At 57.5% G+C, this 57,335-nt stretch carries 54 protein-coding genes and 1 pseudogene (1 of these 55 running past the window's edge); 30 read left to right on the top strand and 25 right to left on the bottom strand.

The genetic code is table 11. The annotated features are described in order from the left end of the window. Positions 1-66, top strand: the final stretch of a protein-coding gene (locus MJ643_RS19390; protein ID WP_047933071.1) for an NAD(P)-dependent oxidoreductase. It extends 813 nt beyond the left edge of the window; only the last 66 of its 879 coding nucleotides appear in the window; its start codon lies beyond the left edge, outside the window; the stop codon is at positions 64-66. 182 nt (positions 67-248) lie between these two features. On the opposite strand, the gene MJ643_RS19385 is transcribed toward MJ643_RS19390, so the two are convergent. Beyond that, positions 249-1,184, bottom strand: a complete 936-nt coding sequence (locus MJ643_RS19385; RefSeq protein WP_047933068.1) for a LysR family transcriptional regulator — start codon at positions 1,182-1,184, stop codon at positions 249-251. Positions 1,185-1,380: 196 nt separating this feature from the next. Between MJ643_RS19385 and MJ643_RS19380 the strand changes: the two genes are divergently transcribed. The 7 genes from MJ643_RS19380 to MJ643_RS19350 all read left to right on the top strand — a co-directional run bounded on the left by MJ643_RS19380 (position 1,381) and on the right by MJ643_RS19350 (position 6,209). Then, complete coding sequence (locus tag MJ643_RS19380) at positions 1,381-1,971, top strand: NADPH-dependent FMN reductase (RefSeq protein WP_247726985.1); 591 nt, start codon at positions 1,381-1,383, stop codon at positions 1,969-1,971. A gap of 14 nt (positions 1,972-1,985) precedes the next feature. After that, the gene (locus MJ643_RS19375) at positions 1,986-2,852 is read left to right on the top strand and encodes a pirin family protein (RefSeq protein WP_038409835.1); all 867 of its coding nucleotides are present in this window, start codon (positions 1,986-1,988) and stop codon (positions 2,850-2,852) included. A gap of 38 nt (positions 2,853-2,890) precedes the next feature. After that, the gene (locus tag MJ643_RS19370; RefSeq protein ID WP_038409836.1) at positions 2,891-3,475 is read left to right on the top strand and encodes a malonic semialdehyde reductase; all 585 of its coding nucleotides are present in this window, start codon (positions 2,891-2,893) and stop codon (positions 3,473-3,475) included. Between the two features lie 19 nt (positions 3,476-3,494). After that, positions 3,495-4,106, top strand: a complete 612-nt coding sequence (locus MJ643_RS19365) for an NAD(P)-binding domain-containing protein (protein ID WP_038409837.1) — start codon at positions 3,495-3,497, stop codon at positions 4,104-4,106. Continuing rightward, positions 4,103-5,170, top strand: coding sequence for an alkene reductase (locus MJ643_RS19360; RefSeq protein WP_038409839.1), 1,068 nt, complete (start codon positions 4,103-4,105; stop codon positions 5,168-5,170). The genes MJ643_RS19365 and MJ643_RS19360 overlap by 4 nt, the downstream gene beginning before the upstream one ends. A gap of 323 nt (positions 5,171-5,493) precedes the next feature. Next, positions 5,494-5,979 (top strand): DUF417 family protein, encoded by a 486-nt coding sequence (locus MJ643_RS19355; RefSeq protein WP_283090937.1) that lies wholly within the window; start codon positions 5,494-5,496, stop codon positions 5,977-5,979. Beyond that, on the top strand, positions 5,979-6,209 hold the full coding sequence (locus MJ643_RS19350) for a DUF2790 domain-containing protein (RefSeq protein ID WP_038409840.1): 231 nt from the start codon (positions 5,979-5,981) through the stop codon (positions 6,207-6,209). Before MJ643_RS19355 ends, MJ643_RS19350 begins: the two co-directional genes overlap by 1 nt. Before the next feature lie 414 nt (positions 6,210-6,623). Here MJ643_RS19350 and MJ643_RS19345 read toward each other — a convergent pair whose 3' ends face one another. After that, entirely contained in the window at positions 6,624-7,328 is a 705-nt protein-coding gene (locus tag MJ643_RS19345) for a Crp/Fnr family transcriptional regulator (protein WP_038409841.1), read from the bottom strand. Between the two features lie 174 nt (positions 7,329-7,502). Here MJ643_RS19345 and MJ643_RS19340 point away from each other — a divergent pair, with 174 nt between their 5' ends. Further along, positions 7,503-8,408 carry a hypothetical protein gene (locus tag MJ643_RS19340; RefSeq protein WP_038409842.1) on the top strand — a complete coding sequence of 302 codons (906 nt, stop codon included), beginning with the start codon at positions 7,503-7,505 and terminating at the stop codon, positions 8,406-8,408. A 99-nt stretch (positions 8,409-8,507) separates the two neighbouring features. Here MJ643_RS19340 and MJ643_RS19335 read toward each other — a convergent pair whose 3' ends face one another. Beyond that, positions 8,508-9,425, bottom strand: a complete 918-nt coding sequence (locus tag MJ643_RS19335; RefSeq protein WP_038409843.1) for a LysR family transcriptional regulator — start codon at positions 9,423-9,425, stop codon at positions 8,508-8,510. Positions 9,426-9,659: 234 nt separating this feature from the next. On the opposite strand from MJ643_RS19335, the gene MJ643_RS19330 reads away from it, so the two are divergent. The 3 genes from MJ643_RS19330 to MJ643_RS19320 all read left to right on the top strand — a co-directional run bounded on the left by MJ643_RS19330 (position 9,660) and on the right by MJ643_RS19320 (position 13,131). Then, positions 9,660-10,787, top strand: coding sequence for an alkene reductase (locus tag MJ643_RS19330; RefSeq protein ID WP_038409844.1), 1,128 nt, complete (start codon positions 9,660-9,662; stop codon positions 10,785-10,787). Between the two features lie 124 nt (positions 10,788-10,911). Next, entirely contained in the window at positions 10,912-11,763 is an 852-nt protein-coding gene (locus MJ643_RS19325; RefSeq protein WP_038409845.1) for an N-acyl homoserine lactonase family protein, read from the top strand. A gap of 207 nt (positions 11,764-11,970) precedes the next feature. Continuing rightward, on the top strand, positions 11,971-13,131 hold the full coding sequence (locus tag MJ643_RS19320) for an MFS transporter (protein WP_230684646.1): 1,161 nt from the start codon (positions 11,971-11,973) through the stop codon (positions 13,129-13,131). A gap of 143 nt (positions 13,132-13,274) precedes the next feature. Here MJ643_RS19320 and MJ643_RS19315 read toward each other — a convergent pair whose 3' ends face one another. Further along, positions 13,275-14,057 carry an SDR family oxidoreductase gene (locus MJ643_RS19315; RefSeq protein WP_038409847.1) on the bottom strand — a complete coding sequence of 261 codons (783 nt, stop codon included), beginning with the start codon at positions 14,055-14,057 and terminating at the stop codon, positions 13,275-13,277. Further along, a complete protein-coding gene (locus MJ643_RS19310; protein WP_038409848.1) occupies positions 14,054-14,383 on the bottom strand; it encodes a polyketide cyclase in 330 nt (109 codons plus the stop codon). The genes MJ643_RS19315 and MJ643_RS19310 overlap by 4 nt, the downstream gene beginning before the upstream one ends. 98 nt (positions 14,384-14,481) lie before the next feature. On the opposite strand from MJ643_RS19310, the gene MJ643_RS19305 reads away from it, so the two are divergent. The 6 genes from MJ643_RS19305 to MJ643_RS19280 all read left to right on the top strand — a co-directional run bounded on the left by MJ643_RS19305 (position 14,482) and on the right by MJ643_RS19280 (position 19,553). After that, the gene (locus MJ643_RS19305; protein ID WP_038409849.1) at positions 14,482-15,393 is read left to right on the top strand and encodes a LysR family transcriptional regulator; all 912 of its coding nucleotides are present in this window, start codon (positions 14,482-14,484) and stop codon (positions 15,391-15,393) included. 246 nt (positions 15,394-15,639) lie between these two features. Further along, positions 15,640-17,199: a DHA2 family efflux MFS transporter permease subunit gene (locus tag MJ643_RS19300; protein ID WP_038409850.1), complete on the top strand. Its 1,560-nt coding sequence runs from the start codon at positions 15,640-15,642 to the stop codon at positions 17,197-17,199. A gap of 30 nt (positions 17,200-17,229) precedes the next feature. Continuing rightward, complete coding sequence (locus tag MJ643_RS19295) at positions 17,230-17,667, top strand: MarR family transcriptional regulator (protein ID WP_038409851.1); 438 nt, start codon at positions 17,230-17,232, stop codon at positions 17,665-17,667. A gap of 172 nt (positions 17,668-17,839) precedes the next feature. Then, positions 17,840-18,784, top strand: coding sequence for a catalase family peroxidase (locus MJ643_RS19290; protein WP_080708171.1), 945 nt, complete (start codon positions 17,840-17,842; stop codon positions 18,782-18,784). Then, on the top strand, positions 18,781-19,362 hold the full coding sequence (locus tag MJ643_RS19285) for a sigma-70 family RNA polymerase sigma factor (RefSeq protein ID WP_047933058.1): 582 nt from the start codon (positions 18,781-18,783) through the stop codon (positions 19,360-19,362). The genes MJ643_RS19290 and MJ643_RS19285 overlap by 4 nt, the downstream gene beginning before the upstream one ends. Next, positions 19,359-19,553, top strand: coding sequence for a hypothetical protein (locus tag MJ643_RS19280; RefSeq protein WP_038409852.1), 195 nt, complete (start codon positions 19,359-19,361; stop codon positions 19,551-19,553). The genes MJ643_RS19285 and MJ643_RS19280 overlap by 4 nt, the downstream gene beginning before the upstream one ends. Positions 19,554-19,651: 98 nt before the next feature. On the opposite strand, the gene MJ643_RS19275 is transcribed toward MJ643_RS19280, so the two are convergent. Beyond that, positions 19,652-20,545: a hypothetical protein gene (locus MJ643_RS19275; protein WP_038409853.1), complete on the bottom strand. Its 894-nt coding sequence runs from the start codon at positions 20,543-20,545 to the stop codon at positions 19,652-19,654. 465 nt (positions 20,546-21,010) lie between these two features. Between MJ643_RS19275 and MJ643_RS19270 the strand changes: the two genes are divergently transcribed. Beyond that, positions 21,011-21,997: an NADP-dependent oxidoreductase gene (locus MJ643_RS19270; RefSeq protein ID WP_047933056.1), complete on the top strand. Its 987-nt coding sequence runs from the start codon at positions 21,011-21,013 to the stop codon at positions 21,995-21,997. Between the two features lie 61 nt (positions 21,998-22,058). Here MJ643_RS19270 and MJ643_RS19265 read toward each other — a convergent pair whose 3' ends face one another. The 3 genes from MJ643_RS19265 to MJ643_RS19255 are packed head-to-tail and all read right to left on the bottom strand — an operon-like array spanning position 22,059 to position 26,024. Further along, positions 22,059-23,468 (bottom strand): efflux transporter outer membrane subunit, encoded by a 1,410-nt coding sequence (locus MJ643_RS19265; protein ID WP_038409854.1) that lies wholly within the window; start codon positions 23,466-23,468, stop codon positions 22,059-22,061. A 1-nt stretch (position 23,469) separates the two neighbouring features. Then, the gene (locus MJ643_RS19260) at positions 23,470-24,498 is read right to left on the bottom strand and encodes an HlyD family secretion protein (RefSeq protein ID WP_247726984.1); all 1,029 of its coding nucleotides are present in this window, start codon (positions 24,496-24,498) and stop codon (positions 23,470-23,472) included. Beyond that, a complete protein-coding gene (locus tag MJ643_RS19255) occupies positions 24,495-26,024 on the bottom strand; it encodes an MFS transporter (RefSeq protein WP_038409858.1) in 1,530 nt (509 codons plus the stop codon). Before MJ643_RS19255 ends, MJ643_RS19260 begins: the two co-directional genes overlap by 4 nt. A gap of 116 nt (positions 26,025-26,140) precedes the next feature. On the opposite strand from MJ643_RS19255, the gene MJ643_RS19250 reads away from it, so the two are divergent. Beyond that, positions 26,141-26,809 (top strand): IclR family transcriptional regulator, encoded by a 669-nt coding sequence (locus MJ643_RS19250; protein WP_247726983.1) that lies wholly within the window; start codon positions 26,141-26,143, stop codon positions 26,807-26,809. A gap of 146 nt (positions 26,810-26,955) precedes the next feature. Here the strand turns inward: MJ643_RS19250 and MJ643_RS19245 are convergent, their stop codons facing one another. Further along, positions 26,956-28,293, bottom strand: coding sequence for an FAD-dependent monooxygenase (locus MJ643_RS19245; protein ID WP_047933054.1), 1,338 nt, complete (start codon positions 28,291-28,293; stop codon positions 26,956-26,958). A gap of 373 nt (positions 28,294-28,666) precedes the next feature. Between MJ643_RS19245 and MJ643_RS19240 the strand changes: the two genes are divergently transcribed. Continuing rightward, a complete protein-coding gene (locus MJ643_RS19240; RefSeq protein WP_038409861.1) occupies positions 28,667-29,623 on the top strand; it encodes a LysR family transcriptional regulator in 957 nt (318 codons plus the stop codon). A gap of 104 nt (positions 29,624-29,727) precedes the next feature. Here MJ643_RS19240 and MJ643_RS19235 read toward each other — a convergent pair whose 3' ends face one another. The 5 genes and pseudogenes from MJ643_RS19235 to MJ643_RS19215 form a co-directional block, all read right to left on the bottom strand. Then, positions 29,728-32,124 (bottom strand): MMPL family transporter, encoded by a 2,397-nt coding sequence (locus MJ643_RS19235; protein ID WP_038409863.1) that lies wholly within the window; start codon positions 32,122-32,124, stop codon positions 29,728-29,730. Next, positions 32,121-33,239 (bottom strand): YCF48-related protein, encoded by a 1,119-nt coding sequence (locus MJ643_RS19230; RefSeq protein ID WP_038409864.1) that lies wholly within the window; start codon positions 33,237-33,239, stop codon positions 32,121-32,123. Before MJ643_RS19230 ends, MJ643_RS19235 begins: the two co-directional genes overlap by 4 nt. A gap of 59 nt (positions 33,240-33,298) precedes the next feature. Next, on the bottom strand, positions 33,299-34,648 hold the full coding sequence (locus tag MJ643_RS19225) for a DUF1329 domain-containing protein (RefSeq protein ID WP_038409866.1): 1,350 nt from the start codon (positions 34,646-34,648) through the stop codon (positions 33,299-33,301). A gap of 19 nt (positions 34,649-34,667) precedes the next feature. Further along, positions 34,668-36,250: pseudogene (locus tag MJ643_RS19220) on the bottom strand (DUF1302 domain-containing protein). Between the two features lie 289 nt (positions 36,251-36,539). Further along, positions 36,540-37,772 (bottom strand): NAD(P)/FAD-dependent oxidoreductase, encoded by a 1,233-nt coding sequence (locus MJ643_RS19215; protein WP_047933050.1) that lies wholly within the window; start codon positions 37,770-37,772, stop codon positions 36,540-36,542. Between the two features lie 428 nt (positions 37,773-38,200). Here MJ643_RS19215 and wrbA point away from each other — a divergent pair, with 428 nt between their 5' ends. Continuing rightward, on the top strand, positions 38,201-38,827 hold the full coding sequence (wrbA, locus tag MJ643_RS19210) for an NAD(P)H:quinone oxidoreductase (protein ID WP_038409868.1): 627 nt from the start codon (positions 38,201-38,203) through the stop codon (positions 38,825-38,827). Positions 38,828-39,032: 205 nt separating this feature from the next. Here the strand turns inward: wrbA and MJ643_RS19205 are convergent, their stop codons facing one another. The 8 genes from MJ643_RS19205 to MJ643_RS19170 form a co-directional block, all read right to left on the bottom strand. Further along, positions 39,033-39,374, bottom strand: coding sequence for a Rieske 2Fe-2S domain-containing protein (locus tag MJ643_RS19205; protein ID WP_038409870.1), 342 nt, complete (start codon positions 39,372-39,374; stop codon positions 39,033-39,035). Next, a complete protein-coding gene (locus MJ643_RS19200) occupies positions 39,371-39,688 on the bottom strand; it encodes a YciI family protein (RefSeq protein WP_038409872.1) in 318 nt (105 codons plus the stop codon). The genes MJ643_RS19205 and MJ643_RS19200 overlap by 4 nt, the downstream gene beginning before the upstream one ends. Positions 39,689-39,691: 3 nt before the next feature. Beyond that, positions 39,692-40,564 (bottom strand): intradiol ring-cleavage dioxygenase, encoded by an 873-nt coding sequence (locus MJ643_RS19195; RefSeq protein ID WP_038409873.1) that lies wholly within the window; start codon positions 40,562-40,564, stop codon positions 39,692-39,694. Positions 40,565-40,632: 68 nt separating this feature from the next. Beyond that, positions 40,633-41,700 carry a maleylacetate reductase gene (locus MJ643_RS19190; protein ID WP_038409875.1) on the bottom strand — a complete coding sequence of 356 codons (1,068 nt, stop codon included), beginning with the start codon at positions 41,698-41,700 and terminating at the stop codon, positions 40,633-40,635. A gap of 8 nt (positions 41,701-41,708) precedes the next feature. Beyond that, complete coding sequence (locus tag MJ643_RS19185; RefSeq protein ID WP_038409876.1) at positions 41,709-43,172, bottom strand: aldehyde dehydrogenase family protein; 1,464 nt, start codon at positions 43,170-43,172, stop codon at positions 41,709-41,711. A gap of 82 nt (positions 43,173-43,254) precedes the next feature. Continuing rightward, positions 43,255-44,274 (bottom strand): hydroxyquinol 1,2-dioxygenase, encoded by a 1,020-nt coding sequence (locus MJ643_RS19180; protein WP_038409877.1) that lies wholly within the window; start codon positions 44,272-44,274, stop codon positions 43,255-43,257. A gap of 47 nt (positions 44,275-44,321) precedes the next feature. Continuing rightward, complete coding sequence (locus MJ643_RS19175) at positions 44,322-44,816, bottom strand: hypothetical protein (protein WP_038409878.1); 495 nt, start codon at positions 44,814-44,816, stop codon at positions 44,322-44,324. 115 nt (positions 44,817-44,931) lie between these two features. Next, on the bottom strand, positions 44,932-45,861 hold the full coding sequence (locus MJ643_RS19170; RefSeq protein ID WP_047933044.1) for a LysR family transcriptional regulator: 930 nt from the start codon (positions 45,859-45,861) through the stop codon (positions 44,932-44,934). 386 nt (positions 45,862-46,247) lie between these two features. On the opposite strand from MJ643_RS19170, the gene MJ643_RS19165 reads away from it, so the two are divergent. From MJ643_RS19165 to MJ643_RS19140, 6 genes are all read left to right on the top strand, one after another. Beyond that, on the top strand, positions 46,248-46,562 hold the full coding sequence (locus tag MJ643_RS19165; RefSeq protein WP_080708172.1) for an NIPSNAP family protein: 315 nt from the start codon (positions 46,248-46,250) through the stop codon (positions 46,560-46,562). 12 nt (positions 46,563-46,574) lie between these two features. Continuing rightward, a complete protein-coding gene (locus MJ643_RS19160) occupies positions 46,575-47,501 on the top strand; it encodes a VOC family protein (protein WP_038409880.1) in 927 nt (308 codons plus the stop codon). A gap of 1 nt (position 47,502) precedes the next feature. Further along, positions 47,503-47,880, top strand: coding sequence for a YciI family protein (locus tag MJ643_RS19155; RefSeq protein WP_047933038.1), 378 nt, complete (start codon positions 47,503-47,505; stop codon positions 47,878-47,880). 10 nt (positions 47,881-47,890) lie between these two features. Continuing rightward, positions 47,891-48,832, top strand: coding sequence for a fumarylacetoacetate hydrolase family protein (locus tag MJ643_RS19150; protein ID WP_247726982.1), 942 nt, complete (start codon positions 47,891-47,893; stop codon positions 48,830-48,832). Between the two features lie 96 nt (positions 48,833-48,928). Next, on the top strand, positions 48,929-49,876 hold the full coding sequence (locus tag MJ643_RS19145; RefSeq protein WP_049870825.1) for a transporter: 948 nt from the start codon (positions 48,929-48,931) through the stop codon (positions 49,874-49,876). A gap of 174 nt (positions 49,877-50,050) precedes the next feature. Continuing rightward, positions 50,051-50,530, top strand: coding sequence for a nuclear transport factor 2 family protein (locus tag MJ643_RS19140; RefSeq protein ID WP_047934719.1), 480 nt, complete (start codon positions 50,051-50,053; stop codon positions 50,528-50,530). A 161-nt stretch (positions 50,531-50,691) separates the two neighbouring features. Here MJ643_RS19140 and catA read toward each other — a convergent pair whose 3' ends face one another. Next, positions 50,692-51,627: a catechol 1,2-dioxygenase gene (gene catA, locus MJ643_RS19135; RefSeq protein WP_247726981.1), complete on the bottom strand. Its 936-nt coding sequence runs from the start codon at positions 51,625-51,627 to the stop codon at positions 50,692-50,694. A 420-nt stretch (positions 51,628-52,047) separates the two neighbouring features. Between catA and MJ643_RS19130 the strand changes: the two genes are divergently transcribed. Further along, the gene (locus tag MJ643_RS19130) at positions 52,048-54,468 is read left to right on the top strand and encodes a glucose/quinate/shikimate family membrane-bound PQQ-dependent dehydrogenase (protein ID WP_047934723.1); all 2,421 of its coding nucleotides are present in this window, start codon (positions 52,048-52,050) and stop codon (positions 54,466-54,468) included. Between the two features lie 206 nt (positions 54,469-54,674). On the opposite strand, the gene MJ643_RS19125 is transcribed toward MJ643_RS19130, so the two are convergent. Further along, positions 54,675-55,598 carry a LysR family transcriptional regulator gene (locus MJ643_RS19125; RefSeq protein ID WP_200873963.1) on the bottom strand — a complete coding sequence of 308 codons (924 nt, stop codon included), beginning with the start codon at positions 55,596-55,598 and terminating at the stop codon, positions 54,675-54,677. Between the two features lie 133 nt (positions 55,599-55,731). On the opposite strand from MJ643_RS19125, the gene MJ643_RS19120 reads away from it, so the two are divergent. Continuing rightward, positions 55,732-57,150 (top strand): coniferyl aldehyde dehydrogenase, encoded by a 1,419-nt coding sequence (locus MJ643_RS19120; protein ID WP_247726980.1) that lies wholly within the window; start codon positions 55,732-55,734, stop codon positions 57,148-57,150. Positions 57,151-57,335: the final 185 nt, after the last annotated feature.

The raw sequence follows: 57,335 nt of genomic DNA, 5'->3' as shown, positions 1-57,335 counted from the left end.
AAGGACTGGTCAATTTTTGCTACCGGGGCGCCTACCCGCCTGGCCGAACATCCCTATGCTCCGTGAAATGCCCTCCTGGGAAGACTTGAGCTGAGGCAATTTCTGGATAACCGGGCGGCGCACGAATGGCGCCCTGAACGCTATCCGAATGAGCTTTCGGGATGGTCAGGCACGGGTTCCCATTTCGAGTGAGGCTCTGGATCCTTACGGGTCGAAAGGAGAGCCTCACTCGGTTGGCCGGCGGATCTCTATCTTTTGAGCGATGACTTCTCACTGCGTTTACCGCTGTCCATCAACCCCATTTCCTTGATGGTGTTTGCTGCGAATTCGATGAACGCAGATACCGCACGAGGCAGTTGACGGCGGCTGTGATAGACAAGATGCACGCCTATTGCGCCTGAAGTGTAATCAGGGAGCACTTCCTTCAATCGCCCTGCGTCGATATGGGCAGCGCTGAGTGCTATGGGCAGCAGCGCAATACCCAATCCTGCCAGCGCCGCTTCAAGCTGCGCAGAAGAGGTATTAGCTTGAAAAGGACCGTCCACTTCGATGGTCACCGCTTGATGGTCGACACCGCCCAGCCGCCAAGTGGTGCGAGGACCACCGTGAGACGGTGAGGTGATGCATTGATGGGTGCTCAAATCGCCAGGCTCTGCCGGTACGCCATGTGCCGCCAAGTAGTCTGGGCTCGCCACCATCGTTTGATAACTCGTGCCCAGTTTGCGTGCGAACAGCGATGGATCGCGATCACCTCCGCGCATGGCGACGTCTATTCCTTCGCCCAGCAGATCGACGCGCGCGTCATTCAGCTCGAATTCAAGACGTACTCGCGGATGCTCGGCGGTGAATTGCGCCACAGCCTGTGCTGGAAACCAGTTGAAAAAATCCACAGGAGCCGCCACCCGGACGCGACCGGCAATCTCGGCAGAATCATTCGTCACCTGACCGGCAACCCGCAGCAACGCATCGATCTGATCGGCAGATTTGGCGTAAAAATTGGTCCCTGCATCGGTCAACACTAAACGCCGCGTGGTGCGCTGCATCAGCCGTGTACCTAACGCGGCCTCCAATTGCTGCACACGCCTGCTGGCAGTACTGGGTGGCATGCCGAGACGCCGCCCTGCTTCGGCGAAACTCCCCGCTCGAACGACTTGAACAAAAAGTGCGACATCATTCAGGTCCACGTGATTACCGCCGTTTCTGCATGAGTGAGAGAGATCCGCCCATTCTAGACCGAGCCTGAACCGGCCAGTAGTCCCACTAATTGCACTCATCTATGAGCGAGTGCATCTCACCCACCCATCTTTCTGAATGATCGGAGACTTTCTAAAGTGGGCTCCATGGCGCACAGGCGCCTCACTTTTTCTCAGGAGACTCACCATGACCACCGTTTCCGTCATCGTCGGCAGCACTCGTGACAGCCGCTTCTCCAGCGCCCCAGCCAACTGGATCAAGCACCACCTGGAACAACGTGAAGGGCTGAACGTGCGCTTGCTCGACCTGCGCGATTTTGATCTGCCTTTCTTCGATAGCGCCATGCTTCCTGGCTTTCCTGGCCGTCCGGCGTATGAAAACGAAAATGTTCGTCGCTGGACTGAACAGATTGCGACCTCTGATGCGTTCGTGGTGGCCACGGCCGAATACAACTTTGGCCCGCCCGCGGTTCTGAAGAACGCGCTGGACTGGGTCTACCCGGAGTGGAACCGCAAGCCGATTGGTTTCGTGAGCTGGGGCAGCGTTGGTGGCGCCCGCGCCGTACAGCAACTGCGCGAAATCGCGACCGAGCTTCAGATGGCTTCGATTCGCACAGCAGTGCATATCCCGGTCGGCGCGATCTATGCCCATTTCCAGGGCAAAACCGATGAAATCGAGGCCGCGTTGCAGGCACAGAACGATCAGGCGGGACGCATGATCGACGACCTGCTCTGGTGGGCGGCTGCCCTCAAAACCGCCTGCAACACAACCGCCTGATAGAGGAAATGACCATGTCCCGCGCTGCTGAAAAAACCAATGTGCACCTGCGTCAGATCACTCATCGCACCCATGGGCGACGCAACGGCCCTGCCGTGCGCCTGATGAGCCCGTCCGACTTCGGCCAGATCCTCAAACCGTTCGTGTTCCTGGATTTCTTCGACATGCAGGGTCCGCCTTTTGTGGGCGACCTTCATCCACATTCGGGCATTGCGACCTTGTCTTATCTGATCGATGGGCGGATGGACTTGATTGATCCGGATGGCACCACGGTCGTTCTGCCCAGCGGCGGCGTCGAGTGGATGCAGGCAGGTAAAGGCATGTGGCACGGCGGCAGCGTCGGCGATGAGGATCATGGTCGGGTGCGTGGTTTTCAGCTCTGGGTTGCTCTGCCACCTGAGTCGGAACTCGGGCCGACACGCTCTGCCTTTCAGAGGGCCGAAGACATCGTCAGCGCAGGCCCGGCACGTGTGCTGCTGGGCAGCTACGGCAGTGTCAGCAGCACAATCGAAACTCCGTCGCCCATGAATTTCCTGGCCGTGAAACTCAAGGCCGGTGAGCGATGGACCTATGTTTCGCCAAAGGGACACACGGTGCTCTGGATTTCACCCGTTGAAGGACGGCTGCTGGCCAACGGTGAAGAGCTTCACCCTGAAGAGTTGGTGGTGTTCGAACGTTCCAGTCAGTCGGTTCACTTCGAGGCGTTGACTGACACCCAGTTCATCCTGGGATCTGCCGTACCTCACAAACACGACCTCGCTCTGGGCTATTACTCGGTTCACACCTCGCCGCAGGCGCTGAGGGTCGGAGAAGCCCACATCCAAACCATCGGCAAACGCCTAGTCGAAGAAGGTCGCCTGGACCGCCGGTACATCCGATAACAGCTTCGGAGGAGAACACCATGTCTATTCGCTCTGCGATGGCCAACGATGTCCTGGCTCAACTGTTCACGGACGCCCGCTCCCATCATCACTGGACAGAAAGGCCGGTATCGGACGAGTCGCTCAAGGCACTCTACGAACTGGCCAAATGGGGCCCGACCAGCGGGAACCTTCAGCCTGCCCGCATCGTTTTTGTCCGCTCCGAGGAAGGGAAACGCAAGCTTTACCCCGCGCTTGAGGGCATGGGCAGCAACCCCGAGCAAGTGCGGATGGCCCCTGTAACGGCCATCGTGGCTCAGGATACGAGGTTTTTTGACCAGGCACCTCGCCTGTTCCCCCGCATGAATTTCAAGCCGATGTTCGAGGCCGACGCGGCCTTTGCCGAGTCGATTGCCTACCGCAGCAGCTCGCTGACAGGGGCCTACCTGATGATCGCGGCGCGCGGCCTGGGGCTGGATGTGTGCCCCATGTCCGGTTTCCACAACGCGATCATCGATGAGGCTTTTTTCAACGGTACGTCATGGAAAGCAAACTTCATTTTCACCATTGGCCATGGCGATGACGCGCGCCTCTACCCACGCGACCCTCGGCTGCCCTTCGAGGAAGCCTGCCGCTTCGAGTGAAGGATAAACAGGAGCAGATATGAAAAGCATCGGAATCATTGGCGCCGGACAAATCGGCAACGCAATCGCTCAGCAGCTCGCGCGTTTGGACATTGAAGCCACGCTGGCCAACAGCCGAGGACCTGAAACCCTTGACGAGCTGGTCAGGCAACTTGGGCCTTCGATCAAGGCCGGGACACGTGAGGAGGCGGCTGCCAAGGATATCGTGTTCGTGGCGGTGCCCTGGAAGCAGTTGAAGGAAGCACTCACGGGCCTGCCAAACTTTGAAGGTCGCATCGTGGTGGACACGACTAACCCACTGCAAAAACAGCCCTTTGCAGCCATCGATATCGGCGGTCACGCCTCTTCAGCGCTGGTCGCGCAAATGGTCCCAGGTGCCCGTTTGGTCAAGGCGTTCAATCATCACGCCTATTGGAATCTGGCCGCCAAGGCCACGAAAGAAGGCGGTCAACGGATTCTGTTCTACGCAGGCGAGGATGCTGCGGCCAAGGCTGAGATCGCGTCTTTGGTCGAGCGCCTGGGGTTCTTTGGCGCCGACATGGGAGATATCGAAACAGGCAGTCGATTGTTCCAGCCACCGGCAGGCCCGCTGGCAGGTCCCAATCTGGTGAAGATGGAGTTGCAGGCATGAATCAGCTGTTCGCACCTACGATACTTGGCGGCGCATTACTTCAAAATCGCATCGTCATGGCGCCGATGACCCGAGCCCGTGCCAACAGCGATGGAACCCCAGGACCGCTGGCTGCCGAATACTACGCACAGCGCGCAAGCGTGGGTTTGATCATCACCGAAGGCACCCAGCCTTCCGACGATGGCCAGGGATATCCCGCAACGCCCGGCATCTACACGGATGCACATGTGGCGGGCTGGGGTGAAATTACAGCCGCAGTACACGCTCAGGGCGCTCGCATCTTCTTTCAACTGATGCATGCCGGGCGCATGTCACATCCGCTAAACACGCCTCATCATCGGCAAGGTGTGGCGCCCTCGGCCATCGCTCCTGGTGAACAGATCTACACCTTGTCAGGCATGAAGGACATTCCGGTACCGCGAGCCCTTGGACTCGATGAAATCCCGCAGGTGATCAACGAGTACCGCCACGCCGCGCGCCGGGCAGTGGATGCCGGTGGCGACGGTGTGGAGATTCATGGCATCGCCTACCTCATTCATCAGTTCCTGGCGATCAGCAGCAACCAGCGTACGGATCGCTACGGCGGTACGCTGGAGAACCGCGCACGTTTTGCCATCGAGGTTGCACGGGCTGTCGTGGAGGAAATCGGAGCGGATCGAACGGGTATTCGCCTGTCGCCCGGCTTTGGCGGGATGGGACTCAACCACGGTGATGAGGCCCCTGATCTGTATCGTTATCTGGTGGGTGAGCTCGACAAGCTCGGCCTCGCGTATCTGCATATTGTTCACTACGGCGACGACGCGCTTTTGCACGATCTGCGCAAGCTCTGGCACCAGGCGCTCATTCTGAACCGACCTGAGCGACCGCGTGAAGACGTCGGGAAAGACATTGCCAACGGTCTGGCAGAACTTGAATCGTACGGACAAATGACGCTAGCCAACCCCGACTTGATTCGCCGATTGAAAAGCAATGCACCGCTCAATGTCGCCGACCCCAGCACCTATTTTGGCAGCAGCCCGCAGGGCTATGCGGACGGGTACACCGATTATTCGACATTGGCCTGATCGCTTATCCCTTGTGAGTGTTACAGCACGGCCGCTGCCATTTGGCAGCGGCCGTTTTCGTTGAAGCTGCTGTCAGCAATGCTCGAAAAACGTCACGCCGAGATTGAGCAGATCACGCAAAGAATTGATCCCATCGCGAATAACAGGCTTCGGCCCTCCCTTTACTCTGAGCCCACACCAATTTAAGGGCTCATCATCATGAACTCCCCAAATACCCTGATTCAAAAGCTGCTAATCCAGGCAACACAGCTCGATAAACTCGGCGTGCATCTGATCCGTATCGGCGTTGCAATCATTTCATCTGGATTGGTGCGCTGAAATTCGTGCCGTACGAAGCCGACAGTATTACGCCGTTCGTGGCCAACAGCCCTGTCATGTCGTTCTTCTACGAACACCCCGAGCAATACAAGGCTCACCTGACTCACGAAGGCCAGCTCGACCCTGTGCAGCGCCAATGGCAAACCGACAACCACACTTACGCATTCTCTGACGGCCTGGGAACAGTCGAAATTCTGATTGGCCTGCTGGTGCTTTCGTACGCCTTCTCAAGACGCATGGGCATGGTCGGTTCTGTCCTCGCATTTCTGACGCCGCTGGTGACGCTGTCATTCCTGATCACTACACCCGAAGCGTGGGTATCGAACCTTGGAGATGCAGACTTCGGCTTTCCCTACCTGTCGGGAGGCGGGCGACTTGTGCTCAAGGATGTGCTGATGCTGGCGGGAGCCGTGGTCATGATTGCGGATTCTGCTCGCCAATTGCTTCAGGAAAAACCGGCCCCACAGGCATACGAGGCTCAGAGCGTCTAATGAAAAAAATCGCACTTTCACTCGTTTTTGCTTGTTTCACTGCGAATGCCTTCGCACAGGACGCGTTGCCGGCCTCGGCACGGGCACTGGACATCGTCCAGGTCATCAGCCAGACCACCGACGATGGCAGCTGTGGCTTCATACCGATGCACCTGGTGTACAAGGACTCCAGAGGCCTCGTTCATACCCTCGATTACACGATCATCGGCAGCGGCTGTTCCAACGGCTGATTGATGCCCATTGGCACCCAGTCTGGATCGCTGTTCTGACATTAGCGGAGCCCTGCGAAAGGGCTCCGTAACTCCTTACGTCTTACGCCCGCAAAATCCGCTCTATCCGCTGACGCGCAAGGCCAGTAAGGCGTATCACGCCAAGTAACCGAGCGACTTCCTCAGTAACTCGATACTCACCCTGTTGCCCTACCGTAGTTTGGCCACCGCGGGACCGCGCAATGCGGGCCTAAGCAATCTCCAGTGTCTGCTCTTCGCTGGAAGCGACTGGGGCTTCGATGGTGTCTTCCAAGACCGCCTTTACCTCGACAGGCACTGCGAAGTCGATGACGACCGATGTTGCTGCGTGTTCATCAACCTGGACTGAAACTGCCCCTACAGACATCAACCGTTACTTGGCTGACTGCTGAACAGTCAGTGACTAGCCTGTCCCAGGCTCGCGGCCCTCAAACGATCAAAGTCTCGAATAGTAATTTCTCCAACCTTCAAGCTGATGATTCCCTGACTCTCCAGGTTTCTAAGCAGTTGATTGGTTGTCTGTCGGGTCAACGAAATCATCGACCCCAAAGCGTCCTGCGAAATCCTCAAGCTGCTTTGTCGTTCATTGAGCCCGCTGTAACCATTGGCGATCAGCAGGAGACGACTCGCCAGGCGCTGTGCGGCTGATAGAAGCTGCATCGATTCATTGTTTTCAAAGGACACGCGAATTTTTTGCGCCATCAACAACCCAAAGTCACGCCAATAGACCGGTTGTTGTTTCAGTAGGCTTTTCAGAGCTGAGCCACGTACATGCAGTACGAGCACATTAGTCATCGCTAATGCGTCATGCGGGCGCGGCGATCCATCAAACATGGAAATCTCGCCGATCCAGGCGGTCGGGCCGAGTACGGCATGCAAGGCCTCTCTACCATCCGCAACCACCGTGCCCATCGCTAACGCGCCGTCAAGGATGGCGTACAGCCCAGAGAAGTGATCGCCACGCCTGTATAGACGCTGGCCCTTGTTCAGGCGGACTAAACTGGAATGAGCAAGCAGATAGTCCTGCAAATCAACAGGTAATCCTCCGTACCAGGACGTGGCTGCCAGTTGCGGCCTGTAGCGTTGAGCTTCAAAAAACATTTAGCACCGGTGTGTCGGCTAGCCGACAGAAAGCAGCGTGTTTTGAATAGATGATTAGAGCTCGGGACGGATGAGAAAGACGGTCGTCAGGCGCAGCGGTCTTCACAGCCCCCCAGGATTGCCAGGCACATGCCGGGCAGGTGAAAGCATAATCTCTCTTCGACGGAAACAATCGTGGAACATAAGCATATTTCTGGCTTGATCGATGTCATCAAGGTCGACCAGCCTGCCGATATTCTCAAAATCGCGCGAGATGGCGCGTTTGATCGCGCATTCGGGCCCCGCAAACCACTTCTGAACTCTCTGCTGGTTGGCCGTATCCTCAGGGTGTTGTCTTACGAGGGGCGTCGATTCCCGACGATGAGTGCGAAAAATGCAAGCGGTCGAGAACGTCAGCAAGACGATTTGTGGCGAAAACTCAACGCAGCGGCTCCAGAAATCCGTGCCGCTCCCGACTCTTTGCAGCCTCTGGCAGACTGGACCCGAAACGCGAACAGCGATATCGCTGTAGGTCCACTGCTCCAGGAGGTCATTGGTAGATTGTTTAACCAGGATTTCCGTGCTGATGAGAACACCTGGACTGCAGCTCAGGTGATTGCCGGGTCACTCACGCCCGGTAACACGTGGCGTAATCTCCGTTGGCGGCTATCTGGAAAGGTGACTCAAGCCAAGGCTTTGCTTGCTTCGAGAGTTAACGGCGACCTGGCGGGCGTCCACGGCATTAGCGTGGCTATCCACAATGTCGTCAAAGGCATGCATCAGATGCGTACGCTTTACCTCGACCCGTCGCATCGCAACACACTTACTCCCGAAATGGTCGGACATCTCTGTCTTTATGCCCCTGGCGTCGTGCTTCGCCAAGCGACCACAAAGGGACAAATCAGCGGTTGCCCATTCTCGTCCGGTACGCTTTTTCTTTTGGAACTGGAAAAAGCCAGACAGGCCAGTGGTGATGAATCGATGGTTTTCCTTGGTGATTCGTGGAGTCGCTGCCCGGCAGAACAATGGGTGCCTGCACTGCTGGAAGGCGTGTGGCGGCGGGCTACAAAGGATGCTGACCATGGGCATGTCACCTGCTGAACAACGGAGAAAGCCTAAAGATGCCGGACGCAGGGAGACGAGGAATAGACTGCAAGAAAGGAGCTGCTGTCCGCGAAACCAGACAGCACCTCCAATCTTTCATTGATCCCAATAAGGCGGCGAACCGATCGCCTTCAACAAAAAGTCCCAGACTGCCCGCACCTTGTGCGACCGCAGTCTGTTTTCGGGGGAGATCAGGTACATCTGGGCCGGCACAGTGCTCAGTGCTCCACCGAAATCAGGCATGAGGACTTTCAGCTCTGTTTCAACGTTCTTTCCATGAAGAAGCCATGACGGGACCAGCACAATCCCCTCACCCGCCGACGCAGCATGGAGCAGCAATTCACTGTTGTTGCTGCGAATGGGACCTGTCACATCGACGCCAATGGCTGCCGTCGAACCGGTATCACGGAAAAACCAGCGCTCGGCGCCGCCGTTTCCGGAATGCACAAGGCACACATGGTCTCTCAACTGCTCTGGATGCCGTGGTTCTGTGTGTCGGCTCAAGTAACCATGGCTGGCACACAGGACATACCGCTGCTCGCATATACGGCGACCGATCAAACCCGAACTTTCCAGGTGGCTGATCCTGAAAATGATGTCTGCGCCTTCCTTGATTGGGTCGATCAATTCATCGGTGAGGGTGAGTTCGATGATGAGTTCCGGGTAGACCGACCGCAACTCAGTGATCAGTTTTCCGAAATGCAGTCGCCCGAATGTGGCAGGCGCATTGATTCGGACAATCCCCCGGATTTTGCCGGCATTGCCCGCCAGCTCCTCATCCGCAGCATCGAGCAACTCCAGGACTGTACGGATCTGCGAATAATACCGCTCGCCCGCCTCGGTCAACTTTACGCCTCGGGTATTCCGGTAAAGCAGTTGCTGCCCTGCTTCTCGCTCAAGCGCCGCGATGAATCTCGATACCGACGACGATGGCACGCGGAAATGCCGAGCCGTCGCCGAAAAACTCCCGGTGGTTGCGACCATCGCAAGGTATCGCTGCGCTTTCAGTTGCATGGGCACCTCTACCCTTTCGATTAATGGAGCAAACGTTCTACACACGTTCAAAAAAAGAACGAATGGCAGGTATTTGCCATGTTTTTTTAGCACTGCTGTTTTGCGATGGCGCCGAATTGTAGCGAATGTAGCACAGCCATAGACTTCTCCTGACTCGTCGGAAACGACTCCTTCTCCCTTCCGGGCAGCTTGCTGATCGACAGCCAGGCCATGCCCGCTTCAGGAAACAGGCACATGGTTGATCTCTTTGAAACTTTCAATCTCAAGGGTTTATCACTTGAAAACCGCATTGTGATGGCCCCACTGACGCGCTCCCGCGCACGCTCTGAGGTGGCCAATGAGCAACTGGCTCTGTATTACACGCAACGCGCTACAGCGGGCCTTATCATTTCCGAAGGCACACCCGTCTCCCGGGCAGGCCACGGTTACCTCTACAACCCGGGTATCTACACCCCGGAACAGATCGAGGGGTGGAAGCTTGTCACCGATTCCGTGCACAGCGTCGGCGGCAAAATGTTTGCTCAGATATGGCACGTTGGACGGATTTCCCACACATCCCTTCAAGTAGATAACCAGCCACCTGTCAGCTCCACCAGCAGGGTTGCCAAAGGCGCCACGGTCTATGCCTACGCAGAGTCAGGTGAAACAGGCTTTGTTGATACTTCGGCACCGCGCGCTCTGAAAACCGAAGAGGTTGCGCACATCGTCGAGCAGTTTGCGCAAGCGGCAGAGAACGCCATGGCCGCTGGGTTCGATGGCGTGGAAATCCATGGTGCGAACGGCTACCTGTTCGAGCAGTTCATGAACCCGCTGGTCAATGACCGGACCGACCGGTATTCGGCGCGCAATCTGGAAGACCGTCTGCGCTTTGCTTTCGAAGTCGTGGATGCGGTCAGCGCCAGAATCGGCGCAGATAAAGTGGGCTATCGCATTTCCCCGTACGGCCAGCTGTACGACATGCCGGTGTACCCGCAGATCGACGAAACCTACACGGCATTGTGTGCCGGTCTGAGTCAGCGCGGCCTGGCCTACGTGCACGTCATGGATCAATCGCACTTTTTCCTGAACGGCGGCGAAGGCGCTGAACAGGAGCAATCACTTCGCAACTTGCTCAAGCGCTGCAAAGCAGTATTGGGCAACACGGCGCTGATACTCGCCGGCGACATGACCATTGAACGCGCCCGAGCGTTGACAGAGGCCGGTCTGATTGACTTGGCGGCCTTTGGGCAACCCTACATCGGCAACCCTGACCTGGTCGCAAGGCTCAAACACGGTTGGCCACTGACCGTGCCGGACAGAGACACGTTTTACATCGGCACAGCCAGGGGATACATCGATTACCCCCCGTACTCCGCCAGCTAGCCAGCCCCATACAAACGTATAGATCCCTCTATGCCAGGCGGTGATGGTGGCCGTTTACGGTCTGCCGGATGCTGAACGGCAAGCGACGCCTGATCGAAATCCATAAAGATGCGGGAGATAAACAATGAATCGCTTTTTGTCGACACTTGCGGCAAGCATGCTGTCCCTGATGGCCGCCGGGCACGCTTTCGCGGCAGCCCCGGAGGTCAGGATGTACCGGCTCGACTGCGGTCAGATGACCCTGGGTGACAAATCGATGATGTCCGATACCGGACTGTACAAAGGGCAGTCCTATGACATTGTCATGTCCTGCTATCTGATCAAACACGGTAACGACTGGTTACTGTGGGACGCGGGGCTGCCCGAGAAGTATCTGAAAGGCCCACTGACCGAAGGCACCTTCACGACCAAACTGAATCGCACCGTGGTCGATCAGATCGCCGACCTGGGTCTGCGCCCGGACGACATCAAATATGTCGCGGTCTCGCACGCTCACTTCGATCATTCCGGGCAGGTGAACGACTTCCCCAACGCGACGTTGATCATTCAGCGCGCCGAGCTGGAAGCGATGAAGGATACGAAAAAAGCGTCCGAGCACTACATCATGGCGGATCTGTTCAGCTCCCATCTTTCAGGAGACAAGCTGCAGCATGTCAGGGTCATTGATGGCGATGTCGATCTTTTCGGCGACGGAACCATGAAGACGATCCAGACGCCCGGTCACACGCCCGGCAGCATGGCACTGCTGCTCAACCTGAAGAAAGCGGGCCCCTACATTCTCTCTGGCGACCAGTGGCACTTCACCGAGAACCATGAACGTCATCAAGTGCCCATCTGGAATTACGATCATGAGCAAACCATGACGTCCGGCAAGAAGCTTGACGAGGTCATCGCCAAGACCCATGCCACCCTGGTCATTCAACATGAGCCGGTGGACAACCAGAAACTGCCGAAGCCCCCATTGTTTCTTGATTGAGTCACCTTGCTCTCCGGTCACCCGCAGGGCGCTCGACGTACCGAAAGTTGAACAGCTGAAATCGTCAGTCATCTCCATCAGTGAGCGCCGTGAAACGCCCTCACTGATGGAGAGGCGTACGTCGGGAAACAGCGTCACGCCAATGCTGCATCCCCTGCCCGCTCCACCTCAGACAAAGCAACCCGTTCGATCGACCAAGGAATCATGATGAGCATCGACCCGCCCACGACGAGAGCGCTGCGGATTTTGAGTGTCGCCTACTTTGTTCAAGCTGTTGGAGCGCTCTCCGTAATCGGCAGCCTGGAGCCCATAGGGCGCGAATGGCATCTGGACAACACGGCAAGCGCCTATCTCATGACCGTTTTCGGCGTCACGTTTGCGCTGGCGGCTCCGTTGCTTCAAGTATTTCTGGGGCACGTTCGCCGGCAGCGTCAGGTGTTGCTCGGTCTTTGCAGTTTTGGCCTCGGCGCACTGTTATTCGCCGCGGCGCCCAATTACACGGTGTTGATCATCGCCAGGGTTGTCATGGGCCTGGGAGCCGCCTTCATAGGTCCTGTCCTTGCAGCACTGGGCTCAAGTCTGGTCAGCAGCGAACGTCAGGGAAGCGCGATTGCCATGGTCCTTTTAGGGCTCAGCGTTGCTGGGCTCGTCGGCATTCCGTTGTCGAGCTGGGTGGCCTATCAAGTGGGCGTTCGCAGCCTTTTCATCGGCATCGGCGTTACGGCCTGGATAACGGCCCTGCTGATTGCCTGGCAAGTCCCTAACAGAACCGAGGGCCAGCGGGTCGCATTTGTCACGCTTGTGCGCATGCTGACCCACCTGCATTCGCTAAGCGTGTTCGGCGTCGCCTTTTTTGTGACTGCCGCCGTCTACACGACCTATACGTTTATCGTCCCGGTCGTACAGGATGTCTATGACGGAAGCTCACACGATGTTTCCGTGGCACTGCTAGTGCTGGGTGTCGCGGGAGTGCTGGGCAACCTTCTGGTTACTCGCCTGGCTGCGCGTTACAGCTCTGACCGTTTGCTGATAACCAGCATGGGGGTGCTGGGCATCCTGATGTTGATGCTGAGCGTAGGGCCACACGCACTCGCCTGGTTCTTTGCAGCGCTGGTTGTCTGGGCAATTGCGACAGACGTGATTTGGCCATCGCAACAACGCAGAGTCATCGAGCACCTGGCGGCATATCGAGGGGCCGCTTTGGCGCTGACAGCTGCGTTTGTGTTTTGCGGTATTGGTGCAGGCGCTGCGCTGGCCGGCTGGGCCTATCCAGCCTGGGGCTTCACCGGTTTGCTGGCGACGAGCACCTGTTTGTTGATATTGGCCAGCGTCTGCCTGCTTGTTTCCGCAAAACGTCAGGATCAATAAGCGCTAGTGCCGGAAGAAAGCTGTAAGCTTCCGGTTTCTTGCGCCGGTCGGACAACAACGAGTAGCCATGCTTGACCTGCTGCCGGAACTGATTGGTTGGCAGCCTCAGAGACTGACCGCCATTCGCCTGATTACACTCGTGGTTAAAGCGTCGATACGCTACCGCCGTCTATACGATGCTCGGATCCCGAAACCGAGGTGGCCCGCGGTGACGCCAGGAATGTGATCAAATCGGCCACCTCCTGGGGCTTGGCCGGTCTGCCCAGTGGAATCCCGCCTATCGAATCCATGACGATCTGCCGGCCACCTTCGTAGTCTGTTCCAGCCTGGGCAGCCAACCGCTCTGCCAGTCTCACGGACGCCTCGGTTTCGATCCATCCCGGGGCAACGCTCAGTACCCGGACCCCTTTGGGCGTGACTTCTTTTGCAAGGGACTTGCTGTAGGTGGTAAGCGCTGCTTTTGCGGCAGCATAGGCAGTGGTGGACTCAGGCAGAGGCATCATGCGCTGGATCGAGCTGACATGAATGATTACACCTGAGCCTTGCGCAAGCATGGCGGGTAACAGAGCGCGATCCAGGCGAACTGCGGGCATCAGATTCAAGTTCAACTCAGCCAGCCAGTGCTCGTCACTGATGGCAGCAAAGCCACCACCGGGTGTGTTCGAACCACCGACCACATTGATCACGATATCGACACCCCCCCAATCCTGCAGAACAGTCTGGGCGACGTGAGCCACGCCTTCAGCCGTCGTCAGATCCGCACGGATGTAGGTGACGCCTTGCGCAGGTCGTGCTGACACGTCGCGCGCAGATGTGGCGACCCGGGCACCCGCCTCCACCAGGGTTTGCACGACCGCCGCACCAAGGCCCATCGTGCCGCCGGTGACCACCGCCCGCAGACCCTCCAGTTGAAGATCGAAACTCATAGCGTGATCTCCATGTTCGCGATCAGGCCGCGCTCAAGGCGGAAGATGAACTTCAGATCAATCGGACTGCTCGGAAAGTTACCGACCACATGGCAGTGGACAGTATCGATACCGCCATCCCGCTCAAGCAAAAAAGGCTCGGTGGTGCAGGTATAGAGGGTCGATGACTCGGCGTTCCATGCCTTGATGGCGTCGCGACCGTTGTGGTTCTGCCCCTTATCTTTCACGACGCCCTGCGTTGTGAAACAGCGCGCGACTGCATCGGGGCCTTGCGTGTCTGCCACGAAATAGGCAGCGATGGGAACGGGGAGCGTTATAGCCGACATGATGGACTCCTTGGTTGAGATGGCTCAAAGGATGCATCTTGGCGACCCTTTCAAGAATCCCCTAGAATCCGCATTGGCTATGTAGAGAGTGATGCATAATGCGCGGATCTGAGTTTGCCGAGTTGAAAGCATTTGTTGCTGTCGTGGAGCGGCAGAGCTTCGCCCGGGCGGCAGAACATCTGGGCCTGTCGCCTTCGGCGCTCAGCCAGACCATCCGGCAGCTGGAAGACCGTATCGGCGCACGCCTGCTGAATCGTACGACTCGAAGCGTCGCGCCTTCGGCCAGCGGCGAGCAACTCTATAGGCGCATCGCTCCGTTGTTTCGAGAAATGGCCGTTGCTGTTGCCCAGGCCAGCGAGTCGACCGGGCAGATCAGTGGCACGCTGCGCATCAACACGCTGGGGATTGCAGCGAGAACCATCATTGCCCCTCGACTCTCACGCTTCCACAAGGTCCATCCTGATGTGGTGCTCGACATCGTGGTCGATGATGCGCTGGCCGATATCGTTGCAGGTCGCTTTGACGCGGGCATCCGCGTGGGAGGACAGCTTGAGAAAGACATGGTTGCCGTTCGACTCACCACCGACTTGAAGATGGTTGCCGTGGCGTCACCGGATTACCTCGCGCGTCGAGGTATACCTCAATCCCCTGCCGATTTGCATGAACATGCGTGCATCAACTGGCGGCTCCAGGCGGACGGTAGACACTATCGCTGGGAGTTCAAGAAACGGGGGCAACAATTCGAAGTTGCGGTGGACGGCCCCGTGATCACCAATCACCCTGACATAGGCGTAGCTGCCGCGCTACAGGGAATGGGCATCGCCTATCATTTTGAACGAGATGGCGTGAGTGAGTTTCTGGCCCAGGGCCAGCTGGTACAAATCCTGGCCGACTGGTCGATTTCGCGCCCCGGGCTGTTCCTCTACTACTCGAACAGGTTGCATCGCCCCGCTGCTCTCGGCGCGTTCATTGATTGCCTGCTGGATCGCAAACCGTTTGATCAGCCCTGATTCGGGGCAGTCGATAACGAGCGTCCGCTCTGGACGGAAGATCCTCCTCTGCATGCAGCCAATTGGCATCAACGATTGCCCCGGTCTGGCGACGCGTCAGCGTGACAGCGCTTTCAGCATCTGGATCAAACCCGCAACCACGTACAAGCCCGACCTTCGATCCGAAAAAAAATCGGAAGCTTGATATATCTGACATGTCAGATAACATCAAAGTCAGACAATATTTCCGTTCACTCTGGAGGCTCGATGCCCTCTGCAACTGCGCCCTCCCCGCTGCCCGACCTTACCGGATCGAAATTCTTCTTTGGTGCGCTCGCGGTCTCCCTTGCCACGTTTATGAATGTCCTGGATTCGTCAATCGCAAACGTCGCCATCCCCACTATTTCAGGCAATTTGGGAGTGTCGGTGGATGAGGGCACATGGGTCATCACCCTTTTCGCAGCTGCAAACGCAATTTCAATCCCGCTCACTGGCTGGCTATCGCAGCGCTTGGGCCAGGTGCGTCTGTTTGTAGCAGCAATCCTGCTGTTCTCCCTCGCATCATGGTTGTGTGGAATCGCCCCCACACTTCCGATACTGCTCGCCGCCAGAGTGCTTCAAGGTATTGCTGCTGGACCGCTTGTGCCCTTGTCCCAGTCTCTTTTGCTCGGGACTTTTCCGAAGCACAAAAGCTCCAGTGCTCTTTCGCTTTGGGCTATGACAGCCACGGTCGGACCCATTGCGGGCCCGGCGCTTGGTGGGTGGATCACCGACAGCTACAGCTGGTCATGGATTTTCTATGTCAATATTCCAGTAGGACTGTTTGCTGCGGGTGTTATCTGGGCGATCTATCGTGATCGAGACACCCCTGGCCGCAGACTACCGATTGATCTGGTCGGTCTGATTTCGCTTATTGCATGGGTTGGATCGCTGCAAATCATGCTTGATAAAGGCAAAGATCTGGATTGGTTCAGCTCACCGTTAATTTGCGCACTCGCGGTATTCGCTCTGGTCAGCTTCCTGTTCTTTCTGATCTGGGAGCTCACCGATGACCGGCCGATCATTGACCTGCGGCTGTTTACCAAGCGCAACTTTCTCGGCGGAACCCTCGCGATATCGGTGGCCTACGCCATATTTTTTGGCAATCTGGTGCTACTTCCCCAGTGGATTCAAGGCTACTTAGGCTATCGCTCGGTAGATGCTGGCTTGGTCACGGCGCCCCTTGGGATATTCGCCGTCATACTCGCCCCCGTGATGGGCAAAATCATGCCAAAGACGGATGCAAGAATTCTGGCGACGTTGGCCTTTCTAGGCTTCGCAGGCGTGTTTTTCATGCGCTCCCATTACACCACCGGCGTCGATGCATACACCCTGGTGCTTCCAACCTTGCTGCAAGGAATTCCGACTGCGCTGTTCTTCGTGCCGCTGACAGCCATCATCCTTTCAGGCTTGCCTCCGGAAAAAATCCCCGCTGCTGCAGGCCTGTCGAATTTCGTTCGGATTTTTGCCGGCGCAGTGGGTACATCATTACTGACCACCGGTTGGAACCACCGCACCATCGAGCACCACGCGCGGCTCGCCGAGCAGTTGTCGGTCTATAACCCGACGTTCACAGCGTTTATTTCGTCGCTGCAGCACAAGCTGAACGTAGGCCTTGATCAAGCGTTAGCCTTTGCGGAGACGAAAATGAATGCGCAGGCCGCCATGCTAGGTCTTAACGACATGTTCTGGCTGTCTTCGGTGGTTTTCGTGGCAATCGTGCCGCTAATCTGGATAACACATCCTCAAAAACAGACTGCATCGGCGGCGAACGTTAGTGCACACTAGGTATGACCTTGTTTCACCGATGGAGGGACCGTGAATCACTACAACAAACGAAATTTCATGCTTACCCAAAGCGTCGGTTTTACGTTGGCCAAGGCTCGTAACTTGGTGACAGCAGAAATTGACGCGGCGCTGAAAGAACACGACATCTCCAGCCAGCAAATGGGCATTTTGCTTTCGCTTCATCGCGCGATGGCGAACACCCCGTTTGAGCTGTCGACCCTGCTGGGAATAGACACCGGGTTAATGACGCGGACACTGGACAAGCTGGAAGACAAAGGTTTGTTGGAACGCTCACGCAGCGATGACGACCGTCGCATCGTCAACCTGGCGCTCACCGCAAAAGGGCAGGAGGTAGCTGCTCATATCCCGGAAATCGTTCCTCCAGTACTCAACGCACGGTTGAAACATTTCAGCCGGGAAGAATTCGATGAATTTCGCCGCCTGCTCGATAAATTCATCGAGTCATAGAACCAAAGCTGGCTGGACAGGGTGCATTTCTGCCCCTTAATCCCAAAAATCTCATTCTGCCTGTAACGAATACAGCCCCTCCCTCGACATATCTGCAACTGCATCAATCGGTGCAGCTTTTTTGCAGATATCAGCTTGAATTAATTTTCTCGGCCGACGGAGGCCAGCGTTCATGAATACCCCTGACGGCACCCTTGCGACATCGACCTTTTCTGCGCCGGAACTGTTGATCGATTCGTTGAACAACGTCTTTGGTCGCCACCCTCAAGCACGTGCATCCCATGCAAAGGGGTTCTGCGCCGAAGGCATTTTCGTACCGGCTGGCGATGCTTCACGCCACGTTCGTGCCCCCCTCTTCACCCGCGCATCAACAGCAATCGTGCGATGGTCAGTGGGTGGCGGAAATCCCAATATCTCTGACAAGAGCCGTTCGGTACGCGGTTTATCGGTGCGCTTGCAGGGCGCAGACGAGACCTTCGATTTGCTGATGATCTCTGAGCCGGTGTTCTTTGCTGCTACACCCGAATCATTTGTCCATTTTCTGCGGGCCCGAGTGCCTGATCCGGAGACCAAGAAGCCTGACCCCGAAAAAATCAGGGCGTACGAAGCACGGTTCCCCGACGGGAAATTACAACCGGCGCTGCTGGCATCACACCCAGCGCCTGCGTCTTATGCGACTACCCCGTATTTCGCCACACATGCATTCCGCTTTACCAATGCTCAAGGCGAGAGTTTGTGGGGGCGTTTGCAGATGCTGCCGTCTGCCGGCACGGAGTATCTGGATGCTGAAGCAGAAGCCGGCTTACCCGATAAATTTCTCGAAGACGAACTGGGGTCACGCCTCGCGAGGGGGCTGGTCGAGTTCACATTGCTGATTCAGCCTGCGGCGCCGGGGGATTCGCTGACTGATCCTTCGGTACTGTGGAGTAGTGACGGCGGGGCTGCAATCGAACTGGGGCACTTGAAAATCAGCGCACTCGCTCCACTCCAGACTTGCGAAGGCCTGGTGTTCACACCCGCTCAGCTTCCCCAAGGGATCGAAAGCCATCCCGATGATTCGGTCCTGAAAGCCCGAGGAGCGGCCTACGGCGTATCGATGGCCAGACGCCAGAGATGAGCACTCGCCCTTCTCACTCGGCTGACGGCACCGTTTGGCCAGCTGGGCTACTGGAACATCGCAGGTTCCTTGAGAACCTGGCGCTGTTACAACTGGGAAACCACGCCGATGCCCAGGATGCCCTGCAGGAAACCTTGCTGGCTGCAATGTCATCCATTCAGAGCTTCACCGGGCGCGGATTGATGCGGGCGTGGCTGGTGGGAATTCTCAGGCATAAGGTCACGGATATCTTCCGTCGTAGCTACCGCTTCGAGTCGCTGGAGTCCGCAACGGTAGATCCCAACGAGGGAGGCATGTTCACCGAGGCAGGAGGCTGGAGCCCGGCTCGCTTTGTCAGTACGCAATGTCCTCAGGGAGAAGCGGTGCATCAACAAGCGCTAGAGCTGGTCGAACTCTGCATGCACGCCCTGCCTGGAGAAAGTGCAAGGTTGTTTTTGATGCGAGAGTATTTAGGCATGGACATTGATGAGATCGTCGCGCAGACGCGCCTGACACCCGGCAACCTTCGGGTCATTTTGCACCGCGCGCGGTTGCGCCTGCGTGAGTGCGTGGTACGGGGTTGGGGAGAGCTCTTATGACGAACGACTCAGAGTGCGATATCAGTTGCCGCGATGCTGCAATGCTGGTTTGTGACGAACGGGACAGAGCGCTGACGCAGGATGAGCATGGCGCACTGCGTAAACATCTGACGACATGCGACAACTGCACAGAGGCTGCACGGCAGTTGGCTACCTTGTTCGGCCAACTGGACGAATTGCTGGCCAAGTAAAGCGGATCCGTTGAAACCGGCTCGGGATGACAAATGTCGGTGAAGACAAGGTAACTAGCCCATCCAGCATCGATATAGATGCTGGATGGGCTTTCAGGTCATTCCGCGTCCGCGGCACTCTGCTGCGCGCGCAGTGCAGTCTGGACCTGTTCAAACACATAGCTGTTAGAACCCTCGCCACTGCCCAAAGCAGTCTGCTTTTCTTCCGAACCGTCGGTGTCTATGCCGGCAAGGATTTCGGACAGGTTGTGAAAATGTCCCTTGTCCTTTTTGGCCGTCGGATTGTCGCTGCCAGTCTGCTCAAGGGCATCACTCAGCGTCTGGTGCTGAACCAGCCATTCGGGTGCCGCTTTCTCTTCCGGGCTCATGTTTTCCAGAAACGCTAGTGCGGCCTTGGCACGACCTACCGGGTCGTTCGCATAAGGATCCGTAAAGTTTTTCTGTTGATCCTCAGGCCCACTGTAATAACCGGTGGCGAGCCGTTCTTGTTGACGCATCAGCCCTTTGGCGGCGGCCTGTTCTTCAGCACTGAATTGGCCTCCTTGGTTGGTGGCCACAGCGTATAAAGAGCGGCGATCAAGATCGCCCAATAGCGAATTGCGGTCCGTGTCACTACCGTCGTACGGTTTTCCGCTGCTTTTCATCAGCGCGTATTTGTCATCCAGGCGCGACCGTACATCGGACGCCACTTCCGGGAACAACTTTCCCTTGGAACTAGAAACGGCTCCCGGCTGCGATACGCCCAGTACCAGAGCATCGGCGGCCATGCCCGGACGCGCCGGAAAGTAGACCGCATAGTTGGCGATGGAATGGCTGTAATGCGCCGACGTGCTTGAAAGACTTACACCGTCAACCTGATTGCTCTCGTCAGGCTGATGGGTCTCGTAAGCCCGAGGGATTGAGCCGTTGACACCTGCATCGAACGCGGTCTTTCGTAGTGAGGCATTGGCGTAAGCCGACGATGCGGTATTTGAAACGTTGTTGACTATCATGCTGACTTCCTTGGCGTACTGGCGCTTGATCGGCGCCTCGAAACAAGACAAATGCAGGCGCCGACACTGGATGACGTCAGGGCCTGAAGCGTGTTTTTTTGCGACACGAAATGAAAATTAAAACTTCTGCGAAGAGGCAAATAATATTTCGGCCATCACCAACGTTACTTAAGGATAGATATCTGCCCGCGCCCTATCAAGACAAATAAATTTTAATGAAAAACTGCTTATCTGCCACGGCAAGGAATTGGACTATTCGATTATTTCTTTATTGGTATACCTGTATATAGCTACAACGCGATGGCGCTATAAAACCGCGCTTACAACATAAACAACCGAACTAACTCTTTAAATGACCGGTCATCACTCGATATTGATTAAATTCAACATGGCGAGACAGCGCGGCGAGCTACACTCACCGGCCAAAGATCCCGGGATCTCTCTCAAAAACCACCGAGGTACGCCATGAACGAGGAGTACGCAACAACCAGCAGCCAGCCCGTTACGCAAATACCTGCAACGACCCTCGCTGCCCGGGTGCATCACTTCGGCGGCCCTGAATGCATCTCCGTAGAAACGATTCCGACACCAGCCCCGGGGCTCGGTGAGGTACTGGTTCAAGTGGGCGCTGCCGGCGTCGGACCGTGGGATGGCTGGATCAGATCAGGCAACAGCGCCCTTCCCCAGCCCCTGCCTTTGACATTGGGCTCCGACCTCGCCGGCGTCGTTGTCGCGGTGGGGCCCGAGGTGTCTGCCTTGAAGGTGGGAGATGCAATCTTCGGCGTGACCAACGGGCAGTTCACCGGTGCCTATGCGCACTACGCGCTTGCCCAGGCGAACATGATCGCGCGCAAACCTGATGCGCTGACAGCAGCCGAGGCGGCTTCTGTCCCCGTCATTGCCGTGACTGCATGGCAGGCATTGTTCGACAAGGGCCACCTGAAACCCGGGCAGACGGTGCTTGTGCATGGAGGGGCTGGCGGTGTCGGTGCGTACGCCATTCAATTCGCCAGGGATGCAGGCGCTCACGTCATCACGACAGCGTCGGCAAAAGATCGAGAGTATGTCCGAGCACTCGGCGCAGACCGTGTGATTGACTACAAGACCGAGCGCTTCGAAGACACGGTCAAAGGCATTGATCTTGTGGTGGACCTCGTAGGGGGTGATACCCAGACCCAGTCTTTCGCCGTGCTCAAATCAGGGGGGCTTCTGGTCTCGGCCGTTTCCAACCCCGATCAGGCCGCAGCTGCCCGCCACGGCGTGACGGCGTTTTTCTTTCTGGTGGACGTATCGGCCGCAGCCTTGTCGACAATTGCCGGGCTGCTGAACGCGGGCAAGGTGAAAACCCACGTCGGTCCGGTCTTCTCACTCGAACGTGCCAGAGAAGTCCATGAAATACTGGACGGCACACGGCCGCGCCCTGCGGGGAAGATGATCATCAGCATGATCTGAAAGGCGTCGGGCGATCCGCTGTATCGATCGCCCGACCGCCGGGTACGGCGTGTGCCGGGAATCAGGTCCTCGGCCAGCCACCACCCAGGGCGCGGTACAAACGCACTCTGTCGATTGCAGCATCCGTCGCGCTGTCGACCAGATCACTCTGCGTGGCCAACAACGCGCGCTGTACGGTGAGCACGTTGATGAAGTCCGTGGCGCCCTGGTTGTAGCGATCTCGTGCGGTGTTCAGGGCCAGCGTGTTCTGCCGAACGGCTTCCTCCAGCGCCGCATGGTGCTCTTGCTCTGCGGCGTAATCGCTCATCGCGTTGTCCACTTCATGCCAGGCGGCCAGCACGACCTTTTGATAATCCAACGCTGCTTCCTGCTCTTGGCGCTTGCGCAGCTCCAGCGTGCCGGTCAGCCGGCCGCCCTGGAAAATCGGCAAGTACAGGCTCGGTCCGTATGACCACTGGCGCGAATTCCAGGCCCCTAGGTCCGACCCGTTCATCGCCTGGAAGCCAGCACTGGCCCCCAGGCTGACCCGCGGGTAGAAATCGGCTTTGGCTACACCGATCGCTGCAGTGGCACGGTGCAATGCGGCTTCGCTTTGCTGGATGTCCGGGCGCCGCCGGGCGAGCTCGGAGGGCAAACCGACCGGCACTTCCGGCGCTGGATGGGGGATGTCTTTGACTGTCAGCAGCTCGGCACTGAGGGCGTGAGGCGGCTCGCCCAGCAGGTAGCTCAACGCGTTGATCAGCTTTTCTTCCTGCGCGCGCAGTACCGGAATGGTCGCTTCGATTGTCGCGACCTGAGCAGCGGAGTTGGCCGTGTCGAGGTTGGTGGTAACGCCGTTGTCGAAGCGATTCTGCGTCAACCGGGCGCTCTGTCGGGCGATTTCCAGGTTCTGCCTGGCCACGATCAGCCGCGCCTGGATACCACGCAGATGGATGTAATCGGTCGCGGTTTCCGCAGCGATGCTCAACAGCACCCCGTCGCGCTGAGCCTGAGTCAATTGAATGTCGGCATCGGCCATTTCAACGTTACGCCGCACATGCCCCCACAGATCGAGTTCCCAACTGGCGTCCACAGTAGCATCCCACAGCTCATAGGGCGCCTTGCCGTTAAGGTTCGAAGGGTCGAGAAGCCCCTCGGAGCTGCTGCGCTGACGTTGATAGCTGCCACCGGTGCTGACGCCCGGATATTGCTGGCTGCCCGTGACCTGACGCATCACCCGGCTTTGCTCCAGACGGCTGCTTGCCGTGCGCACATCCAGGTTCGACTGCGCAGCACGCTTCACCAGAGAGGTGAGTTGCGCATCGCCCAGTTGCTGCCACCACTGGCTATCGACAACCGCGCCGATGGCGGTGCCCGTCCGCGCCGGCGCCTGCCAACTGTCCGGCAACTGCGTCTGCGGCTTCTCAAAATCGGGCCCGACCGTACAGGCACCCACGCTGGCGATGGCCAGCATCAAAAATACGCGTCTCATGTCATAGCACCTGAGCCGTGTCGATGCTGACCACCACTGACATACCGACACGGAGCCGGTCCAGGTCAGCCTGATTCTCATCGAAGACGATCTTTACCGGGATGCGCTGGGTCACCTTGGTGAAATTACCCGTGGCGTTGTCCGGTGCGATTTCCGAGAAAGACACGCCACTGGCCGGCGCGACGCTGTCGACATATCCGGTAAAAGCGTGTCCGGAAAAACCGTCTACGCGAATGTCGACCCGTTGCTTCTGCTGCATGTGCTTGAGCTGAGTTTCGCGAAAATTGGCGACCAAAAATGCTTCATGCAACGGGACCACAGCCAGCAATGGATGTCCCTGCGAAACATAAGCGCCCACTCGCACTGAACGCTGTCCGACCATACCGTCCTGCGGCGCGGTGATTTTGGTGTAGGACAAATTGAGATCGGCCTGCTGCAGGTTCGCTTGCTCTTTGGCCAACGTTGCCTTGGCAACGTCGACCTTCGCTTTGAGCACGTCCAGTGCCCTGATCGCGGCGACACGAGAAGCTTCGTCGCGATCACGCCCGGCTTGCAGGCCCGACAGTTCAGACTCGGCCTTCTGCCGTTCCTGCTGCGTGCCTGCGCCCGAGTTGGACAGGTTCAGGTAACGCTGCGCATTGGCCTGGGCGAACTTCAGCGAAGCTACCGTGGAACGGGTCGTCGCGGCCGCCTGATCAATCACCGCCGCCTGTCGCTCGATATTGGCGCCCAGACTCTTCAGCTCAGCCTCGGCGGCTTGTACAGCTGCCGCCGCCGCTGCCCTCGCGGCTACGAAATCACGGTCGTCGAGTTCCGCGAGCAATTGGCCGGCTTTGACCATCTGGTTATCTTCAACGGCGACCCTTGCCACTTGCCCGGAGATCCGAGGGGCCACGAAAACCGAATCTGCACGCACGTAGGCATCGTCGGTGGTCTCGACCGTTCCGCCGCTCAAGAGACGATAACCGCCATAAATGGCGCACACCGCCACGGCTGCGGTGATGAGAGAAAGAGAAGTTCTATGTTTCATGGCGTTACCGGAGGTTGCGGTGGATAGGCTCGTTTGGGGAGGGTCAACAGGATCAACAGCAGCGCCGCGATGACCAGCAACAACGCCAGAAACGCATCGCTGAAACTCAGCACGAACGCCTGCTCGCGCAGCCGCTCGGCAAGCTCCAGGATCGAACCCTGATCCAGTGGCTGCGCCAACGTCGGCTGACGGGAGGCGAAAGCGTTCAACAAAATATTGGAATGGAAGTGCTCGCGCTGGGTGAGGAAGTTCTCCACCGCGGAGCCGGCGATGACAGCCGCCAACCCGCGCAGCGCGTTGACCATGGCAGACGCGAACGGCCCCTCCATCGGCGCGATGACGCCGGTGGCATTCATCAACAGCGGCACCACCACCATGGGTTGAGCGACCGCGTGCAGCGCCTGCAGGCCGTAGAAATCTTCGCGTACCCACTCACTGGTAATCAGCGATCCGCCGATACAGGCAGCCGTCAGCAGGCACAGCCCGGTGGCCAGGACATAACGCGAATCCACCCAGCGACGGTTGATCACAAACGCGACCAATGGCGCCAGCAGCAGCTGCGGTACCGCAATCAGCAAGGCAATAGGCATCACCTGCTGCGGTCGGTAACCCTGAATTTCGGTCAGATAGGCTGCGGGAATCGCGCTGCCAGCAGTGGCGACGATCACGAACAGGCACAACGTCATGATCCCGTAGGCGAAATTGCGCCGTTCCAGCAACTGCAGCTTGAACAGCGGCAATGGGTGAAACCATTCATTCAAGAGGAATAGCGGCAGGCACACCGCCGCACCCAGCAACAGCACCACGATCAGCGGCGAGTTCAGCCAGTCGAGACGCTCGCCCTGAGTGAGTGCAACCACCAGCATGGAAATCCAGCCGATGCCCAGCAACGCCCCCTTCCAGTCCGCCTGCTTGAGTCGCTCAAGGCGCAGCGGATCCTGGGGAAGTCCATAGGCAATCAGTGCCGCGCCTGCCAGCCCGGCCGGAACGATCTGCCAGAACACCAGACGCCAGTCGCTGTGCTCTGTCCATAACGCCGACAGCGGCATCGCCAGATTGGGACCGAACGTGGCCGTCAGCGCATAAGCTGACAGGCCATAAAGCTTGATGTTCCAGGGGAGAAACCGCAGGGCCACGGTCATCAGCAGCGGCGGCAACGCCCCGCCTGCCAGTCCCTGAAGCACGCGCAACGTCAGCAGCGTCGCCAGATTGGGCGCAAACGGAATCACCACGCCCAACAGCGCGAACGCCACGGTGGCGACGATGGCGAACCGACGTATCGAGAACGTGATCGCCAACCACGGCGCGATCAGCATCGCCGAAACCTCGGCGGCAGCGTAGGCAGTACTGACCCAAGTGCCTTCGTCATGGCCCAGACCAAAGACACCCAACGTGTCGATCAGGGTGATTTCAGTGACCCGGTCGTTGATACCTGACGAAAGCGCGGCAATCAGTACCCCTACCAGACCAATGGCAAGGCGCCAACCAAACGGCGTGATAGCGGGTGGGGCAGCGGGTGGCGACACACAAGGCTCCTGGAATCGATGTCAGAACAGGCCCAGCGCGAAACTTGCGCTAGAATTTAGGGACAGCTTTTTATTTCGGTACACTGTACCGATCAACGATACGAGAGGCAAGATACATGACAGAACCGTCGTCCGGTCGCAGTGCCATACAAGTGATTACCCGAGCGGCAGCCATCCTGCGCTGCCTGGAAAGCGAACCGAACGGTTTGAGTCTGGGCGCGATCGCCAAACGGATTGAGCTGCCTCGCTCCACGGTCCAGCGACTGGTCGACGCTCTGGTGATCGAAGAGCTGCTGGAGTTGCACGGGGCCGGAGGCGTTTGCCTGGGCCCGGCCCTGATGCGATTGGCCTCCCACAGCCATGTCGATATCACGCAACAGGCTCGCCCGTTCCTGGAAAAGCTGGCCCAGATGACAGGCGAAACGGCGGTGCTGGAAACCGCCAACGGCGACAATCTGCTGATTCTGCATTCGGTCGTGTCCGGCCAGGCCCTGCGGGTATCGCCTGTCGCAGGCAACATGTTCAGCATCTACGCCACGTCAGGCGGAAAGGTTCTGCTCTCGAGAATGTCCGATGATGCGGTCATCAAGCTGGTGGGGCCGGAGCTCACGCCGTTGACGCCGCAAACGCCAACGATGAGCCAGTTGCTGGCCCAGTTGCAGCTTATCCGTGAAGAAGGTTTCGCCTACGATTTTGACGAACACACCAAAGGCGTGGGGGCTGTGGCGGTGGGCTTGCAGACGCCACAAGGCAGTTACGCCATTGACGTGGTCGGCCCGGTCTAGCGCCTGCAAACAGCGCTCGATAGCATCAAGGAAGCGCTGCTGATCTGCCAGGATGGTTTGAACAAAGCCCTGCGTAGCGTGGGCTAGGCAGGGGTTCCACATCGAATCGGTGCCGATCCCCTATCGGCACCGCCCAGTCGCTTGAGCTATTCGAAATACTGAGGGGTGATATGGGTCCCACAGCCATTGCGGACACAGAGCGGGGGCTGGATGGTGATCCGCGACAGCCATTGCCCTGCAAGGCGGACCGACCACCTCAACGTGCTGGGCAACGCCTTCAGCCAGGCCATCACGGATTTCGGACGACGGCTGTTGATCCTCTCGAAATCCAGCAAAAAGCAGCGCATGACCGCGCGATCATTCCCGGCTACCTCAAACAGCGCGATGTCCTGCGCTCGCCGGCTGGCGTCAGACTCGCTGTTCCAGCTCAAATAGGGTGTCGCCGTGGGTGATATCAGCTCCAGCACCCTCCGCCGGTGGGCGATCAGCGCCTCCTCAAACGCCGAATCCGACGCTGCTTCGTTGAGTTCGGTCAGCAACGACAGTGCGATATGTTCGGCATCCACGGCGCCGCCGGACAAACTCAAGCCGCCCATCGGGTTCGCCATATGTGCCGCGTCGCCGGCGAGAATCACCCGCCCGCGCAGAAACTCCCCGGCACAGCGCTGCTGAACACGATATGGCCGGACGCGCTCGACACGGAACTGATCCGGTGTCGGCGTGCCCGGCAACAGGCGCGCCAGACGCAAAGGCACGCGCTTGAGGATCTCGGCCTCGGACAATGCGCGATCTTCTTCATAACAAACGCTCCACAGACCGCTCTGGTCGAGCTGGATGACGGCAGCGGCGTCGGCAGGATCGTGCACAAAGTTGATTCGGGAATAGCCGTTCAGGGCAAAGTCGTAGAAAACGTTCACGGCCACCATCTGTTCTGGCCACGTGATGCCATCGAAACTCACCCCCAGATGCTTGCGTACCGTACTCTGCGCCCCGTCGGCTCCCACCACCCAGCGTGCCCGCAGTTCGCTATCGCCTCCCGGGGTGCATTTGCTCAGCGTGACCCAGGAGCCGTCATGCTCCAGGCCTTTGACCTGATGGTTCCAGCGGATTTCGACATTGGGCAGCCTGCGCAAGTGCTCGACGATCACGCCGGAAACATGATGCTGTGCGAGCAGGAGCATGTACGGGTGTTCCCTGTCCTCGCTCACCGCGTTCCACTCCATCCGGGCGATCAGGTTTCCATCGGCATGGCGGTAGGCGACATCATCCGTGCGTATGGCGGCCTTGCAGATGTCCTCCAGCAATCCGGCCCGCTCCAGTACTGCAATAGCGGAGGGCGTATAGGCCACAGGCCAGGATGAGGGTGAAACGTCCGGTCCGGATTCGAGCACCACGACCCGGGCGCCAGCCTTGCCAAGTATCAACGCGGTCAGCAGGCCGACGGCCCCGCCTCCGACTACCACCACCCCCTCTATACTTTCCATATTGTTTTTTTCCCATCAGGTAGCTGCACACAAGTATCTGACGCAGAAACAGCAGCATCAGACGCGTCGGCAAAGGCTAACGAGCAGTATTTGACGAGGCAACACGCCAGGGTTTGCGGTTCGCGAACGGGCCGGTCGGGATTTGTGGGCCATCGGGTTCCCAAGTAATCTGGTGCTGATTTGGCAATCGCAAGGTTTGCGAATGACGAACCACGGCCCTGTTGTTTTGTCGCCGGCGACTGCTCAAGCTGAAGCGCAAGACGTGCCATGTTTCAAGGAAAGCGCTCGTCAAGCCAGCAGAAGGACCGGTCCGGTATCGCAAACATCGATACCCGTCCGCCGGCCCTCAGAACAAAAAAGATAGAGGCACAGCATGGACATTTATTTGAGTATCGAAGCATTCGTGCGTGCCGCGGAAGCAGGTAACTTCGCGAATGCCGCCCGGCAGATCGGCGTGGCAAAGTCGGTCATCACCACCCGGGTGCAACAGTTGGAAGAGCACCTGGGTGTTTCGCTGTTTCACCGCTCCAGCCGGGCCGTGAAGTTGTCCGAAGTCGGTGCATCGTATTACACCGATTGCCAGGAACTGATCGATCACATGCAAGCCCTCTCGCAACGCTCGCGCGATGCCTGCGCTTCCGTCAGCGGTACGCTGCGAGTGGCGGCGCTTAACGGCTTCGCCCTGGAGCACCTGCCGAAGGTCATCGAAACGTTCCGCAAAAGCCACCCCAACGTGCAACTCGATGTCTTCGCCAATGATCAGGTCGTTGACCCGGTACAGGAAGGCTATGACATCGTCCTGCAGATATTCCCCCCGGCTTCCGACTCGCTGATCGAACGACGTCTGTTTCTGATGCGCGGCGTTTTCGTGGCCACTCCGGGTTATCTGGAAGGCAAGCCGCCCATCGAAACACCTGACGATCTTTGCCTGCACGACTTCGCCTGTTACCGCTATTACCCCTGGCGCCGCTGGTCGCTGAACAATCAGGAGCACCAGCAACAGAGCGAGGTGACCCTGACGCCAGCGTTGCGCTCCAACAGCGTGCACCTCATTCAAGAGTTTGCCCGTCGCGGCATGGGGATTGCCTACCTTCCTACCATGGTGGCCTGCGAAGACTTGCTGCAGGGGCGCCTTGTCCGCGTATTGCCGGACTACCAGACCGATACCCCCTACTTTTCCGCCGTTTACCCGACGTCTCATCGCCTGACCGCCAAGGTCAAGCTGTTCCTGGACTTGCTGTCGTCGACATTCTCCATGGAGCCCGAATGGGACAGACGGCTGGGACTGTCGCAAAGCCCTGAAACCACCCCTGCCCTTGCAAACTGCTGAACGCATCCCTCGCCTCCATCGACATGACACTGCAGGACTCGGCAATCCCGATACCTGCAGTGTCCGGCCACCTCGCCTTATCTCCCGTTACTACCCGCGATTGCTCACGCACTTGCCGTAAATGGTTGCGACTTTGCTGACGGGAAGAGGAAGTAAGCCAGCGCCGGCAACAGAATCAGCGCGCCGAGCATGTTCCAGATGAACATGAACGCCAGCAGCACGCCCATATCCGCTTGAAACTTGATGGGCGAGAAATACCAAGTGGCAACAGCGATGCCCAGCGTTGCACCGGTCAGCACGACGATTTTCCCAGTGAACATCAGCGCGCGGTAATACGCCTCGGAAAGGCTGACGCCCTCGCGCAGATACCGCAGCATCACCGTCATGATGTACAGCGCGTAGTCCACCCCGATCCCCACTCCGAGAGCAATCACCGGCAGCGTTGCGACCTTGACGCCGATGTTCAGCCAAACCATCAGCGCTTCGCAGAGCACCGACGTCAGCATCAGCGGCAAGACCGCACACAACACTGCGCGCCACGAGCGGAAGGTCACCAGGCTGATGATGATCACGGCGGCATAGACCAACCACAGCATCTTGCGATTGGCTTCCTTGACCACGATGTTGGTGGCCGCCTCGATCCCCGCGTTGCCGGCGGCATTGAGGAAGCGGTAGCTCGTTGAGTCGTTGCGCCGGGCAAACCCTTCGACGACGTTGACCACGTCGTTGAGCGTGTCAGCCCTGTGGTCACGCAGGTAAACGTACACACTCAGCAGATCGCAGTTCTGGTTGAACATTTCCCTCGGCGCCCGTGTGATGATCGCGTTAAGCATGTCCTGGTTACGCGGGATTTCGTACCAGCGCAGGCTGCCTTCGTTCATGGCGCTCGCCGCGACCTTGGCCAGACCTGCAAGCGACTTGGTGCTCTCGACCCCGGGCAATTGCGACAGCTCGAACTCCAGGCGATCGACCGAACGCACGGTATCGTAAAGCGCGCAGGCAAACTGCGGGGTTTTCACCATCACCACGTAGACATCGCTACTGGCTGAGTAATGGCTGACGACAAAGGCATTGTCACGGTTGTATTGAGAGTCAGCCCGCAACTCGGGCGCACCGGGGCTGGTATCGCCGATCTTCAACTGACTGCCATAACCGACACCGAGCGCCGCCAATGCCACGGCTGTCAGCAGCGCAACCGCAGCACAGCGCCGCTGGGTAAAGTGATCCAGAAACGCCCAGACCGGGTGTTTGCTGAGGTAGAGACCGGCAAGATCCGTCGATGCCAGCGACGCCGCGCGGCTGGCGGCCGAATCACTGACGCCGATGAACGACAGCAAGACCGGAAGCAGCATCAGATTGGTGACAATCAGGATGGTGACGCCGATGCTGGCGCAGATCGCCAGATCCTGAATCACCGGAATGTCGATCACCATCAGTACCGCGAAGCCGACGACATCGCACACCAGCGCCGAAAGGCCGACCAGAAACAGCCGGCGGAAGGTCAGTCTGGCAGCCAGTTGCCGGCTCACGCCGCGACCGATGTCCTGGGTGATCCCGTTCATCTTCTGGGCGCCATGGCTCAGACCCACCGCGAACACCAGAAACGGAACCAGCACCAGATAAGGGTCCAGTACAAAACCCAGGCTGGCGAGCGCACCGAGCAACCAGACCACCGCCACCAGCGAGCAGCTCAGCACCACCAGCGCACTGCGAATGCAGCGCGTGTAGCCGATCAGAATGACCAGGCAAATGGCGGCAGCTACCAGAAAGAACACCATGACCTGGCGCATGCCCTCGATCAGGTCCCCCACCAGCTTGGCGAATCCGGTGATATGGATGTCGATCCGTTCGGACGAATACTGAGTTCTCAGCGCTTCCAGACGCTCGGACAGCACCTGATAGTCGATGGGCGCCGAATCGCTTGCACGCTGCTCCTGGAGCGGGACCAGGATGATGCTGGATTTGAAATCGTCCGCGATCAGTTGGCCGATCTCGCCAGAGCGCTCGATGTTTTGTCTGACCTGGACCAGGCTTCGCGCAGAGCCATCGTAGTCATCCGGCATCACCGGCCCACCGTCCAGACCGTCTTCCGTCACCGCCGTCCAGCGCACGGCAGGCGTCCAGATCGATTTCATGTAGGGCCGATCAACGGCCGGCAGCAGGAACAACTCGTCGGTCAGCTTCTTCACCGTGTCCAGATACCCGGGATCGAAAATCGTCCCCTCCCTGGCTTCGACCACGACCCGCAAGGTGTTGCCCGCACCTGCCAACTGCGAACGGTTTTGCAGATAATTGACGATGTAGGGATGGCCGCTGGGGAGCATTTTCTCGAATGCCGCATTCAGCTCCAGCCCTGTCGACTTGTAGCCCAGCCAGCAGGTGGCAAGCACACAGAGCAGCAGGAAAAGCCCGCGATGGCCGAATAGCAAACGCTCCACCCATGACCCTCGTTGAGCCATCAAATCAATGTCGTCTGCGGCGAGTTCATGGTGCGCATTCATAGCTCATTCTCTTTGTTCATGACGAGGGTATCGAGGCGCTTGACGCCTCGCAGACCGGTCACCACTAGTGCACCATCAGCGGTCTGCACCAGATCGGTGATGGGCGATCCATCGAGTTCGCGGGCCGGCAACGGCTGAAAGTGTTCTCCATGATCGCTACTGCGCAGCAACCGCCCTGCCTCACTGGCTATCACCAGGCTGCCATCCTGCAGTTCTCTGCCCGCCGTAAGGCTGCTGCTTTCGGTTGTTGCGATGGCTTGCCAGTCGCCAGCGTCGCCGCTGCGATAGAGATTGCCCTTGAGTCCGAAGACCAGTTCCGACCCGGAGCCCGATTGCAATGCACCGAACCAGGTGCCGTGATACGGCGTCGGCACCTGCTTGAAGGAATCGCCCAAGCGGCTTGCGCGCAGTAACGTGCCCTGCTCGCCGACGATCATCACGCCCTGACGGTCTTGCAACACTTTGTAGAGATGCAGACTGGCGCGGTTATCCAGCTCGCCGGTCACCGAACGCCAGTGCGCCCCTGCGTCTTCGGTCAACATCGCCAGCCCGTACGCCCCTACTGCCAAGCCGTGTCGAGCGTCAGTGAAATGCACGTCGAGAAACGGTTTGTCGGCACCGTCGGCGACCCACTGCCTGGCGTTGTCCAGGTGCCGTTGTGCGCCTTCAGCACCCAGCGCCACCTGTTCTTGCGCGGCCTGCTGCTCCAGTTGAGCGGCAAGGTTGCCGTCCAGTTGGCGCTCCCAGGTTTCGCCGCCGTCAGTGCTGTGCAGGATGATTCCGCCATGCCCCACAGCCCAGCCGTCATGAGCATCGACGAAATCGACCGCCGTCAGCGCGACGCTACTGGGTACCGCGCGAGCCTGCCGCCAGCTGCGGCCCATGTCATCGGAAAGCAGCACGATGCCACGTTCGCCGACGGCGACCAGCCGCTGGCCTGCACGGCTTATCGCCAGTAAAACCGCTTTTTCGGCGTGTTGATTGAGGGCTGCCGGTGTGTCCAGCAGGTCCATCGGGGCACTGAACGCGACATCGCAGACAGCGCCAGCCAGCGCACACGACAAACCGAGGAGCCGGAGCATCGTGCACACGTTGTGAAACTTCAGACTGATCATCACTTGATTCCACCGATCGGTTAGCAAGCGGCCCGCGAGCCGGGCCGCGTCTTCGTGACTCAGCGCACGCCTTCGGCCGCCACTGCATCACCGGTGAAATAGGACTCGGGCTTGAGCGGCACCACCCGGAAGTTTTCGCCGTTGAACGCCTGTACGTTGCTGACCGTGCCCGCCTGCAGGTTGAACACCGCGACCGGTTTGACCAGCACGGCCGGTACCGACGGCACCACGAACGGCAACACCTGCGAGGTGCGCCAGAGTTTGCCGTCCGCGTCGTAACCGTCGAGCAGGGTCAGCAACCAGGTGTCTTCGTCGAAATAGAAGGTGCGCTTTGGCACTGCATGGCGCTTGCCGCTGGCCAACGTCGCTTCAACGACCCACACGCGGTGCAATTCCCAGCGCAGGGTGTCCGGGTTCAAATGGTGGGGTGCAAACGCTTTGTCAGCCGCTGCTGTCACCTGTCCGTTGGTGTTGTAAGGGACGTAGATTTCCTTCTTGCCGGCGATTTTCCAGTCGTAGCGGTCAGGCATACCGAAGAAGCCCTGCACTTCGTCGAAGTAGTTGGCCCCGGACGCAACGAAGTCGGGCGTGTCGTAGGCAACGGTCGGTGCTCGCCGTACGCGGCGCTGCCCAACCAGGTACTGCCAGGCCTGACGCGACTGCTGTGGATCGACACTGTCGCGAATCACCAGCGTCTCACCCGCCTTGAAGGGCGGAGCCGTGGTGCTGAAGCGCTGCAGGAAATACTCTTTCGACCAGTTCTGCGCCGAGCCCTTCTGATAGTAATACGGGTACTGCCAGGCGTTGTCGTTACGTGTCGCCAGCGTCTGCCCTCCATCGCTGGTGAGCACGACGTTCTTGAACCCGTACTCCACGGCCTCGGGCTCTACCCGCAACAGGAAGTTCCAGATCACTTCCAGGCCGCTTTTGGGCACCGGAAACGGAATGCCGCCAAAGCAGCCTTCCACCGACTGGCCGTTTTGCGTCAGCTTGCAGTTCTGCGCGTTGAGCGCGGTATTCTTGTACACATAGTCCGGCGCAGCGGCCGTGCGATGGGTCGGGTAGATGTCGAGGCGAAAGCTTTCCGGGTACTTCTGCAACAGCGCACGGGTGCCTTCCGACAGCTTCTCGCTGTACTTGGCCATGTTCGCCGCCGTGATTTTCAGCACAGGCTTTTCAGACGCGAACAGGTCAGCGGGAATGAAGTTGTTGCCGGCTGCAGGTGTTTGTCGGGTGCCACCGTCCCAGGCCGGGATGCTGCCGTCGGCATTACCGGCTTTCTCACCACCCAGAGGCGTCAAGGCCGCCCCCAGACTCGCCGCTTCCTGCGCACTGACTGCTGCCCAAACCGGCGCGCCTGAAACCAGGCCGGCCGCGAGTGACAAACCAAGGAATGTTTTGTTGATCATTGTTCTGTTCCTTTCGGGTTTAGAAGGTGCGCTGCAACGACACGGAAACGAAATCACGGTCGGCGTAAACCTGATCGCCCGACAGGGCGTTGGAGGCATCGACGATCCCGCCCGCGCTTCCGTAGTAGTGGGTAAAGCTGATACCGCCGCGCCACGTTTTGCGGTAATCGAACTGCAACCCAAGACTCACATCACCCCCGCCTTCCGGCGAGAAGCCAGTGCCCAACACGGCGGTGTTGCCGTTGATGCCGTAGCCGATACCGATCGGCACACTGAGATCGACGCCGGGCATGACCTGGAAGTATTCAGGGGTGAACAGCACCCGCAGCGAGCTCGCGTTACGCGTGACGTTGGGGTCCAGTTGGTCGCGGTTCTTATCGATGCTGGTGATGCGGTTGTAGGCCAGTTCACCCAGCAGCGTTGCACCGTCCCACAGCGAGTTTCCGGGCGCGACGCTGATCGCAGAGACCTGCGCATGGAAGGTGTTGCCCACCGGATACAACGGATCGTGATCACCGTCGCCCCGGCCACTGAGGTCCAGCACCACGTTGCCGGTGGCGGCCAACGGCGTGTTGCGCCGGACCGAGGCTTCCGCCGCAACGTTGGTCTCGCCGATCAGCGTGCTGATGCTGGCACCGAACGTCCTGATGCCTTCGCCATAGACGAGCTCGTAATCACCTTGCTGAGGGCGCAGGTAGAACTGCGGAAAACGGTCATGGTAGCGAGCGGCATACAGACCGTATTCGAAGTCGCCGAACTGCATCTTGACCTCGAAGCCGTACTGTCCGGAGTCGGAAGCGTCGATGTCCTTGCCGCGCCTGAGGGCTTGGCCGGGGCCGATGAAGAACTGCTCGCCCCCTCGTCGACAAAGTCGGCGTAGCTGAAATAGCTGCCGGCTCCGGGCAACCGTGCCGGCTCCCAGCGGTACTGGTAATACGCGCCCAGGGTCAGGTTCTGATTGACCAGCAGCGTGCCGCCCACCTGACTGACGGGCCGGATGATCTCCTTGAAGGTAGAGTTGGGGACAGACAGCAACTTGATGATGTCGACCGGAGACTGGGCCACCGCGATACCGTTACCACCGAAGAACAGGCTTTCACCGTAGACCTGGCTGTAACGCCCTCCCCTGAGCGACAACGACATGTCGCCAAGGGCGAACTTGCCATAGGCGAACGCGTCCAGCAGCTCGCCGTCCCGGCCCTGCAGATCCCGGGTGTCGTGTGTGAACTGATCGTTGCGCACCGATGAGCTGTTGACGGTGTCACTGTGGTTGTCGTTACCACGGTTATAAACATCGTCGTACCAGGCAGCACCGCTGATGCGCACCCCGTAGGTATGCCGATAACTCATGTCCAGTTCGGACAGAAGATCCAGACGATCTGAAATCAATCCGCGATTGAAGTTGTTATCCCCGTCATCGAGGTTGGGGTTATAGGCGGGCCGGACAGCATGGTCCTGATTCTCGACACGCCAGGCGGCGCTGTATTTGAGCGTGTTGTCCCACGCCACCGAGTAATCGGTACTGCCGGTGTCGATCTGAAAAGCCTGTGCAGACGGTATGCCCTGTATGCCGAACACAGCAGCAGCCACGGCAAAATGCATGTAACACAACGAGGGTCTTGCGGGTACAACGCTGATGTTCGCTTTCACGTTCATAGAGTAACCCTGACTTATAATTTTTATTTTCTGGACACTCGGGAAACTTCCTTGTCACAGGAAAGTTTCAGACGAGGCGATGCCACTACTGTTTTATAAAAATCCTTACTGTATTGCTGAAGCGTTTGATCTTGAATCGAGCGCGAGCACGACTGTCCGCACAGTCACGCTGCACGCTCGATGTTTACGGATATTTCTAATTATCTATGACACGCAGAAGGCGACAGCCTGTTTATCAAGCCCCTACCAGTTCATGCTCTGGCGCATGTTGTCGTGGCGCAATCACACGTCGACCATTCAACTTTTCAAAGTCCAGCAGAATTTCACGCATGACTTTCAAGTCCTTGCCCGCATGATCGAACATCGCGTTATCGCGAGCGCGCTGGGCCGGATCACTTTCTTTCATCCAAGTGAAGTTGGCGGTCGCCGTCGGCGAGGTGAACTCCAGGAATACTTTGCGCCGATCGACTGAATACTCGTCCAGCACCTTGGTCGAAGCGCCCTCCTTGATCACCGCAATCAACGCCTCGGCCAGATGCTCGGCGTCGAGTACGCCACCGGACAGCCCCAGACCACCCATCGGGTTGGTGGCATGGGCCGCATCACCGGCGAGGATCACCCGCCCACGACGGAACTCGGCTGCGCAACGCTGGTGAACGCGGTACGGGTTGAGGTAGTCGACCCGATACTGGTCCGGCGTCGGCGCCCCCGGCAGCAGGCGCTTGAAGCGCTCCGGCAAGCGACGGCGGACTTCAGCCTCGGAGATGTCGGGGTCTTCGCCGTAGCACACGCGCCACAGGCCGGTTTTGTCGAGCTGCACGACGACAGCCCAGTCCACCGGGTCGTGAACGAAGTTGGCCCGGGAATAGCCGTGCAGGGAGAAGTCGTAGAACACGTTGGTGGCAACCAGGCGTTCCGACCAGGTAATGCCGTCGAACGTCAGGCCGATTTTCCCGCGTACGGTGCTGCGAGCGCCGTCGGTGGCCGCTACCCACTTGGCCCGCAAGCTGGCTTTGCCTGCCGGGCCGCTGGTTTCCATGGTCACATAGTCGTCGTCCTGGTCAATTTCCTCGACCTTGTGGTTCCAGCGGATTTCGACGTTGGGCAACTTGCGCAGGTGCTCCACGATCACATTGGACACATGGTTCTGCGCCAGCAACAACATGTAAGGGTAATCGGTGTCCTGTGCCAGAACGGCCCAGTCCATCTTCGCGATCAGTTCGCCGTTACCGTGACGGTAGGCGAAATCAGGGCACCATACGGCGCGTTTGCGAATGTCGTCGAGCAACCCGAAACGATCCAGTGCTGCGGCGGTGGGTGGCATGTAGGCGACTGCCCGCGGTGAAGGTGAAACGCCTGATTCAGACTCCAGGACAACGACCCGCACACCGGCTTTGCCAAGTTTCAATGCGGTGAGCAGCCCAACAGGGCCCCCGCCGACAACGACCACACCCTCAATTGTTTCCATCTTGTGTCTCCTATCACGGCCCATTTGCTGGGAAGGCGCCTGATCCTTCTTGTTCGAAGCTATTGATCAGACGAGTGAGTTCAGCCTAATCACCTGAACTTAGAGAGGCAATACAGCCACGTTTGCGAAACGCGAACAGACTGATCGGCTTTTAAGAGGTCACGGACGGCAACCACGTTATGAACTTTTCTTAATACTTCATAAAACCAGACACTTAGCCCGCTTCAACTGGACAAATGACACTTATAACTCCGCGCATTAACCACCAATGTCGGCGTTCGCCATTTACAACCACCACGTTTGCAAATTCAAAACCTGCTTAGTGTTGTTTTGTACCCTTGCCATGCTCATGCTGCATTGGGCGATCAACAGGTTTAATGACGCGTAGGTTGCCGTTTCTTCTAACAATGACGTATTCAGGAATTCACATGACCACTAAAGTCCAGATCGTTTTCTACAGCTCGTACGGGCACATCTACAAGATGGCCGAAGCCATCGCCGCTGGCGCCCGTTCGGTCGGGGATGTTGAGGTCACGCTGCTGCAGATCCCGGAGCTGATGCCGGAAGAAGTCCTGGTGAAAAGCGGCATCAAGGGCTACCGTGCCGCCTTCGCTTCCATCCCTTATGCCACGCCGGAAAAACTGGCAGAAGCGGACGCCATCATCTTCGGTACGCCGACCCGCTTCGGCAACATGTGCTCGCAAATGCGCAACTTCCTCGACCAGACCGGCGGCCTGTGGATGTCCGGCGGACTGATCGGCAAGGTGGGTAGCGTGTTCATCAGCACCGCCTCGCAACACGGTGGTCAGGAAACCACCATCACCAGCTTCCACACCACCCTGCTCCACCACGGCATGGTCATCGTCGGCGTTCCGTACTCCGAGCAAGGCCTGGTCAACATGAGCGAAATTTCCGGCGGTACACCGTACGGTGCCTCGACCCTCGCCGGCCCCGACGGCTCCCGTCAGCCAAGCGAAAACGAACTGCAGATCGCACGCTTCCAGGGCGAGCACGTCGCCGGCATCGCCAAGCGTCTGAAGCAAAACGTCAACTGATTCACCGCGGTGTGCCCGTCACCTGAGGGGTACCGTTCACAGCAACGAGACAACGACTTTTTTTACAGACGGGAAGTTGTTGTCTCTGCCCCCCACCGGGCACCCCCGTCTTGATGTTCACACCGCACAAAAAGACAGAGGCCCGACCGGCAAGGCATCCAAAAAAGGAACCTTGCGGGTCGGGCCTCTCTTTTACGCATTGCCCTCAGTCGTGAACGTCCATCACCACGCTGCCGGCTTCCACCCTTACCTCCACACGGTCCAGCCGTGCGCCCTGGCAAGGGCCCTCTACACACATGCCGTCTTCAAAACGGAACATTGCGCTGTGATGGGCACACATCAGGACTTTGCCGCGATACGTACAGAAGGTCTGCGGCCGATAGTTCAAGGGCACCGAGAAGTGCGGGCAGCGATTCAAATACACCCACACCGCTTGCGCCTGGCGCACAGCAACCAGACCTGACGGGTGTAGCTGCTTATGATCCGGCAGCCCCAGAGCTCCCCCATCAGCAATGTCCTCAAGCTGACAAAGCGTGATGGTGCTCATACGGAATCACGCAAAGCCGGGTTACCCAGGCTCCAGTTCCACGGACGGATTTCGATTCGTGAGAACAGACCGGCCTGCACGTATGGATCGTCCTGCAGAAAGGCTTCGACTTCCGGCAGGCTGGCTGCCTCGATCACCAGCAGCGTGCCATTCATGGCCGCGCCGGCGTCGTTCAGTGTCGGCCCGCCGAGGCGCACCACTACGTGATGGCTGCCGGGGGCTCGCAAATGGGCTCTGTGGGTGGGCCGCAGCTTTTCGCGCAACGCTTGAGAGCCTTCATTGTCGGTGGCGAAAACAGCGAAGAACTGTCCCATACCTTATTCCGCCTCCATGACGAATTCGTAGTAAGCGCTCTTGTACGGATAAGGCATGTCCAGCCCGCCTGCGTCTTCATCGTGGGCAGGGCGATCTTCATACTTCACTTGCAACGACCCTTTGACGCCGAACACAGCATCGGAATCCAGATAAGGATCGTCACTGTTGAACAGGTGCGTGACCAGCTTGCGATAGCCCGGCGCCTGAATCATGAAATGCAGATGCGCGGGTCGCCAGGCATGACGATTGGCCGCGTCAAGCATCTCGCCTACAGGGCCATCGGTGGGAATCGGGTAGCACACGGGCACCGTGGTCTGAATGGCGAAGCAGCCGTCGTTGTCGCTGCGATAGCGCCCGCGCAAGTTGCCAAACGGCTGATCGGGATCTTGTCCCGAGTACATCCCGTTGTCGGCGGTTTGCCAGACGTCGAGCACGGCGCCGACCACCGGCCGACCCTGCACATCGAGCACTCGGCCATAGACCAGGGCCGGCACGCCATCGGTCAGCGCCATGTTCTCGCCGTAACCACGATCAGGCATGCCTTCGATGAAAAACGGGCCGAAAACCGTTGTCTCCGTAGCGTTGGTACTCTGCCGGTGATTGATCGCATCCACCAGCATCGACACGCCCAGTGTGTCAGACAGCAGGATGAATTCCTGGCGAACCTTGCCGTCACACTTCTGCCCGGTTGCAGTCAGAAAACGAATGCCCTCGAACCACTCCTGTTCGGTCAGCTCGACCTCGCTGACGAAGTCGTGCAGATGGCGCACCAGACTCTGCATGATCTGCTTGAAGCGCGGGTTGGGGCTGGTCTCGAAACTGTCGACAGCCTGGTCGGAGATCAAGGCCTCCACGGCTTTGTAATGATCGGTCATTGTTGTTATTCCGATGAGGTTGGAGATAGCAAAACGCCGGAGCACTGAGTGTTCCGGCGTGGTTGATGTCAAGCAGGCGACCAACCGTTCCAGGCCCGCGTCAACAGCGCTTCGATGGGCGCCTGTTCAAACGGTCTGGGATTGTAGTAGGGGTTGGCACAGGCGATACGGGCCGCCTCGGCGGGTCCATCCTTGGGCATTCCCAATTCAGAGAGCGCCAGCGGGATGCCCAGTTTTTCATTCAACGCAAACAGCAGTTGACCGACGTCCTTGGCGTCATCACCGCCCAGTGCCCGGGCAGCGCGTTGCAGGGGTTGCGCGGCGGCTTCGCAGTTGTAGTGCGCTGCGTGAGGCAGAACGATTGCATGCGCCTGGGCGTGCGGAAGGTTGAATGTGCCGCCGAGTGTATGGCAGAGCTTGTGATGCAGAGCCATGCCCACCGAGCCCAGGCAGATGCCCGCCAGCCACGCGCCATAGAGCGCCTGACTGCGCGCAGTGGTGTGCTCGGGATCATCGACGATCAACGGCAACGACTCCGCCAACGCCCGAATCGACTCCTCGGCCATGAAGCTGATGATCGGATTCGCATCCTGGGCATACAGAGCTTCCACCGCGTGCGCCATTGCGTTCATCCCCGAACAGGCAGACACCTGCCCCGGCAGCGACAAGGTCAGCTGCGGATCGTAGATGACGGTTTTGGGCAGCACTCTGGGGTCACGCCCGGTCCGCTTCAGACGGTCTTCGGTGAGCCCATAGATAGGCGTCATTTCCGAGCCGGCATAGGTCGTCGGCACGGCCAGAATCGGCAGGCCCGAATCCATGGCAATCGCCTTGCCCAGGCCGATGGTCGAGCCACCGCCGACGGCGACGCAGCAATCGGCATCCAGGCGCGCAGCCTCGATCCGGGCCGCTTGCGCGACCTCGATCGGTACGTGCATCACCGCGTTGGGGTAGACACCCGCCGAGCGCGAACCCAGCATGGCCGCGACCTGCTCACCCAGCTCTTTTTGCTCCGGCGTGGTCAGAATCAACGCGCGCCGGGCGCCCAGCCGATCAATTTCCTGGCCCAGCTCAGACAGCTTGCCCCAGCCGAACACCACACGTGTCGGCAGGCTTTGGTAGACAAATGGATTCATGGCCAGCCTCAGCGTTTGAAATGAGCAGGAATGGTGGCGTCAACGTTGACCCATACAGAACGCGCTTCGGTGTAGTCGTGCATCGCTTCGAAGCCCATCTCGCGGCCGTATCCGGAACGCCCTACACCACCGAACGGGCTGCCCGGGCTTACGCGCTTGTAGCAATTGATCCAGCACATACCGGCGTGGATCGCGTCAGCCATCTTGTGGGCTCGCGTCAGGTTCTGCGTCCACAGACCGCTGCCCAGCCCGTACTCCGTCGAGTTGGCGATCGCCAGCGCTTCTTCGTCGGTTTCAAAGCGCAGAACCGTCACGAATGGCCCGAACACTTCCTCCTGGGAGACACGATCACTCGGCGCGGCTTCGACCACGGTCGGTTCGACATAGAACCCATTGGCCAGCGCAGGGTCGGCAGGCGCCCGGCCTCCGGTGAGGACTCGCCCGCCCTGCTCCCGGCAAATGTCCACATACGCCAGTACGCGATCACGGTGCAGCGCCGAGGTCAGCGGGCCCATCTCGGTTTCCGGATTCATCGGATCACCCAGGCGAATCGACCTCGCCAGCGTGATGAAGCGCTCCAGAAACTCGTCGGCGATGTCCTTGTGCAGGATCAGGCGAGAGCCAGCAATACACGCCTGGCCCTGGTTGTGGAAGATCGCCCACGCCGCGCCGTTGACCGCTGCGTCGAGGTTGGCATCAGCGAACACGATGTTGGCACCCTTGCCACCGAGCTCCAGTTGAACGCGCTTGAGGTTGCCTTGCGAAGCTTCAACGACTCGGCGGCCAGTGGCGGTGGAGCCGGTGAAGGCGATCTTGCCGACGTCAGGGTGCTCGGCGAGACGTTGACCGGCGGTGTGACCGTAGCCTGGCACGATGTTGACCACGCCATCCGGAAAGCCCACCTCTTTCATCAGCTCGGCGATGCGCAACGTCGACAGCGGCGTGATTTCCGAAGGTTTGAGCACAACGGTGTTACCTGCCGCCAGCGCCGGGCCCATCTTCCAGCTGGTGAACATCAGCGGAAAATTCCACGGCACGATCTGCCCGACCACACCGACCGGCTTGCGTTGTACGTAGTTGAGGAATCCGGGATCGACAGGAATGACCGAACCTTCAACCTTGTCGGCCATACCGCCGAAGTAACGGAAGCAGGCAGCCGTGCGCGGCACATCGAGGCCGCGCGAGTCGCGGATAGGATGACCGGTATCGAGCGACTCCAGTTGCGCCAGCTCTTCGGCACACTCTTCGATCTTGTCTGCCAGTTTCATGAGCAGCCTGCCACGCTGGGCTGCTCCCATCGCCGCCCAGGCCGGAAATGCCCGCTTGGCAGCCGCCACTGCCAGATCAACGTCCTCCGCTTCGGCGGCAGCGATCCGGGTGAGCAGCGCGCCATCGTGCGGTGAGACCACATCGATCATGCCGCCGCCCACGGCCTCCACAAATCGACCATCGATAAAAAGCAGGTTTTGCATGGTGCTGTCCTCTCGCCGTGCAACCTGCACGGCGCTTGCGACTGACTGGAAACGGGCCCGGTCAGGCCGGGCCCGAGAGGGCTTAGAACTCGATCGGATACGGCGTGAGTTCACCGCTCTCGTAGCGCTCTGGCAGGTTTGGCGTGGCGTTTTCCCAGACCATCAACATCGAGCGTTTGGTCGAGTAGCCCTGGTGGCGGATATCGGCCGGCATGGCGCAGATGTCACCAGGACGCATGGTGATGCGCGCCCGTGGATTGCCTTCGTCCTTGTCGGCGACGTCCCAGACGATGTCGTCGGACATTTGCAGGAACCACTCCACCCGGTCGTTGCCGTGGAACACTGGCAGCATGAATTCTTCGGTGGTTGGACAGAACAGGCTGGCCTTGCACACCGAGGTCACCGACGGGTTCCAGGTCACGTCAGAGCGCGACAGGTATTTGAACAGGCTGAACGCGTGCAGCTCGCCTTCGAAGCCCTCTGCCGCGTGAATCTGCGGCTCATCCTGGCTGACATCGGCGAAATGACGGTTGATCTCCAGATCGTTGCGCAGCGGCGAGTCATCCGGCAGGCCAGGCATACGCTTGGTGGCGATCCGGAAACGCTCGATGGCTTCAAGGTTTTCACCGTTCTTGCGACCGAACGCAGTGCCGGTTTCCTGTGGCGCGGCGAACGGGTCGAAGGTGCAGTTCACCCAGTCACGCAGCATGGCTTTGAATGTCGCCATGATCAGCGGGGTTTCGAAGTTCTCGGTGTAGTTGACCCCGGCTTCTTTCAATACGCCGTTGAACGTACCGGCGTACAGGTCGACCTTGCCGTAGTAGTTGCGAGTACCGATGACGCTGTCGAAGTTGACCCAGCCATAGAAAAAGCCCCAGGCCACGTCACGCATCAGCGCACGCAGGAAGATGTCCGCCGGAATCAGGTGCGAACGGGTCTCCCCTTTTGCAGGCCAGGTGATACGGGCGAAGTACTCATCACGCGACAACTCGAAAGCACCGAGGCGGAAGGAACGATACCCGGTGATGGGGTGGGGAGCGCTCGCATTGACTTCGTCATCAGCGAACGATGGTGCCTCAACGGCGGATTCCAGCATGGCCATGGAAAAATTCCTCTTGTTCTCGGAAGGGATTAGTGGCGATCAGCGAATTACTTCAGGCAGATCTCTGCCCATTTTTCGACCGACAGCGGACCTTTGATGGTTTGCTGCAGCAGCACACCAGGGCGGCTGGACTCAAAGCGATAGGCCGTGCCGGCTGGCAACAGGCACTGGTGGCCGCGCTTGAGCAGTACGTAGCCCATTGGCTTGCCGGCCGGGATTTCGCCCGCCAGACGAGTGCCCTCGCCCTCTGCCAAAGGTGTGTCTAGCTTGAGGAAGTCGACGCGGACTTCACCATCCATGACGATGGCGAACTCATCGTGAGCGGCGGTGAACCAGGGTGACTGGCCTTCCGCACGCAGGGTTTCGATCACATAACCGAGGTTCAGGCCCACTACGACCTTCTGGTAAGGAGGGGATTTTTCAGCCACTTCGAAAATGTTCGAAAAAGCATAATGGCGGGCTTCGCCACTGATAATTTCCACGGTCCCTTTGGTGTAATTTTCCAGCGAGCCGAAGACGGTCTTGATTGCAGCAGTACTCATCGCATTCACCGCACTTGTTGTTATTGGGGTGAAGTCACGGTACGGCGATGACACATCAGGAACAATTACACAGGCGACGACAACAGTGTTTGCGAAACGCGAACACTGCTCAATGTCAGACGACCCAGCCACGCTCCAGCAACGGACGATCCCAACTGGGTTCCTCGCCGAACCGCTCGACCAGAAACTCGATGAGCGTGCGCACTTTCAGCGCCCGACGCTGCGTCGCCGGAAACACCGCAGAGAAATTGAAGGACGACAGACTGTACTCTGGCAACACCGGAATCAGCCGCCCTGCCAGCAGATCATCGCTGGCGACCAGCGTCGGCAGGCAAACAATGCACACCCCCGTCTCGGCGTAATCGCGCAACAGGTGAACCGAGTTGGAGCGCATATGCCCTGGCAGGCTCAGGTTCAACTGCTCGCCCCCGTGGGTAAACACCCAACGGTTACGCGAGGGGTACCCGGCGTACATGGCGATCTTGTGGTTGAGCAGATCGTCTGGATGCTGCGGCACACCGAATTCAGCCGCGTATTGGGGTGACATGCAGAACAATCGGCGTACGGAAAACAGCTTGCGTTCGATCAGGGTTTCGCTCAGCGGCGGGAACATCTGAAAGGCAACATCGAATCCTTCCTCGATCGGATCGACCACACGATCATTGACCACCACATCGATTTCGATATCCGGGTAGAGACGGTTGAACTCAGCCATCATTCGGCCGAAATGGCCGATTGCAAACCCTGGCAGCATCTGAATCCGCAGTTTCCCGGTGGGCTTGGAGCGCAACTCGCGCATGTGCTCGGTCAAGGAATTGAAGTTCGCGACCATGTCGGAGCATTCCTTGTAATAGGTCTCTCCCACGTCCGATAACCGCACATGCCGCGTGCTGCGATGAAACAGCGGCGCATTGATGAACTGCTCCAACTGCTGGATGCGATGCGAGATGACCGAGCGGGTCACGCCCAACTGCAACGCGGCTTTAGCGAAATTACCCGTTTCGGCAACCCGTACAAACGCTTCGACACTGAGTAAACGATCCATGACACCGCCTCAAAACCTTCTTATTGTTCTCGATTGTCGAGAGTAAACCGCTGCAGGTGGGGTTAGCCATAGCCGCCAAAACCCGGAATCGATAAGGGATGAAAGCGGCCGCCGCTTTTTACTTATGGAGGTTGAATATAAGGGCGATTACGGCTTGAAGCGGCCACTTTCCTGAAATCACGAACGCAGCGTTTGCATTTGGCAAACCGCATACCCGCGCTCTGTAAATACGCTGACGCCCCCGTGCTTACTTGTCTGGCTGATTCAGATCGATGAATTAGATACCTTTGTTCTAATTATTTGGCTTTTCCGGCTAGTTCAGGCCGATGTTCAGTAACGAACCTAGGAGCCTTCGCTCGCTTGAATATTCTCTCAGAGGTCAGAACATGATTGAGCTACGTCCTTTTTCGAAACTGGGTGGCAAGGATCACGGATGGCTGGATACCCGCCACCATTTCTCGTTTGCGGAGTATCAGTCTGAGGCCCTGGGAAATCTAATTGGGTACTTCCAGCCACAGACTGGCGACCTAAACCGAGTCATTCATCTCTGGGGCTTTGAAAGCCTGGAAGACCGTAACTCGCGCCGCGCAGCGCTGTCTGCAAACCCCAAATGGCGCGAGTTCTTGGGCAAAGCGGGTGGCTTTGTCACCGCACAACACGCCGAAATTCTCAGCGGTGCGAGTTTTTCACCTATCCGGTGACGGAGCATTCTCATGATTAAGTCATTGCATCACGTTGGAATGACCGTACCCAATCTGGGTATCGGTAGAACGTTCTATGAGGCATTCGGCCTGGAAGCACAGATAGCGGGCCATGATCTTGTGCTGCGCTGTAAAGGTCGTGACCAAGATCAAATTCGCCTGATGCCAGGCAGCCCAAAGCAACTCAGCTATGTGGCGTTTGGCACTGACTCAAAAGGCTTCAAGAATGTCCTCGACAACCTCGAGCGGTTGGGTGTGGCTATCGAATCGGCGCCTTTTGAGATCGAATCATCGGGCATCTGGTTCAAAGATCCCAGCAATGACTGGGTACACGTTACCATTGCCGAGTCTGCTTCCATAGAGGCCAAAGACGTTCCGGAAATCAATACCCCAGGGCGATATCGCCGTGTGAATGAGCGTGCATGCACGCCAGCTTCGCAGAGTAAGAAGGCTACGCCACTACGACTAGGCCATCTGATCAAGTTCGCCCCAGACGTTACCCGCTCGATTGAATTCTATACCGAGGCATTGGGGATGAAGGTATCCGACCAGGCGGGCGATGTTCTTGCTTTCCTGCGTTGTGGCTCTGGAGGCGATCACCATGTCTTGGGCCTAGCCAAGAGCAGCCACAGCGGTCTACATCATCTGAGCTTCGAAGTGATGGACATCGACGAAATTCAGATGGGCGCTCAGCACCTGATCAATCTCGGATATAAGAGTGCTTTTGGGCTTGGCCGACACGTTGCTGGTTCGAACTACTTCCATTACATCCGAGACCCATGGAACAGCCTGGTTGAGTATTTCTGGGATATCGATGTCATCTCGGAAGACGACTCTGAGTGGGAGCCACTGAATGCTTCGCCTCAGGAGCTGACAGCGGTATGGGCGACCACTCCTCCTCCGCCTGAGTTTATCGAGAACTTTGAGGAGCGAAAGTAACATGCCCGCCTCGGAAGAGACACTCAACTTGCTGCAGGGAATGCTCAATCTCCCCCTGTATGTGGTAATGCGCCACCCTTTGGACTTGAGCAAATTGCCGGATCTCCTACACGATCATTTGAAGTGGGCAATCGCAGCCGAGAAAAAAGGTGAGTTGTTTGCATCCGGGCCGTTCATGAAGGATGAGTCCCCACCCGGCTCGGTGGGCGGCATGAGTATCGTCCGCGCAAAAGACTTAGTTCATGCAGAAGCGATCATTCGTAAAGACCCGTTCATTAGCAATGGCGTGTATGCCATCACCATCCAGAAATGGTTGCTTATGGAGGGCAGTTTCGACGTCCACGTAACGCTCTCCAACCAGCACGCTAAATATAAGTAAGGCCTGACATATGAAATTCCAATTATTTAACTATTTCAAAGACGGCGCCACCGTCGCTCCCGGCATCATGGTCGGGGATACTGCCTATGACCTTCAAGGCGCTTGCTCTTCTGCAGCAAACGTCACGCTGGATGAAATCCTTGAGCGCTGGGAGGAAGCCAATCTTTGGCTCGGCTCACTCGCCAAGGATATTTCAGGATGGCCCCAGGGCTATGGAGCACATGAGATCCTGCTCACAAAACTCCGTTACGCCCCGCTGCTGACCCGTCCAGGCACGATCTACGGAGCCGGCGCCAACTACCGTGATCATGTGGAAGCGATGGCTAAAGCGCTCAACATGAACCTCTGTGCAGATCCGAAAAGTGAAGGCATTCCGCCTTGGCACTTCATCAAGGCCAGCCGAGGTTCGTTGGCTGCACACGCTCAAGACATCGACTTTCCCGCAAATACCCACATGCTTGACTGGGAAGCTGAACTGGCGGTCTTCATTGGCAAGCGTGCAGACAAGGTCTCGGTGGAGGAGGCGCTTGAGCACGTCGCCGACTATAGCTGCGCGAACGATCTCTCAGCGCGCGATCATTTGAAACGCCCCCAGGTAGACGAGAGCTCACCGTTCCGCTTCGACTGGATCGGTCATAAGACCTTCAATGGCTCCTGCCCGGTAGGCCCTCTGTTGACACCTGCGCAGTTCGTTGAATCCCCTGAAAATCTTGCCATTAAGCTTTGGCGAAACGGTGATCTCCAGCAGGATTCAAATACCTCAAATCATCTTTACACAATTGCTGACCAGATTGCCTACATCAGCCAGCGTATCGAGCTGTTCCCTGGCGACATCATCTTGACCGGTACACCTGCCGGGGTCGGCATGGAAAAACAAACGTTCATTCAGCGCGGCGACGTATTCACCGTGTGGATTGAAGGGCTGGGTACGCTCGAAAACAAAATCGTTTGAACCTAAGCGCGGGGTCAAACCCGCGCTGACTCTCACTTTAAAAGCTGCAAAAAGACTCTGCTTTAAAATAACAACAAACATATGTAGGGCATAACAATGAAACACATCCCTTGTGTTGCACAGCGCATCCTCACGCCTGTTGGTCTCGCCTTCGGCTTGATAGCCTTTTCTGCACCAACTCATGCCACAGAGGGTGGTGGCTCAACCTACCCACTCGGTGTAAACACTGTACTGTCAGGAAAGCTGCCGCCTCCAGGTCTCACTAATTTCGTCTATGTGTCCGAATACAAAGCGGACAAGACAATGGGGAATGACGGTTCGGAAAAGCCTAACATCCATGATTTCGACCTGAACGTAAAAGCCCTGTCCATGCGTTTTGACTACGTCTATTCGGATTACTCGCTGCTGGGTGCGACACTCTCAAGCCGTTTCATCGTGCCGTTTGTCAAGGGGAAGGTCAGTTTCGATGTGGACACCCCTGCTGGGCGCGTTCATCGCAGTGACAAGCAGGAAGGCATCGGCGACATCACTCTTGTACCTTTACTCTTGGGATGGAGCTCACCCGGCCTCAGCCAAATTGTGGCCGTTGATATCTTCACCCCAACTGGCTCTTACGACAAAGATCGCCTGTTCAACCCAGGACGTAATTACTGGTCGTTTGCGCCCTGGTACGGCATTACAGCCTACCCGATCAAGAACCTCGAAGTTAGCGCCAAGGCCCTTTACATTATTAACAAAGAGAACAGTGCTACACATTACAAATCGGGCGATGAATTCAACGTCGATTACAACATCGGGTACAACATTACTCCTACCCTGCAAGTTGGCGTGAGTGGATACTTCTACAAGCAAATCACAGGCGACGACCAAGACAACTACACCGGACTGAACGAGGATAACAAAGGCCGGGCCTTCGCCATCGGCCCCGCGATCAAGTACCAAACGCCTGCTTGGGGTTTTGTAGCCAAGTGGCAACACGAGTCGAATGTCGTCAACAGAGCCGAAGGCGACAAACTGTGGCTACAAGCTGTGTTCCGCTTCTAAACACCAAGCCCTCGTGACAGGCCGACGTCTGGACAAGACGTCGGCACACCCCCAGTTTTACTCTCCCCTTCCCTTACGCTTTTTCCTTTGTGGTAATTCTTGGTTCACGAGATTTCTACGCTTATGACAGCTGAGCTTGTGAAGAGACAACCTAACAATTGAACAGGAAGCCACATGAGCACTATTTTTAAAATTCGCTGCGCGCGTATCCCGGGTGGTTTATCAGCTACGTTGCTGTTTTCTGCAGCCGCCTGCGCCCAAAGCCCTGTTGAACAGGCCCAGCTCCAAGTCCGAAATGCAGAAGCAGCGCGCTCCGCTGCTCTGGTGACCGCAGATATAGAAAAGCTCAAAGCTATGACTGCTACCGATTACATCCATGTCGAGAGTAATGGAAAATTAAGAAATCGCGATGAATTTTTGCAGGGCTTGATAGACTCGGATTACAGATTCAAAAGTTTCATCATTGACAGAATGCATATAAGCATTCAGAAAGATATCGCAATAGCGACTGGCGATTACCACAACGACATCGTCACCAACGGCACCCTACAGCCCACTAAGTATGCGAGATTCACCAGGGTATGGAAACTAATGGGAGGGAGCTGGATCAATCTTACTCATCAAGCTACGGAATACAAAAAGCTCGCACCGTAACTTTAAAACACTGACCATAAATATGGCAATTAGCTCACATATCGACGCAGGAAAAAACTCAATATCTAGCGACAAGTTCAGGCTGGACTCTGAAACCGGGGAATTCATGCGTGGTGAACCCCCGGACTCCCTCATGATACCGTTACGGTACACTGAAGCTCTTAGAGCTGCTGCAGAGCCCTTGGGCGACTGCTTCGCTGCTCAGATTTCGGCTCGATTGCTCTCAGAACCTGAAAATCAAACCTGAGTTCGGCAAATGAATTAACATTCAAGCCCAATTGCTTAGCCCTGCTGTCATCGTCGATGAACTGCAACTCACCGATCAGGCCCTCGCGGGTCGCATAGGCAAAATCGTCCCACAGATACTCATCGCCCTGGAAGTTTATCTGTGTTGTTAGATGCTTGTGTCCTGCAGCAGAAATGAAGAAGTGAATGTGGGCAGGCCGATTGCCGTGGCGCCCAAGGGCATTCAAAACCTCTTGAGTTGTACCTGTTACCGGGCAGCCATAACCGCTAGGGACGATACTCCGGGCCTTATAATACCCCAGTTCATCGGTAACAATTCTACGACGCAGGTTGTAGTCAGACTGGCTTTTATCGAAATAGGAGTATGTGCCTTGGGTGCTGGCATGCCACACATCCACAATTGCACCCGCGATAGGGTTACCCTGAGTGTCGGTCACACGACCGTGCAGGTACATTACCGTACCGGGATCAGTTCCATCATCCAGGCGTGCATACCCATTTGAAAGAGGCGCACCTGCAACATAGAGTGGGCCTTCGATAGTGCGAGGAGTGCCGCCTCCAGCCCCCGCTGAACGGTCTCGGGCATCCTGCAGAAGGTCAAGGAAATGTTCCAGCCCAAGCCCGGCCACCAGGAGCCCCGCTTCCTGATTTACTCCCATACGGTTCAAATAGTCCACGGCCCGCCAAAACTCGTCATCGGTGATCTCCAGATCCTCGATCGCCTTCGCGCAATCCTGCAATACTCGAATCAGGATCTGCTTGATCCTCGGACTGCCTGCTTCGCTATCTAGTCCTGCTACCTGCCTAAAAAACGCCTGAATCTCATCAGTCTGCGAGATATGAATACTCATGCTGCCACCTCATCTTGGCTTTCAAGCCATTTTCTTATTTCGAGGACTTAAACGGCTCAACTCTAAGGGTTCAATCATCCGCCTCAGGAAAACCTGACGATGCCATTGCTTTAAATCATTTTTCTTGAATAAGGCATCACTCGCGCCCCTCATTCATTATGAACTGTGCATTGATGCCGCCTCACGAAAGAGACTACAGCCTTCCAGCATACACTAGCGGCGAAGAAAATCAGCGCCCTGCAATTAACCTGTAGTTATACATACAAATAAACACTGGTTATTCTACCGACATCCCTCTCGCGACCTATCAACGTACACTGAACGACGTCTAGTCAGCCCCTGTCTGAACTAAACCACGAATTTACTAACCTTACAAACAGCGAGCTTCTAATTGCGGAAGTAGAGAGCGAGGATACATAGATGCCTTTTAACGGTGCATTTTCAAAAACACGCAGACCGCCCACGGCAGTGGGCGCCATTCTTATCTTGGTAAGTCTGGTGCTGTTTGCAGGCGGCATAAAACTTTTTCTTCTGGGTGGATCTCCCTATTACGTGATCGCAGGCCTTACCTTATTTATAACGGGCTGTCTGCTTCTCTTGGGTAGCTCTCTTGCGCTCACCGCATATTCGATTTTCCTTCTAGGCAGCACTGTTTGGTCGATTTACGAGATCGGCTTGGACTGGTGGCAACTCGTACCCCGCCTCTCGATGTGGTTCGTCTTCGGTTTGGTGCTCTGGTTACCCTGGTTTAGAAAACCGCTCACCCTCACTCGCCCTGCGCCCTATGGCTCATCGGCATTGATCTTTGCCGTTGTTGTTTCAGGCGCGTGCGCTCTGATATCGCAGTTCACAAACTATGGAGAAGTCACCGACTCGTGGAGTGGTGACGGGGACACGCTCGGTAGCGCAAATCAAGTACAGCCCGATGGGGAGTGGCGCTCTTACGGGGGAACCGAATATGGCCAACGCTATTCACCGTTGTCGCAGATAAATACTACTAATATACATAAGCTCAAAGAAGCCTGGCGCATAAGAACGGGTGACCTCCCGACTGGCCTTGATCCCGTTGAGATCACCAACCAGAACACCCCACTCAAGGTCAACGGGCTCCTGTATGTGTGTACCGCACACAGCAAGCTCCTTGCTTTGGATCCTGACTCCGGAAAAGAAGTTTGGCGTTTCGATCCCAAAATCCAGAGTGCCAATGGCAACGATTTTCGTGGCTGGGCACACATGACCTGCCGGGGTGTCTCTTACTACGACGAATCCAAATACAGTGCTGCTGATAATGATCGAGGTGCATCACCGCTTTCGACCGCTGGTTCTGCTGTGGCTCAAGCCTGCCCCAAACGGATTTTTCTGCCTACCGCTGATGCACGCCTCATGGCCATCAACGCAGATACAGGTGAAGTCTGTAGCGATTTCGGCAAGAACGGCACCATCGACCTCAGAGCGAACATCGGCCCATTCACTCCGGGCGGGTACTACTCGACGTCCCCACCAGCCATCACGCGGAATTTGGTCATCATTGGCGGCCATGTGACGGATAATGAGTCTGTTGATGAGCCCTCGGGGGTCATTCGTGCGTATGACGTGCACGACGGGCACTTGGTCTGGAACTGGGACGCAGGTAATCCAGAGGTGACTACACCTCTTGCTGAGAACGCGTTTTACACCCGCAACTCACCTAACATGTGGTCTATTCCCAGCGTCGACGAGGGCGCAGGGCTCGTCTATATACCGCTCGGCAATCAGATGCCTGATCAGTGGGGGGCTGCCCGATCGCCCGGCGCTGAAAAATACAGCTCTGGCACCGTTGCACTCGACATCGCCACAGGCCAGGTGAGATGGAATTATCAGTTTACTCATCATGACCTCTGGGACATGGACGTACCTAGCCAGCCGACGCTGATCGATCTCGATACGCCTGAGGGGATAAAGCAGGCACTGATTCAGCCTACGAAGCAAGGCAGTCTCTATGTTCTAGATCGCATTACAGGCAAACCAATCGTACCAATCCGCGAGGTTGCCGCGCCCTCTGGCGCCGTGGAAGGAGATCACACGGCACCTACTCAGGCCGTTTCTGACCTGAACCTGCTCCCTCCCCCTTTGGAAGAGAAATCAATGTGGGGTGTTACGCCCTTCGACCAATTGATGTGCCGTATTCAGTTCAAGTCCCTCAGATACGAGGGTCAGTACACCCCGCCTTCCGTGCAGGGGAGCATCATCTATCCAGGCAACGTAGGCGTCTTCAACTGGGGGTCGATATCAGTTGATCCGCACAAGCAGCTGATCTTCAGCAATCCTAATTACATGGCATTCGTATCCAAACTGGTTCCCCGCGACGAAGTGTCGGCTGACAGTAAACGCGTCAGTGAGACAAGCGGCGTGCAACCCAATACGGGAGCTCCCTATGCAGTCATCATGCACCCGCTAATGTCGCCCTTCGGTGTACCTTGCCAGGCGCCTGCGTGGGGTTATGTAGCAGGCATAGACCTCAAAACCAACGAAGTCGTTTGGAAACACAGAAACGGTACGTCGAGAGACAGTTCACCCATTCCGATAGGTATGAATCTCGGCGTGCCAAGTATGGGAGGATCAATCATTACTGCTGGCGGGTTGGCTTTCATGAGCGGCACGCTTGACCAGTACCTCCGTGCCTACGATCTCCACACGGGTCGCGAAATTTGGTCTGCGCGCTTACCGGCGGGCGGTCAATCAACACCTATGACCTACACGGGTAAGAAAGGAGAACAGTACATCCTGTCCTTCGTAGGTGGCCATGGTTCGCTCGGCACCAAAATGGGTGATTATGTCATTGCCTACAAGCTCGAAAGATAGGGCTTTTAGGTAGCTATGCAAGCGTAGGGTTTGGGTCGCTGCTGGCACCCTAAGGGGAATCCAGCGGCGAACCTTTTGATACAGAGACGCGGTCATCATTGGCCTGACGACGGTAGCGCTAGATGGAGGATCGCATACGATCAATGACTGCGTTAACCGTGAGCGGTTCGCGCCCCAATCCACAAAAGCGGCAGCGAATCGTTTTGTCAGCCCAGGCGGCCTTCCCTTAGCCGCCAAAGAAGCGCCTGCCTGGCGTGGGCAACCCTGGGCTGGCGCAAAGCACTTGGTGTCCAAATCAGGTAATAGCTTCGGCTTGAGTGGCCAACCGGCGCGGGTAGTTCCTGAAGCTCGCCCTTTTCGATGAATGGCCTGCAGAGGTAATCAGGAAGAGCGCTCCAACCGAAGCCGTCAATAAGCAGTGTTCGTAAAGCCCTCAAGTCCTGGCCCACCATGGCAGGCATAGCGTTTTTCAGTGTGACTCTGTTCAGGGCCAGCCAATCATCAATGAGCGGCAAAGCAAGGCTGTAGGCAAGTATCGGCTCATCCTCAAGCGCGATTATGAAGTCGTTGGCGGCAGCAAGTCGCTGTGCAACTACCGGAGAGGCGACTGCAATTATGTCATCGGTATACAAAAGCTCACCGCGCAACTGTGGGTTGGTAGGAGCCGCGGCAGAAATACCCAAGTCGCATTCACCCTCCGTTAGCAAGCGGCAGATCGACTCATGGTTCCCGCTTTGCATTCGAATGCGAATCCCTTCTTCCAGCAGCGGCTTCAACTGCCTGGAAATTACCTCTGCGAGAAAATCAGCGTGGCCTACGATCTGCAGTGCACCTGCTAGCTCAATAGAGCGGGCTCTTGCGGAAGCAAGTGCTGCCTCCGCGTCATCCAGTTTGTCGCCGATGTCTGCAGCAAGCTCCTTCGCTGCAGAGGTGGGCTCTACACCACGAGCTTGCCTGTCAAAGAGACTTCTCCCAATCGCGGCTTCTAGACCCGCGATGTGCTGCGAGACGGCGGGTTGCGTGAGATTGAGCGTGCGAGCCGCGCCAGTTATCGAGCGCTGCCGATACACCTCAACGAAAGTCCTCAGTCTTAGAAGTGACATACCGTACTCATAATACTGTTTATGCATGCCCCAAAATACTCTGTCTATTCACTGTCGGGCTAGCCCCCTAGGATGAGCGCACAGATTGAACGCAGTCGTCAGTGACCCAAGGTGCAGGCGCGGACTCTGCTAATTCAAGCATCTACCGAGGAGAAGAACGATGAGCTTCCAGCCGAGTGTTGACGATTTGAAGATCATATTACGCACAATGAAACGGGCACATCTTGCTACAGGCCCTGCTGATGCGGCGCTTCGAAAAGACCGACTGCTTCGTGGCGCCAGGTTGATTCGCGAAAACCACTCAGCCATCAGCGCTGCCATCAACGCCGATTTTGGTAATCGCAGTATCTATCAGTCGATGATTGCCGACATGGCCACTACAGTCAAAATGCTTGAAGACTCGGCAATGAACGTAGAGCGATGGATGAAGCTTGAGCAGGTTGAGAGTCCTGGCCAAGGTATGCAGGCTTGGATTGAGCAGCAGCCGCTTGGCGTCGTCGGGATCATCAGCCCTTGGAACTTCCCGATCAACTTGGCGTTTGGCCCTTTGGCAGGTGTGTTTGCAGCCGGCAATACGGCCATGCTCAAGCCGTCGGAGCTGACGCCAAACACGTCCGAATTACTGGCCGAGCTTATCGCGGGGTATTTCGACCCAGTCGAACTCGCCGTCGTTCTGGGCGATGCCGGTGTGGGAGCTGCTTTCAGCGCGTTGCCATTTGATCATCTGGTGTTCACTGGCAGCACTGCCGTAGGTCGTCATGTCATGCGGGCGGCGGCAGAGAATCTAACGCCGGTCACTCTCGAATTGGGAGGGAAGTCGCCGGTGGTAGTTGCGGAGGACTATGACCTGAACAAGGCAGTCGAAAGAACCCTGACCATCAAAACCTTCAACGCCGGTCAGATCTGCCTGTCACCTGATTACCTGATGGTAACCGAGGCGCAACAGGAACAGTTGGTGATCCTCAGCAAGCACTTCATCGAAAAAACATTTCCCACGGTCATCGCCAACCCTGAGTACACCTCAATCATCAACGAGGGACACTTCAAGCGACTGATCGCCCTTCTGACTGATGCGGAGAAAAAGGGCGCTACCCTGATAAATCTCGCACCTGGGAACGAGCCAGCTTTTGACCGTGCCACTCGCAAGATCGCACCCCACCTGGTGCTCGATGTGACCGAAGAAATGGCGATCATGCAAGAAGAAATTTTCGGGCCACTGCTCCCGGTAAAAACTTACCGCAGTGCTTCTGAAGCTATCGCTTACATCAATGCAAGCCCGCGACCTCTGGCAATCTATTACTTCGGCGATGATGACTCTCAACAACAACAGTTTGTGCACCAGACGACCTCAGGTGGCCTGGTAATCAATGACGTCATGACCCATGCGTCAATTGACAGCCTACCCTTCGGTGGCATCGGTGCTTCGGGTATGGGGGCATACCATGGTATTCACGGCTTCCGTCGCTTTACCCATGCGAAGCCGGTAGTAGTGCAGAGTGAAGACGGCGCGTCGAATCTCCGATTGCGGGCGCCCTACGCGGAGAAAGCTGGGGGGCTGCAAGCGTTCTTTACCAACTAAGCAGTTGTCTTGCTGTACTGGCTAGTACTGAAAATGCCCACGGCTGACGCTGTCATCGAGGGTGCAACCTAACGTTGAGGAAATTGTGATGAAAGTTTTGATGGTTTTGACGTCTCACGGCCAATTGGGTATGAATCGCCCCTGGTTTCCTAGACACCTCCAAGCCTCATAATGAGGCCCAAATA

The organism is Pseudomonas sp. PNPG3 (assembly GCF_023093815.1).
GTDB classification, from domain to species: Bacteria; Pseudomonadota; Gammaproteobacteria; order Pseudomonadales; family Pseudomonadaceae; genus Aquipseudomonas; species Aquipseudomonas asiatica.
This window is presented reverse-complemented; position numbering and strand designations above follow the sequence as displayed.

Bases quoted from the DNA above. Each gene is read 5' to 3' on its own strand.
- MJ643_RS19380 (WP_247726985.1), top strand. From the start codon at position 1,381: ATGACCACCGTTTCCGTCATCGTCGGCAGCACTCGTGACAGCCGCTTC.
- MJ643_RS19375 (WP_038409835.1), top strand. From the start codon at position 1,986: ATGTCCCGCGCTGCTGAAAAAACCAATGTGCACCTGCGTCAGATCACT.
- MJ643_RS19370 (WP_038409836.1), top strand. From the start codon at position 2,891: ATGGCCAACGATGTCCTGGCTCAACTGTTCACGGACGCCCGCTCCCAT.
- MJ643_RS19365 (WP_038409837.1), top strand. From the start codon at position 3,495: ATGAAAAGCATCGGAATCATTGGCGCCGGACAAATCGGCAACGCAATC.
- MJ643_RS19360 (WP_038409839.1), top strand. From the start codon at position 4,103: ATGAATCAGCTGTTCGCACCTACGATACTTGGCGGCGCATTACTTCAA.
- MJ643_RS19350 (WP_038409840.1), top strand. From the start codon at position 5,979: ATGAAAAAAATCGCACTTTCACTCGTTTTTGCTTGTTTCACTGCGAAT.
- MJ643_RS19345 (WP_038409841.1), bottom strand. From the start codon at position 7,328: ATGTTTTTTGAAGCTCAACGCTACAGGCCGCAACTGGCAGCCACGTCC.
- MJ643_RS19335 (WP_038409843.1), bottom strand. From the start codon at position 9,425: ATGCAACTGAAAGCGCAGCGATACCTTGCGATGGTCGCAACCACCGGG.
- MJ643_RS19330 (WP_038409844.1), top strand. From the start codon at position 9,660: ATGGTTGATCTCTTTGAAACTTTCAATCTCAAGGGTTTATCACTTGAA.
- MJ643_RS19325 (WP_038409845.1), top strand. From the start codon at position 10,912: ATGAATCGCTTTTTGTCGACACTTGCGGCAAGCATGCTGTCCCTGATG.
- MJ643_RS19320 (WP_230684646.1), top strand. From the start codon at position 11,971: ATGAGCATCGACCCGCCCACGACGAGAGCGCTGCGGATTTTGAGTGTC.
- MJ643_RS19315 (WP_038409847.1), bottom strand. From the start codon at position 14,057: ATGAGTTTCGATCTTCAACTGGAGGGTCTGCGGGCGGTGGTCACCGGC.
- MJ643_RS19310 (WP_038409848.1), bottom strand. From the start codon at position 14,383: ATGTCGGCTATAACGCTCCCCGTTCCCATCGCTGCCTATTTCGTGGCA.
- MJ643_RS19305 (WP_038409849.1), top strand. From the start codon at position 14,482: ATGCGCGGATCTGAGTTTGCCGAGTTGAAAGCATTTGTTGCTGTCGTG.
- MJ643_RS19300 (WP_038409850.1), top strand. From the start codon at position 15,640: ATGCCCTCTGCAACTGCGCCCTCCCCGCTGCCCGACCTTACCGGATCG.
- MJ643_RS19290 (WP_080708171.1), top strand. From the start codon at position 17,840: ATGAATACCCCTGACGGCACCCTTGCGACATCGACCTTTTCTGCGCCG.
- MJ643_RS19285 (WP_047933058.1), top strand. From the start codon at position 18,781: ATGAGCACTCGCCCTTCTCACTCGGCTGACGGCACCGTTTGGCCAGCT.
- MJ643_RS19280 (WP_038409852.1), top strand. From the start codon at position 19,359: ATGACGAACGACTCAGAGTGCGATATCAGTTGCCGCGATGCTGCAATG.
- MJ643_RS19275 (WP_038409853.1), bottom strand. From the start codon at position 20,545: ATGATAGTCAACAACGTTTCAAATACCGCATCGTCGGCTTACGCCAAT.
- MJ643_RS19270 (WP_047933056.1), top strand. From the start codon at position 21,011: ATGAACGAGGAGTACGCAACAACCAGCAGCCAGCCCGTTACGCAAATA.
- MJ643_RS19265 (WP_038409854.1), bottom strand. From the start codon at position 23,468: ATGAGACGCGTATTTTTGATGCTGGCCATCGCCAGCGTGGGTGCCTGT.
- MJ643_RS19260 (WP_247726984.1), bottom strand. From the start codon at position 24,498: ATGAAACATAGAACTTCTCTTTCTCTCATCACCGCAGCCGTGGCGGTG.
- MJ643_RS19250 (WP_247726983.1), top strand. From the start codon at position 26,141: ATGACAGAACCGTCGTCCGGTCGCAGTGCCATACAAGTGATTACCCGA.
- MJ643_RS19245 (WP_047933054.1), bottom strand. From the start codon at position 28,293: ATGGAAAGTATAGAGGGGGTGGTGGTAGTCGGAGGCGGGGCCGTCGGC.
- MJ643_RS19240 (WP_038409861.1), top strand. From the start codon at position 28,667: ATGGACATTTATTTGAGTATCGAAGCATTCGTGCGTGCCGCGGAAGCA.
- MJ643_RS19235 (WP_038409863.1), bottom strand. From the start codon at position 32,124: ATGAATGCGCACCATGAACTCGCCGCAGACGACATTGATTTGATGGCT.
- MJ643_RS19230 (WP_038409864.1), bottom strand. From the start codon at position 33,239: ATGATCAGTCTGAAGTTTCACAACGTGTGCACGATGCTCCGGCTCCTC.
- MJ643_RS19225 (WP_038409866.1), bottom strand. From the start codon at position 34,648: ATGATCAACAAAACATTCCTTGGTTTGTCACTCGCGGCCGGCCTGGTT.
- MJ643_RS19215 (WP_047933050.1), bottom strand. From the start codon at position 37,772: ATGGAAACAATTGAGGGTGTGGTCGTTGTCGGCGGGGGCCCTGTTGGG.
- wrbA (WP_038409868.1), top strand. From the start codon at position 38,201: ATGACCACTAAAGTCCAGATCGTTTTCTACAGCTCGTACGGGCACATC.
- MJ643_RS19205 (WP_038409870.1), bottom strand. From the start codon at position 39,374: ATGAGCACCATCACGCTTTGTCAGCTTGAGGACATTGCTGATGGGGGA.
- MJ643_RS19200 (WP_038409872.1), bottom strand. From the start codon at position 39,688: ATGGGACAGTTCTTCGCTGTTTTCGCCACCGACAATGAAGGCTCTCAA.
- MJ643_RS19195 (WP_038409873.1), bottom strand. From the start codon at position 40,564: ATGACCGATCATTACAAAGCCGTGGAGGCCTTGATCTCCGACCAGGCT.
- MJ643_RS19190 (WP_038409875.1), bottom strand. From the start codon at position 41,700: ATGAATCCATTTGTCTACCAAAGCCTGCCGACACGTGTGGTGTTCGGC.
- MJ643_RS19185 (WP_038409876.1), bottom strand. From the start codon at position 43,172: ATGCAAAACCTGCTTTTTATCGATGGTCGATTTGTGGAGGCCGTGGGC.
- MJ643_RS19180 (WP_038409877.1), bottom strand. From the start codon at position 44,274: ATGGCCATGCTGGAATCCGCCGTTGAGGCACCATCGTTCGCTGATGAC.
- MJ643_RS19175 (WP_038409878.1), bottom strand. From the start codon at position 44,816: ATGAGTACTGCTGCAATCAAGACCGTCTTCGGCTCGCTGGAAAATTAC.
- MJ643_RS19170 (WP_047933044.1), bottom strand. From the start codon at position 45,861: ATGGATCGTTTACTCAGTGTCGAAGCGTTTGTACGGGTTGCCGAAACG.
- MJ643_RS19165 (WP_080708172.1), top strand. From the start codon at position 46,248: ATGATTGAGCTACGTCCTTTTTCGAAACTGGGTGGCAAGGATCACGGA.
- MJ643_RS19160 (WP_038409880.1), top strand. From the start codon at position 46,575: ATGATTAAGTCATTGCATCACGTTGGAATGACCGTACCCAATCTGGGT.
- MJ643_RS19155 (WP_047933038.1), top strand. From the start codon at position 47,503: ATGCCCGCCTCGGAAGAGACACTCAACTTGCTGCAGGGAATGCTCAAT.
- MJ643_RS19150 (WP_247726982.1), top strand. From the start codon at position 47,891: ATGAAATTCCAATTATTTAACTATTTCAAAGACGGCGCCACCGTCGCT.
- MJ643_RS19145 (WP_049870825.1), top strand. From the start codon at position 48,929: ATGAAACACATCCCTTGTGTTGCACAGCGCATCCTCACGCCTGTTGGT.
- MJ643_RS19140 (WP_047934719.1), top strand. From the start codon at position 50,051: ATGAGCACTATTTTTAAAATTCGCTGCGCGCGTATCCCGGGTGGTTTA.
- catA (WP_247726981.1), bottom strand. From the start codon at position 51,627: ATGAGTATTCATATCTCGCAGACTGATGAGATTCAGGCGTTTTTTAGG.
- MJ643_RS19130 (WP_047934723.1), top strand. From the start codon at position 52,048: ATGCCTTTTAACGGTGCATTTTCAAAAACACGCAGACCGCCCACGGCA.
- MJ643_RS19125 (WP_200873963.1), bottom strand. From the start codon at position 55,598: ATGCATAAACAGTATTATGAGTACGGTATGTCACTTCTAAGACTGAGG.
- MJ643_RS19120 (WP_247726980.1), top strand. From the start codon at position 55,732: ATGAGCTTCCAGCCGAGTGTTGACGATTTGAAGATCATATTACGCACA.